Here is a 56316-nt window from a genome sequence, read left to right as displayed (position 1 = left end):
GCAGCAACTGCATCAGAATGCCGACATCCGCAAAGACATCCGCGCCGGGAAGCGGAATCAGAGCCGTCCCGCCTGAAGCGATGGCCCGCTTGGTTACCATCGATCTGCACTCTTGGCGGATGCGGTCGAGATCTTCAACTGTATGCAATGTCATCTTCATTCCCCTTTCAAGGCCCTGTGGGCCGGGTTTTTAAGACAACCTGCAGCCCTGATTCTTCAGAGCAGTTCGGTGGTCAGAAATGTGTCCTGTCAGATTTGTTGCGACGCTATTGATGCGATAGAGGGTAATATTAAATGAATATTTAAAGAAAGCTAAACCTATGTGCCGAAAAGTCCGGCCATCCTGCAAACATTCCTTGGGCAGTGCTTAAAGGGCGTTGAAGGCTTGAGGACGGGGAAGGCTGGTGGGTGGGGAGGCCGGGAGGCAGATCAACACCATTATTCAGAAGCTTTGCACCATTATCCCGTTTGATCAGGTAACCGAGTAAAGTTGACCGAACGGGAGATGAAGGATAAGGCGAGGAGGAAAGGCCGTGATTTTGCTGCAGCCTGAGCTCTTTCGTTTGCAGCAACTGCGCACCGCTTATGGCTAACCCTAGCCACCATCCCCTACTCCTGAACAAAAGGGATAATCGTGCAAAGACAGCGTGCAGGGATACCAAGATACCAAGATACCAAGATACCAAGACACCAAGACACCAAGACACGAGCCCTATAGACGTCACCTCAGTCTAATTCATTTCGTCAAGCACTGATTTTGGTTTTGAGTCATCAGACCGCATTTTCCAACAGGTTCGAGTTTACTGTAAACGGCGGATGCTTCATAATGAGGGCTGGCTTGTATATTTGCGCGAAGGAAGGAAGAGAACGACATATGACGCTGAAAAACGTATATTTCAACCATGACGGAGGTGTGGACGATCTCGTTTCGCTGTTTATGCTGCTGCAAATGGAGGACGTGCGCCTGACAGGAGTGTCCGTCATTCCGGCAGACGGTTATCTGGAGCCGGCCACGGACGCCAGCCGTAAAATCATCGATCGCTTCGGGGACGGGACCGTTGAAGTAGCCAAATCCAACTCCCGCGGTAAAAACCCTTTCCCGGCCGCTTGGCGCATTCATTCGTTCTATGTTGACGCCCTGCCGATCCTGAATGAGTCGGGCCGCATGGACGCCCCGCTGTCTGCGCTTCCTGCCCACCGCCATCTGATTGAAAAGGTACGTGAGGCAGATGGGAAAACGGTACTGCTCTTTACTGGACCGCTGACTGATCTGGCCCGCGCCCTGGACGAGGCCCCTGATATTGAGGACAAAATCGAGAAGCTCGTCTGGATGGGGGGCACCTTCGAAAAAGGGAACGTTGAGGAGCCGGAGCATGACGGTACAGCAGAATGGAATGCGTTTTGGGATCCGGAGGCTGCGCTGCGTGTGTGGCAGAGCGGGCTCGAAATCGATCTGGTCGCGCTGGAGAGCACGAACAAGGTGCCGCTCACTCCGGCTGTGCGCAGACGCTGGGCGTCAGAACGCCGCTATGAGGGCGTTGATTTCCTCGGCAACTGCTACGCAGGCTGCCCGCCGCTCGTCTACAGTGAAACCAATTCCACCTATTATTTGTGGGATGTGTTGACGACAGCTTCGGTTGGCCGTCCTGACCTGGTGCGCAAGAAAACGGTCACCTGCACGGTGATCCCCGACGGGCCAAGCCAGGGCAGAACGGTTGCAGTACCCGATGGCCGTCCGGTTCAATTGGTCTTCGATACCGAACCTGAGATTTTCTTTGACTATATGACAGAACTTGCCCAAAAAGCCGCTCCACAGCGATATTAGTTCCACCCAAGCGATAGGGGAGCAATGCCCGGCGGCTCCTTTGGTCACGGGGTGCATGACCAAAATAGGACTATATTCACCAATTTTCGACACATTGTTCGTCTTTCGCGCATGAATAATTACATTTGTAGTGCCGTGGGTTGCCATTTCACGAAAGTTTATGTATAATTCAAGAAGCTGGTGCGTTGAATGTACGGTAGTCCTTGATGAGGGTGGGTTCATGAAGCTGCTGGACAGTAATGAGAGTAAGAAACGTTTATACCGGATTTACAATGATATTTCCAAGGATTTGTTTGGATTCGGTACCACGCTGTTGCGGGCGACCGTTGACGACAACCTGATTACCCTCGTTGCGAAGCATCGGCGTTCTCCGCGGTCTGTAGCCTTGGAAGGGGAAGCCCCCGGCTTGAAGCTGGAAGTGGATTTCCGTATGTCCTTGCTCTATAAGAAGAGACTTCGCGAGAAGCTGGAACAAGAATTAGGGCTTGATATTGAGGTTCTACTCCGTGATTATGATACCGGGACCCAGTGGGCTGTAACCAATATCATGCTCAAGCCATCCTGAATAACTTCATATGTCGGCTTTTCGCCTCGGATCTATCTGAGGGGAGAACCTGTTTTACTTTTAGCGGGTAGCGCTTATCTTTGTTTACGAAGAAAAGTGTTCTTGATCATTCAAGAATGCTTTTCTTTTTTTCTATCTATAAGCAGTTATTACATTTGGGGGGAAGCAAGGTATGAAAAAATGGTTTGGCGGACTCATCACAGTTACACTCGCATCCGCATTGCTGGCAGGCTGCGGGAGCAGCGCGAGCACTAGCGGAAATGCTGAAGGAGGCAACTCCACACAAGGGGACAAGCAGAAGCTGGTCGTCTCCACCTGGGGCTTTTCCGAGGATTTCTTTAAATCTGAGGTATATGCACCGTTTGAGAAAGAACATAATGTCGAGATCGTTGTAGATATCGGCAATAACGCTGAGCGTCTGAACAAAATCCGTCAGGGAAGCTCCGATGTCGATGTGGTATTCCTCTCTGACTACTATGCACAACAGGGAATTCAGGAAGGGTTGTTCGACACCATCGACCGCTCGAAAATCCCGAATATTGATAACATTTATGATATTGCGAAAGCGCCGCTTGGCGAGGAATACGGCCCTGCTTACACCATCGGCCGCCTCGGTATTGCCTACAATCTGGGCCTGGTATCCGGTGACGTTACATCCTGGGCGGATCTGTGGGGATCTCAGTTTGCCAAAAACCTGACCCTGCCTAACATTACGTCAACCGCAGGTCCGATGGCCGTGGACATGGCTTCCAAAGTAGCAGGTAATACGGAATTTAATGAGGATGCTGCTTTTGCGAAGCTGGCTGAGGCGAGCCCGAATATCGTCAAGTTCTACGGCCAGACCTCCGAGTTCGTGAATATGTTCAGCCAGGAGGAAATTGCTGGCGGTCCTATTATGGAAATGTATTTTAAAGACCTCCAGGCAGCTATTCCTGATGCGAAATTTGTGACTCCTTCCGAAGGAGCTTATGCGGTTATGAATACCGTGAATATTGTCAAAGGCAGCGATCAGAAGGAACTGGGCGAAGAGTTCATTAACTGGATGCTCAGCAAGGAAGTGCAGGAGGCATCGGCGAAAGCGAAGGTGGACTCTCCGGTCAATACGGAGGTTGTGCTTAGTGGAGCAGATACGGAGGGCATTACTTATGGTGCCGACGTTGTCGAGAAGCTCGTTAAGCTGGACATGTCCTTCGTCAATGAAAATATAAAGAAGTGGACTGACCGCTGGAACAGGGAAGTTGCTCAATAATGAAAAAAGTGATCCTGGATGTAGACACGGGTATTGATGATGCATTAGGCATAGTGCTCGCCGCCAAAAGCGGGCTTCTGGATATTCGGGCTATTACAACGGTGTGCGGCAACGTATCGCTGGAGCAGGCAACCTTGAATACATGCAAGATCATGGATCTTCTTCATCGTCCGGATATTCCGGTGTACAAGGGTGCGAATGCGCCCTTGGTCCGGAATCATTATGACGAGAAAAGAATTCATGGTGAGGACGGCATGGGCGGAGCATTGAAAAATGAAGCACCGCATGCCACACCCTCCGACGGATTTGCACCTGACATCATGATTAACCTTGCGAAACAGCATCCGGGCGAGCTTACACTGGTATGTACCGGCCCACTGACCAATCTGGCGAACGCTTTGTTGAAGTGCCCTGAGCTTCCCCGCTTTGTAAAAGAAGTTATTTTTATGGGCGGGGTCATTCACGGCCCGGGAAATGTGACGCCTGTAGCAGAGTACAATATGTATGCCGATCCTGAGGCGGCCCGCATCGTGTTTCATGCCGGTTTTGGCAGACTGGTTCAGGTCGGGCTGGACGTCACGCGCAAGGCGCTGCTTACGGCCGAGCATGTGGCACGACTGGCTGACCCGCAGCTGCAGACTTTCGTTAAGGAGAGCACCGCCGATTATACGAAAAGGTATGAAGCACGGTACGGCGTCCGGGCGTGTGCGCTGCATGACCCGCTCGCTGTAGGTGTGGCGATAGATTCCGGTCTTGTACACATGTCTTCCCTGTATGTGGACATTGAGACCTCCAGCCGCCTCTGCGACGGGCAGACGGTTGGCGATGTCCAGAACAGGCTGGGCCAGTCACCGAATATGGCGGTGTGCGAAGAGGTGGACAGCACTGCATTTCTGGAATTGTTCGTCAGGGAGGTCGGCAAGCCGGCGATGTCCCCTGCCGGGCAGGGGGAGCATAAACCAATTTTGGGTTAAGAGAATTGACCCGCTGCAAGGAGTTGCACATGAAGAGAACATACCTGTATTGGCTGCTGCTGCCGGGTCTGCTCTTCCTGACGGTGTTTATGGTCATTCCAATCGTGCTGACGATTGGATCGACCTTTGTTCAGGAGGGCTCCTTCACGCTGGAAGGCTATCTGCACTTTTTTAAAGACCCTTATTTTTTGAAAATACTTCTTACAACACTGCAGGTTAGCGTGGTGACGACACTGCTGTGCGTGCTGCTCGGATTCCCGACAGCCTATTATATTTCGCAAAAAGCGCCGCGGAAGAAAGGCATTTTGCTTGCGCTGGCCATCTTTCCGCTGCTGACCAGCCCGGTGGTGCGTTCCTTCAGCTGGATGGTCATCCTCGGACGCAAGGGCCTGGTGAATGAGACGCTTACGGGACTTGGAATCGTAGACAAGCCGCTTGAAATTCTGTATACGCCTGTTGCCATGATCATCGGTCTTGTGCATCTTTTCCTGCCACTGATGATTATTTCGCTGGTCGGTGTTTTGGAGAATATTGACAATGATCTGGTCAAGGCTGCCCAGAGTCTGGGGGCGTCGCGCTTTGGCGCCTTCCGCAGGATTGTATTTCCGCTTGCGGTCCCGGGGCTGATTATCGGATGTGTATTGGTGTTCGTAGGAAGCCTGACCGCGTATACGACGCCTGCGCTGCTTGGAGGCAAGCAGCGGGTTATTGCGACCTTCCTGTATCAGAACGCGATGACGCTGAACGACTGGTTCCTTGCATCGGTTATCGCAACAATGATGATCGTCATTACATTTATTGTGGTTGGTCTGTTGAACAAAACGGCGGTCAAACTCAATCCGAAGGGGTAGGTGGATATGCGGGAGAAACATTTCGGGCTGGGCTTGTTCAGTCTGCTGGTCTTCATCTTTTTGCTGGGCCCGCTTCTGATCATTTCCGCCACTTCATTTGAATCCGGGACGGTGCTGAAATTCCCGCCGGAGAGCCTTTCGCTGCGCTGGTACCGGAATATTTTCGAAGTTGGTGCGTTCATGTCCTCCTTCTGGACTTCCATGATCGTATCTCTGGCAGGCAATATTTTGGCTTTGCTGCTGGGTGTGCCGGCCGCTTATGCGCTAAGCCGTTTTTCCTTCCGGGGCAAAGGCTTGCTGAACGCGGTATTTCTGTCCCCGGTGCTGATTCCCGGCATTGTGCTCGGCTTTACGCTGCTGCGGTATCTGATCGTCGTGTATCATCTTCCGGTCGTGGCAGGGCTGCTGATCGGACACACGGTCATTATGCTGCCGTTCGTAATCCGTGTAATCGCATCAAGTTTATCGAATTTTGATTTCGCTGTCGAGGAAGCGGCGCTGAGTCTTGGCGCAGGCAGACTGCAGACCTTCTTCCAGGTGGTGCTGCCGAATATCCGTTCAGGCATTATTGCTGCGGTTCTGATTGCCTTTCTGGAATCCTTCAACAATGTCGACATCTCGGTATTCATGACAGGTCCGGGCTTCAGCACGCTTCCGATTCAGATGCTGACGTATGTGGAGAACTATTTTGATCCGACGATCGCCGCCATCTCGGTGCTGCTGATGATTCTGACCGGGGTATTGATGTTCTTGCTTGAACGGCTCATGGGCTTGTCTTATTTCACAAAAAGGTAATGGAGGCTTCAGGTTATGGCACTGCTAACATTGGACCGCGTATCCGTGGCCTACAACAACACGTATATTTTGAAGGATTTTGACCTGCAGCTCGAAAAGGGGCAGTTACTGTCGCTGCTCGGCCCAAGCGGCTGTGGCAAAACGACGACACTGCGCCTGATCGCCGGTTTTCTCGAAGCGAAGGAAGGCAAGTTCCTGTTCGGTGGAAAGGACTATACCCGTGTTCCGGTCAACAAACGCAACTTTGGCTTCGTGTTTCAAAGCTATGCCTTGTTCCCGCACCTGTCCGTTTATGACAATGTGGCGTTCGGGCTGCGGCTGCGCAAGGTAAAAGACGATGAGGTCAAGCGGCGGGTTATGAGCATGCTGGACATCGTCAGCCTTGGCGGTTTCGAGAAGCGCTTCCCCGGAGAGCTGTCGGGGGGCCAGCGGCAGCGTGTTGCCATTGCGCGGGCGCTCGTCATTGAGCCTGACTTGCTGCTTTTTGATGAACCGCTCAGCAATCTGGACGCCAATCTGCGGGTGAACATGCGTGTGGAAATCCGCCGCATTCAGCAGGAACTGGGCATTACGACAGTTTACGTGTCCCACGATCAGGAGGAGTGCTTCTCGATTTCCGATCAGGTCGCCATTATGAACAAGGGAACCGTCGAGCAGCTTGATGCCCCATCCGCTATTTTCAAGTATCCGTCAACGGAATATGTAGCGCGGTTTATCGGTTTTAATAACTTCCTGCAATTCGACGAGAGAATGGTGGAGGATGACGGGCTTCTTGCGCTGACCTCCGGGGGCAGACCTTTCCTGCTGTCCCGCAATCCCGGCACTGCCCAGTCGGGCGCGCGGACGGGCGCGATTCGTCCTGATGATATCGTCATCCGGGAGAACACGGGAGAGAGCTCGCCCAATGATATTCCAGGCATCATTAAAGTGAGCACTTATCTCGGAAGAAGCTATCAATATGTTGTGGAGACCGATTACGGCCTTTTCACCGCCAACCAGGAAACGGATGTGCCTTACCCGAACGGTCAACGGGTCGTTCTACATTTTCCCAAAGACAAAATGGTGCTCGTTCATTAATGAGCGATCATGACGCGTATGCGCCTCCGGTTTCAGCCGAAGGTACGCAGCAGCAAGAACGGCGAACTGAGAAGGAGAACCCTTATGCGTGCAGATAAGCTGATTTTACAAGTGCAAGTATACAATAGCTTTTATAAACGGTTTGAAACAGGGAACGTGGCGGTGTTGAACGGCCAGTTTATGTACATTGGCAGCCGCGGGCTGGACACGTTTCATGCCGATGAGATTGTCGAGGGCGGCGGCAGATATATGATTCCCGGCCTGATTGACATTCATCTTCATATTGAGAGCTCGATGGTTACACCGGCCGCCTTCTCGGACGGGCTGATCCGCAACGGTGTGACGACGATTGTACCGGAGCCCCATGAAATGGCCAATGTGTTCGGTCTTGAAGGGATTCAAAAGATGATGGAGGCGAGCAGGGAATGTACGGCTGATATGTTCTATGCCATTCCCAGCTCCGTACCGGCGACCCCGATGGAAACATCCGGCGGGGAAATCGATATTCCAGAAATTGATCAGCTCCTTCAGACCGGAGAGATGATCTGTCTCGGTGAAATTATGAACTATGTAGACGTGATCCGTGATCCGGACAGCAAAACGAACCGGATTCTGAACCATGTCCGCAAGCATTATCCGGATCTGATCATTGAAGGCCATACTCCAAAGCTGCTTGACCTGGATTTGCACCGCCTGATTTATGCCGGCATCGGCTCCGATCACACTCATCAGAGCATCGAAGGCATGACAGCCCGGATCGCCGCAGGCATGTTCATTGAGATTCAGGAAAAATCGATGACACCTGAGGTTATGGACTATTTGATCCATGAAGATGTGGCCCAGCATTTCTGCTTTGTGACCGATGATGTGATGCCGGATTCCTTTGTGGAGCGGGGGCATATCAACCATATCGTACGCAAGGCAGTAGAGATGGGCATGAAGCCTGAGCATGCGATCTATGCGGCGACCTTTACACCTGCTAGGCGAATGCGGATGAATGACCGTGGGTCCATCTCTCCGGGTAAAATTGCCGACTTCGTGCTGCTGTCCGATTTGCAGAGTTTTGAGCCGGATCAGGTGTACAAGAGCGGGGTTAAGGTGTTTGACCGGTATGAGGAACATACAAGCAAGCTGGCGTCCGGTCATTTTCCGCAGCATTTTTATCACAGTGTACAGCTGCCGCTGCTGGAGGAAACTGACTTTAAAGTTCATATCGATGAGGAAGACGGGGTTCATGATTGCCGCGTAATGATCGTTAAGGATGGCTCCACGTTTACAGAAGAACAGATCGCCCCGGCTGTGGTGCGTGACGGTCTGCTGCAGTGGGAAGAAGGGGAATATGGTCTGATTGCGACCTTTGAACGTTATGGCAAAAACGGAAACCGGGCCTACGGACTGATCGGCGGAGACACCCTCAAGCGCGGCGCGGTAGCTACAACGTATTCGCACGATAATCACAATCTGCTGGTAGTCGGGCATCATCCACAGGATATGGTGCTGGCAGCCAACACCGTTATTGCAGGGCAGGGCGGCTTCTGTGTTGTGCATGAAGGCAAAATTTTGGCTCATCTGTCCCTGCCTGTCGGCGGCATCCTGACGGAGGAGCCGCTGGACATCGTGGCAGTCAAGGTTAAAGAGCTTCGCTCGGCTATGCTGTCACTGGGTTATCGCCATTATAACCCGATAATGTCGCTAAGCACACACTCTCTGCCCGTAAGCCCTGCTTTCAAAATTACGGATCATGGGCTGATTGATGTGAATGCGGGCCGAGTTGTGCCACTGCTGGTGAAAAAATAGCATGAACATGGAAAAATGGATACGATAAAAAACAGGAAAAGCAGCTTCATCCTTATTGTGGGGATGGAGCTGCTTTTCTATGTACAAGAAAAACCACCGGAGTCCCAGGAATCAAACCTGCAACCAGTGGTTTTCTTGTTCGTGCTGTTGGCTTGTTGACTCTACTCACTGCGGTCTTTGGAAGACTCGGAAGAACCTGGTTTGGATCTTTCCGCCAGCTTCATAATCAACTCCATGTCCTGCTCTGTCAAGCGATCAAGGAAATGCTCGCGTATGGATTTGGACATTACGGGACGTGCATCATCCAGTGCTGATTGTCCGGCAGAAGTGATGATAACTTGAACACCGCGGTCTGTGTCCAGTGGTTTCCTCGTCACTAGTCCGCGTTTCTCCATCCGTGTGAGGTGATGGGATAATCGGCTCTTGTCCCAATCCATCGAATCGGCCAATTCCTGTTGGCGAAGGCTGCCATTTCCTAAAAGGACTAACCTGTCTAATACTCCGAAATCCCCCTCTGATAGTCCCGTATGGTCAAATATGTCTTTCACGACACGGCCGAAGATGTTCTTAAAGGAGCTCTTCCACATATACCATATTCGCATTTCTTCTGCGTTCAATTCGTTGTTATCCATAGCAACATCATAACACGGTTGACGCATCAACTTCAATATGTTACAGTGGATTCAGGTTGATGTGTCAACTTAATTCAAGGCTATATTTATAACGTGGTGTAGTACCAGCGTAGCCAATAAAAACATACACGGGAAAGAGGAATGGAACATGAATGCTCGCTACGAACCTCTATTTGCATCGTTTCGCTTGCCTTCGGGCGTAAGGTTAAACAACCGGGTGATGATGGCACCGATGGGCATTGGAGCATCCGGTCCAAACGGAGAAGTGACGGATACGGAACTGGCTTATTATCGGGCTCGCGCTCAAGGAGTTGGCGCTATCATTACAGCTAGCGCGCTCGTGTCGCAAAACGGAAGGTTCATCCAGCATGGACTTGGCATCGATCACGACGAGTTGCTGCCCGGATTGAAGAAGCTGGCGGCTGTCATTCAGGAAAACGGGGCCAAAGCGATTGTGCAACTTTATCATGGGGGTCGGCTAGGCAATCCCGCGATGGTTCCAAGCGGTCATGCGCTGGGCCCCAGTACGATCGCGGCAGAGCGTGAAGGTGCGGCTATCCCCAAGGCGATGACGGAAGCGGACATCGAAACGGCGATCGAAGAGTTCGCGCAGGCGACCCGCAGGGCCATCGAAGCCGGCTTTGACGGGGTTGAAATTCTTGGTGCCAATGGGTTTCTGATCCATCAGTTCTTTTCCCCGCATGCGAACCGAAGGGAAGATAAGTGGGGCGGAACGTTGGAAAAGCGGATGGCCTTCCCGCTCGCGGTTGTGAAACGCGTTCAACAAACCGTTGCAGCGTATGCAACGTCGCCATTTGCAGTCGGGTACCGCATTTCGCCGGAGGAGAAAGAAACGCCAGGAATCACTATGGCCGATACGCTTCATTTTGTCGATGTGCTGGCAGAACAAAACCTGGATTATATCCACCTTTCCGTGGAGCACTTCTGGCAGAGTCCGAGAACGGACGACAAGATCGCAAAGCCGCGAATCGTGATGGTGCAAGAACTCGTCGGCGACCGTGTCCCCCTTATCGGTGTCGGAGGACTGTGGACCCCCGATGATGTCGTGGAAGCTCTGAGCACGGGCGTTCCATTGATCTCGCTTGGCCATGCCATGATGATAAACCCGGAATGGGTAACCCTGGTCCAAAACGGACGGGAGGATGAAATCAAAACGACGCTTTCGCGTTCCGCGCAGGCGAAGCTTGCGATTCCCGACGGAATATGGGGCAGGATCATGAGTATACCTGGCTGGTTCCAAGTGGTGGATGAAGAGAGTACGGAAGGTTAAACCCCAACATATTGATGCCCAAAAGGAGTTAGACTATGGTTATGCAGAATAAACCCGTTGCCCTGGTCACCGGGGCTAATAAAGGAATCGGTCTTCAAATCGCGAAGGATCTCGCGGCGCACGGCTTCACCGTGCTCGTCGGGTCGCGCAACCTCGAGCTTGGAGAGACAGCCGCGCAGAGCATCGGAGCGGATGCCCGCGCCCTGCAGCTCGACGTCACGGATCAGTCCTCCATCGCCGCTGCCGCAGAACGTGTCCACAGCGAGCTTGGCCGTCTTGATGTGCTCGTCAACAACGCAGCCATCTCGCATACGCGGCGGCCGCCGGGCATGTCCGTCGAGGAGTATGCCAAGTCGACCCTGCCGAGCAACGTGTCCCTTGATGAATTGCGTGCGGTGTTCGAGACCAACGTGTTCGGCGTCGTTGCCGTTACCCAGGCGATGCTTCCGCTTCTGCGTGAGGCCCCGTCAGCCCGCATCGTCAACGTGTCGAGCGGCGCTGGCTCGCTGACGATGAACGCGGCCCCGGACTTCCCTTGGCGCTCGATCTACGGCCCCGTCTACCCTGCGTCCAAAACGGCGCTCAACGCCATGACACTTGCCATGGCGATCGAACTGGAGTCGACGGGCATCAAGGTGAACGCTGTAAGCCCGGGCTTCGCTGCGACGGCTCTCAACAATTTTGCGGGCACGCTCACCGTGCAACAGGCTGCCCGCGAGCCCGTGCGCCTCGCGCTCCCCGGCCCGGACGGACCGACAGGCACGTTCTCGGGTGAGAACGGCCCAATTCCATGGTGATACAGGCTCGCGCACATGATCCGAAGGAATCAAATATGTTTCTATATAAAAATTATGTTTCTATGGAAAGGAAAGATATAATATGGAACTCAAAGTTAGTGCCCCCACTCAAGTCATTTCAGTGAAACCGATCGTGCTGTCGGCCCCCGGCCGTGGTGAGGAGCTGCAAGTACGAGTATCTGCACCCGTAACGGGGAGCGAATTGCCTATTATTGTTTTCTCGCACGGTTTCGGCTCGTCGCTTGATGGCTACGCACCGCTAGTCGATTTCTGGGCTGCCCACGGCTTCGTGGTCATTCAACCCACCCATCTCGACTCGAGGACGCTGAGCCTTGCTCCGGAAGATCCGCGTACACCGTTGATTTGGCGTTTCCGGGTCGAGGACATGAAACACATCCTTGATCAGCTTGATCTCATTGAGGCTTCCGTTCCCGGCCTTAGCGGGCGCCTTGATCGCGGCCGCATCGCCGCAGCCGGACACTCCTTCGGGGGCCAGACGGTGGGTATGCTGCTGGGAGCGCGGGTTCTCGATGCCAACGGTGAACCGGGAGAGGCCCTGTCCGACTCGCGGATCAAAGCGGGTGTGCTGCTTGCCACGACTGGCAAGGGCGGAGCTGACCTGACTCCGTTTGCAGCTGAGCACTTCCCATTTATGAACCCGAGCTTCGCGGAGCTGACTACGCCGACCCTCGTGGTAGCAGGGGATCATGATCAGTCCCACCTGTCCACTCGGGGACCGGACTGGTTCGCTGACCCGTACTTCCTGAGCCCGGGCAGCACGGACCTGCTCACTCTCTTCGGGGGCGAGCACATCCTTGGCGGAATCTCCGGCTATAATGTTAAGGAAACTACGGACGAGAGTCCCGAACGGGTCGCCCTGATCCAACGGCTTACATGGGCCTACCTTCACACGGCGCTCGGCCTGGATGATTCCAGCTGGCCAGCAGCCCGCGCGGCTCTGGAAGAGAGCGCCAACCCGCTGGGCCGCATAGAGTCTAAGTAAAGGCTGACGGAGGCATCGTTTTATATAAGTCTCTTTTGGCGGACACTCATAAGGTGTCCGCTTTTTTAATACAGACTGGGATACAAAAGACTCTTGGTTAAATATTTGTAGGGAACTACAAGCTTGGCGTCAGCAGCGCTGTACCCCCTGCATTTAATGTATGCCATTTTTCTAAAATGCGAATAATAAAAAACAGTCAGCATTAAACCATCCCCATTACCTTCCGAATTTTTAAACTATATTTGAGAAGACTCTCTTCCTGATGTATTGGTGGGGAGATGAATAACATTTCACTTCCAAAATAAGAACGTATGTGCTATCATCTTCATGCCACACATGAATTCAACTAAGGAGTTGATAATGAACCATGACATCAGATCAGAAAGCAACCATCACAGTAGAAACTACAGTTCATGCACCGATGGAAAAAGTATGGTCGTATTGGACCGAGCCACAGCATATCACGAAGTGGTCTTTTGCTGCAGAAGATTGGCATGCGCCCAAGGCTGAAAATGATTTAAGGGCTGGCGGAGCCTTCCTTACACGCATGGAAGCGAAGGACGGAAGCTTCGGCTTTGACTTTAGCGGAGTATATGATGAAGTGAGACCCCATGAATGTATTGCTTACACACTTGGAGATGGAAGAAAAGTAGCCATTACTTTCAGCGGTCAAGGTAGCGATACGAGGGTAACTGAGGTTTTCGAGGCAGAAAGCGAAAATCCTATTGAAATGCAGCAAGCAGGCTGGCAGGCGTTTTTGGATAATTTCAAAAAGTATTGCGAGAGCTGAAAGAACGGCAAATCCAATGGATGCTAATGAATTTTATGTGCCACCCATCAGAGTTTTTAGGGTTTTCTGAAGGGTGGCGTTTTTCATTCATCCAATCTTCATGCACATCTTCCCCATCATGCCTGTTCAATTGAAAGCCAGCATGCTATAATCAAAACAAGATTTAGATTAAGTCTAAATTCTAATATGCTGAATTTGTATAAATGCAGCATAAGATTCAAGCAAACTTAAGAACATAATCAGACACACACAACTATTTTAGATCCGGGAAGGGGTAAACGAATATGTCCATATTGAAAAACACCAACACCAATTCAGTCGAAGAGGCTGCAACCCATCTGTATGAGGCGTTAAACCGCCAGGTGGCGACATGGTCCGTTCTTTATACGAAGCTGCACCATTTTCACTGGTATGTAAAAGGGCCTCATTTCTTTAGATTGCATGCAAAGTTTGAAGAGCTATATGATGAAGCGGCCGGGCATATGGATACGATAGCGGAGCGCCTGCTTGCGATCGGCGGCCGTCCGGCAGCAACGATGGCGGAGTATCTGCAGCTGTCCATTGTGCGTGAGGCGGAAGGACAGTCAAGTGCCGAGGAGATGGTTGCGACGGTAGTTAGCGATCTGAAGCTGGTAGCTTCGGATCTGGCCACAGGTATGCAAGCTGCGGAATCGGCAGGCGACCCTTCAACTGCTGATATACTGAACGGTATGCTGGAATCGGTGGACAAGCACATCTGGATGCTGAACGCTTTTTTGGGCAAATAAAGCTACGGTGTCTAACAGGGATGGTAGTCATTGTCACGGATGTGTAGATCAAGTGAACAAAAGCCTCATTTCATTGGTTCTTCCTGTTCCGGGGCGTATAATGGGGGATATTAAGCAGGAGGGGCCACTGCGGCCCCGCGACATGGAACAGGGGAGCTGAATAGTGCAAACGGAAAGCACATCGCTTCTGCAGGAAGCGGAGCACTTTATATATAAATGTTATCAGGAACTGGGTCTGAGCCGTGAGGAAGCGGGGGCCCGGTTTCTTGATGTAAAAAGGGAAATTGAACTCACAGGAACCTACGAGCATACCTTTGCCGAGCTGGAACACGGAGCCCGCATGGCCTGGCGGAACAGCAATCGCTGCATTGGCCGGTTGTTCTGGGACAAACTGCGCGTCAGGGATGAGCGCCACATTAGCAGAGCCGCTCATATTGCGGAATCGCTGTGCAGGCATATCGAGACAGCGACCAACGGGGGGAAGATTATTCCTACCTTAACGGTATACAGACCCTCGCAGCCGTACAAAACGGACATCGGAATCTGGAACCACCAGTTGATCCGCTATGCAGGGTATGAAACAGAGCATGGGATCGTTGGTGATCCGATCTCCCTTCAATTGACGAAGCTGTGCCAGCGTCTGGGGTGGGAGTCAAGGGGAACTGATTTCGACGTTCTCCCGCTGATCATTGAGGCGGATGGACAGGCGCCTCTACTGTTTCCGATTCCGGAGGAGATTGTGAAGCAGATTGATATCGATCATCCGGACATCGAGGGATTCGCTGCGCTGGGCCTGCGCTGGTACGCGGTTCCCATCATTGCCGACATGATGCTGAGCATCGGCGGAATTCGTTATACGGCGGCACCGTTCAACGGCTGGTATATGGGAACCGAGATTGGCGCACGCAACTTCGCGGATACGTTCCGTTATAACAAGCTGCCCGCGGTAGCGGAGCTGATGGGGCTTGACCGCTCCAGCGAAACGACACTCTGGAAGGACCGTGCGCTGATTGAGCTGAATGCGGCTGTTCTTCATTCGTTCCGGCGAGAAGGGGTGAGTATCGTCGACCATCATACGGCGGCGGCCCAATTCAAGCTGTTCGAGGAACGGGAACGGAAAGCTGGCCGGGAGCTGACAGGGGACTGGACGTGGCTCATTCCGCCACTTTCCCCGGCTGCTACTCCTATTTTCCACAGCTCATATGAAAACAGAGTGGTGAAGCCTAACTTTTTTGCCCAGGAAAAGAAGGTTGCGTCCCGTCCAGGCACCAGCGGTTGCCCGTTCCATTAAGTGTTTTCTAAAAAAAGAAAGGGAGCGTTTCCGGTCCATTTGGCCGAGAATCGCTCCCTTTTGATTTGCACAAGAGTCCTTATTGGGGATTGGTTGTCCAAATCCCTGCTGTTTTGATAAAAACACGCTGCGGAAGCTTCAGGGTGGCAAGTACCAGCTCGGCCACGTCCTCCGGCTGCATCATACGGTCTTCATCACCGATTTTGAGCCCGGCGCTGGAGGCCAGCTCCGTATTTACAGTGCTTGGTGTCAGTGCCGTAACACGGATGTTGGATTTGCGGACCTCCTGCATCAGCGCTTCCGTAAAGCCCATGACCGCGAATTTGGATGCATTGTAGGCCGAACCGGTCGCGAAGCCACGTTCCCCTGCCGACGAGGAAATGTTGATAATGGTGCCGCTGCTTTGCGCCACCATGCTTGGAAGAACGGCACGTGTCACGTAGTAAGTGCCCATCAGGTTGACGCGCACGATGCGCTCCCATTCTTCCGGATCCATGTCCAGTACGGAACTGAAGGTGGCGGTTCCCGCATTATTGATCAGAATATCGATCGCCCCAAGCTCCATCTCGAGCGAAGCTACAGCCGCTTCAGCCTGTGTGCGGTCGGATACGTCGGCTACCGCGCTGGCTACTTTTACACCGTATGTATTTCCTAATGAAGCCTGGAGCTGTTCCAGATCGGCAGCCGTTCGCGCGATGAGACCAAGATTGACGCCTTCTTTGGCCAAAACTTCAGCGATCGCTCTGCCGATGCCTTTGCCTGCTCCGGTAATGACAGCGGTTTTGTTCTTAAGTTCCATGAAAATATGCCTCCTGATTATGATTATAAGGGTTTTGGTATGAAAGGGTTATTCTTCTGCGGATACCTGCACTATTAACTCATAGGTGTCCAGGGAAGCGCCCAGAATGGCCTCGTTTTTGCCCCGTCCCTGGTGTGCCGCACGAAAAGCATCGCTTGATGTCCAATTGCGGAAAGACTGCTCATTCTCCCACAGGGTGCATACCTTCAGCTCTTCCTGCTCCTTATTGACGCCATGCCACACTTCGAGGCGCATAAAGCCCGGCATTTCCTGTACGCCCTGCCCCTCGGCAAACCGTTCGGCCAGCTCTTTACCGGCCCCTTCCTTGACTTTGATCGTATTAGTCACAACGAACATCGTGATTCTCCTCTCCCGAGTAAGGTCCGCTTCAGCGGTAATGCACATGACAAGTCTTATTATAACGATTCCTGTCCGGCGAAAACAAACAGCGGCGGGGAGGGACTCAGGAGTTCAATTTGCGCCCGTATCGCCCGTCGGATGAGCCTACCGCAGCTTGCGAAACTTCGTGAGCGAGCTAGGATCGATGACAGATTCCTCCGGCGCCATGCCCAGGGAGTACTTAAACGACAGGTCGTATCTGGAACGTTCGACGATGTCGACATCGGACAAGTCAAAGTTCGCCTTCAGCAGCAAGTATTTAAACATCCGAAGGGGATCGATGGCATTTCGGCCGTTATCCAGACAATACTTGCCTCTAAGCTCCTCATAAATAAAAGAGAAATCCACAAGTTTATTGATTTGACGCAACATGTTGTCTTTAGGAACGATAATATCGTATTAATGTCTTAATTATATAGCAAAAAAAAGCTGATTTCCCATATTTCTGAGGAAACAGCTTCTTTCAATATTTAGCGAACATTTTCAGTGGCCTCGTTAAGATGAGGGATTTAGTTTCATTTTGGCTTGAAGTCTTGTTGTTCTTTGAGCAAGTAGATCAACAACATTGTCGGTTTCTTCTTTCCATTCCGAAATCTGTTCGACTCGTTTGTCGATTCGTTCCAGCGTTGCAATCAGATTATCATGTTGGTGCGTTTCAATTCGGTTGACGGTTTCTTTGATGCTCGAAATGTCAACTTCCATGCGTCCCATTTTTGTTTCCATGCTGTCCATCCTAGACTCCAGGTTGCCCATCCTAGACTCCAGGTTGCCCATCCTAGACTCCATGCTGTCCATTCTAGACTCCAGGTTGCCCATTCTAGACTCCATGCTGTCCATCCTAGACTCCATGCTGCCCATTCTAGACTCTATGCTGTCCATCCGCTCAATCATTTGAGACATTTGGTTCTGCATCCCGCTCATTTGCGTCTGCATTTGACTGAGTATATCAAGTACCTTTTCGTCCAAGCATATCACCTCGCTTCATTATAACACCACAAATATAGCTAAACAACGATATATCAAATCACACGCTCTTGGCTATAACCCTCTTTTCGTCGTCTTTATAGACCGTCCATTTCATGCAAAAAACCAAGATCATCGAACCCTGTCTTGGATTGTCAAAAAGCATTGGCATTTGATACTATTAAAAACGAGTAAGAGAGTGCCTACATAACTAATAATACTATCTTATGACAGCTAAATCAAGTTATTTTCTGTCTTTTGACAGTGAAAATGAGAAGGGTTTGAACTTATGAGCATTGAGCATGAAAGTCAGAATACAATTGGTGAGCGAATTCACCTTTTACGAAAAGCAAAAAAGGTATCAATGGACGTGCTGGGGAAGGCTATCGGTACGAATTCCGGAAACATTAGCGATTGGGAGAACGATAAAAAGCAACCAAGTGCAAAATTTTTAATAGCCTTGTCGGATTACTTTGGCGTTACCGTTGATTACATCTTAAAGGGTACGGGAACGAGTCATAATAAGAGTCCAATGCCAATCACCCTACAGCAAACCGCGTGGTTGATCAATGAATGTATAAAGAACGACGTTACCGTAATGGTTGAAATTATGAATTACGGATTATTTTCTTTTGAACTTTACACAAGGGTCTATGGGGCCAAAGCAAGAAGTATGGATGTGGTACTCTCGCTATTTAATGGGCAAGATATTGAACAAGCCTCTAGAGACGGGGGAAGTACCGAGTTATTAAGCCTAAAAGCAACGGACACAGAATTATATGCAAGACTTTCTCATACGGAGGGTAACTGTGTTCACATTGATACTGCAAGCAGCTGTTTCCTGGAAGGTGATGAGAGGGGCAGAAACCGTACCTTTAGGCTAACACTAAAATGCAGCCATGCGTTTTTTCTAGAAAAGTATGAAGAAATCTGCAAATGAACATAAAAAACATGCCTGTTGAGGGAGGCTCAACAGGCTGACCGTTAAATGCGGTCTGTCTCCTTGGCGGCTGCTTCGATAGACGTTTTTCGTATCGTAATTTTGTTGGAGGGTACATACTCTGGCGACACTGCCTGGCTACTGTAGTTCAACACGGCGACGGCCCTTCTGGCTGTGTCCGTAACGGTGTGCAAAATTTGGCCGACATCCTGCGCGGAGTTGACGATGGCATCAATGGCCCGGATTTTGTCTTTTACCTCAACGGCAATTTCGTTCGCATGCTGGAGCACGCTGCCTACCTCGCTGTTTATATCCCGGACGGCGGTACGTGCTTCGGCCAGCACTTTGTTCGCTTCATCCAGGGAGACCAGCACTTTGCGCAGCAGCGCGATGACGCTGACGACAAGCCCGACAAATGCAATGGCGATCAGGAAAACACTGAATTCAACCGACATACACCATCCTCCTTCTGCTACCATGGTATGTACAAGTCCATTGACTTTATGCCTAATCTTTAGATGATATTCGCAGCAGAAGAATGGGCACAGAGCTATAGATACGCCGGCTGCCAATCGATGACATGACCCGCCTCCAGGCTCTTGTGAACATCGACAAGCCGCTGATTCCGGCTTCCCCGGAAGGGCAGGGAAACATCTCTTTCTTCCGCGATAAAGGGGCCGTCAATGATGACATCGCATAGCCTGGCAAGCTCAAGCATGACCAGGTCCTGGATCAGTGCCCCAAACGTAAAGCCTGTGTACGCCCAGACCGTATGGGTGGGGCAGGCGGCTCTGTATGTCTGCACGAATGGAATGCAGTCCGCTGCCGAGAAGAAGGGGTCGCCTCCACACAGCGTGAGCCCGTCCAGCAGCGGATTGGACGATGCTTCACGGATCACGGACTGCTGCTGCTCCAGGGTGAAGAGCTCCCCCGCGCGAAAGCTCCATGAGGCGGGGTTAAAGCATCCGGGGCAGGCGTGGCGGCAGCCGCTGATGAATACGACGGCGCGCAGGCCGCTTCCTTCATTCAGCGATTCGGGTATGTAACCGCACCAATTCAACGGTGCTTCACCCGATCCCGAACCTCCGCCTGCTTGGCCGCGTTAAAACGGACGGTATAATCTCCGGTCAGATAACCGGTGACGCGGCGCAGCCGCTGAAAGTGGGTGGCTTCCTCGTCCGTGCCACATTGCGGGCATTCGCTGCCAATGATGCCTTCATATCCGCAATCCGGGCACCGGTCAATCGGGTGATTGATGGAGAAATACCCGGTATTCTGGGAGAGGGCGTACTGCACGATGGACCGGAACGCCTCCGGGTTGCTGCGGGCATTGCCGTCCAGTTCAATATAGGAGATGGCGCCCGCGTTGCAGTAGGCATGGAAAGGCGCCTCCAGATCAATCTTGCGTGCCGCTGTCACCTTGTAATAAACGGGAATATGAAAAGAGTTCGTATAATACTCGCGCTCCGTAACTCCTTCAATGCTTCCGAATTCCGCAGCATCCAGCTTCGTGAATTTGCCTGCGAGTCCCTCGGCAGGTGTTGCAAACAGGGTGATGTTCAGGTTATGCGTTTCGCTCATCCGGTCACAGAAAGCACGCATCGCGGCAATGACGCGCTGTGCTTCCCTGTGTACGGTGTCGCTCTCCCCATGGTGCATGCCATACATCGCTTTCATGCATTCTGCCAGCCCGATAAATCCGATGGCCAATGTACCATGCTTCAGCAGACGGCCGACCTCTTCTTCGGCAGACAGCTGGCCCCCGCCCTCCCATACATCCTCCCTCATCATGAAATCGGAGGCCTTCGCAGGCTGACGGGCCTGAATGTGGTAGCGGTGGATCAACCCCTCCACGGCAATGTTCATGCTCTTCTCCAGCGTGGCATAGAATCCCTTGATATCCGGGTGGCTGCGGTTTCCTCTGCATATGCCATGCTCAATGCCGATACGCGGCAGGTTGATCGTATTAAAAGACAGATTCCCTTTCCCGCTCTGGCGGTTTCTGCCAAACCGGTCGCCGATGGTGCGGGTACGGCACCCCATGGTGGCGATAATCGTATCCGGATCGTTTTCCCGGTAATACGGCAAATTAAAAGAGGCGTCCACATTGACGAAATTCGGGTACAACCGTTTGCTGGAGCACTCGACGGCCAGCAGGAACAGATCGTAGTTCGGGTCGCCAGGCTTTTGGTTGATCCCCTGCTTGCACTGGAAAATATGCTGTGGAAACACAGGTGTTTCGCCTGCGCCCAGCCCGCTGATCGTTGCTTCCAGCAGCGTGCGGGATACAAGCCTTCCCTCGGGGGAAGTGCATATACCGTAATTAAGAGAGGTAAAAGGAATCTGACCTCCGGCCCGGCTGCTCATCGTATTCAGGTTATGGATGAGGGATTCTGCCGCCTGGCGCGTTTCCGCGACCGTCTCTTCCATAGCGAACGCATAGGAGCGGGGGCATCCATTCCGTGCTACTTCACTTTCCATATGTATCTGTTCATAGGCAAATGGGGCTGTCTCTGCAAAAAGCCGCTGTCCCTTACTGAAGTGTCTCCGGAAAGAGCGCGCTACATAAGGGGCAAGGTCCCAGTCAATCTTGTTGGCAGACACGCCGCCAAATTGGCTGTTTTGCTGTGCCTGAAAAATGATGGCCACTAGCGCCATGGCGGACATGATGGTCTGGGGCGTTCTTACCGATCCGTTGCCGGTATTAAATCCTCTTTCCAACAGCCTGTTAAATGGAATAAAGATACAGTTCGTGGTGCCGAGCGCATACTGGTCCAGATCGTGGATATAGATATATCCCTGATCTACCGCCTGCTTAAGCTCCTTCGGGAGAATGAATTCCCTGGCATACCATTTGGCGTATTCCGATCCCAGCCTGCTCATTTTGCCGCTGAAGGATTCTCCGTTCAGGTTGGCATTTTCACGCAAAATGTCGGGGTCACATGCTCCGATCACCCGTTCACCGATAGTTCGGACATTGGAATCTGACAACATATTCATAATTTATTCCTCCGAATTTCACAATATATAGAACAAAGTATCCTTATTTTAGCTATATATTGTATTTGGTTATGTGATGTAAGTCACATTTTCCGGTCGGGATCACTGAGGGCAAAGCTGGCTGGTCCCGGGTTGCTTCTCATTGCGAAAGGGGCCGTCTTGAACTTGCTGCTGTATTGACGAACTATAAAATAAGATTTATACTAGGTCTAAAAATAAACGATAATTATTCTAATCTAATATCGACTGTGATGAAAGACTTAGTGATATAAAAGGGAGATGCACGGGATGAGAACTCTGAATTTAACCTCACAGCGGCAGGCTGTGTATGATGTGGTTCGTGAATCCAATGATCACCCCACAGCGGCGGACGTTATGAACCGGCTGATGGAGCGTGGTTACAATCTGGCCTACGGTACAGTGTACAACTCGCTCCGTTATCTGACGGATAAAGAGCTGATCCGTGAGCTGAAGCTGGGGGAGGCGGCCAGCCGTTATGACGGGCGTATGGATGATCATCAGCATGTCATCTGTCAGGTGTGCGGACGGGTGGATGAAGTGATGAGCGAAGTTCCGTTGGAATGGACGAAGGAAGTTATGGCAGAAACGGGGTATGATATTGCCCACGCCCATGTCGTATTCGGAGGTGTATGTCCGGAATGTCAAAGCAAACGAATCAGATAAGCCAAGCGGTTGCAAGAGTCCGGCTGCCACGCACCGTCCGGACGCGTTTTGCCCCGAAGTCGCCGGAAGCCAATCTGCCATTATTCTGCCCGACTACACGGCGGATTGCACTGGTCAGCGCAGTTCCGGGTGTTGTGCAGGCATGGGTACGTATGCTGACGGATGCCTGCTATGATGTCATGGCGTTCCATCGCTGGAGCCCTGAGCTGCAGGAGCAGCTGTTGCCGGACCTGATTCTTTTTGATGCTACAACCTTTGAGGATGCGTTCGCATTGCAGCGGTGGCATGAATCTCTTGCTGAAGGGGCTGGGCCGCGCGTATATCTGGTGAATGATGTCCTGATGGAAGCCGCCCGGCAGCTGTTGCCTCATGAAGAGCTTATAAGCTGGCCTGCCGCTTCTGCCCGCCCGGTGCAGCGGATCGAACGGATACTGAGCGGCCACCCTGCACAGAAGGGGCAGGCTGTTGCCGGACAGCGCATCGTTTTTAAGGATATATGGATTGATCGTGGGAAAATGACGGTCCATCAGGCAGAGCGGCAGCTTAGCCTGACCAAGACGGAGTACGATCTGCTGCTCAAGCTGATTGAGACACAGGGCCGTGTGATTTCCCGTGAGCAGATGCTGCATGACATATGGGATACGGATTTTATCGGGGGCAGCAATGTGGTGGACGTGCATGTCAAAAGCCTCAGAAAGAAGCTGGGAGACAATGCGGCAGCGCCGCGCTACATTACCACGGTAAGAGGCGTAGGTTACAGATTGGCTGATTAACAAATTGCAGCGGGGCTTCGGGATGAAGGCCCGTTTTTCAGCTATGCGCTATGTTTTGACAGTTGACTTCCAGATCAGGCATCACTACAATGGGTAGTGTGAGAGGTGTGCAGGATGAGAAGACTGAACTTTAAGACCGGAGAGAGAGGGCTGAACCGTTTTTTCGGACCTCTGGAATCCCGCATCATGGATATTTTATGGGATGCTCCTGACCGGAGCATCAAGGAAGTGCAGACGCTGCTGGAGCATGACAAGGACATTAACTTCAATACGGTGATGACTGTTATGAACCGTTTGGTGGACAAGGGTGTGCTCAGCAAGAAGCTCCGCGGGCGTACCTCGCTGTACCGCCCGGTGCTAAGCCGGGAGAAATTTATGGACGCGCAGTCGAAGGAGCTCAGCCATGAGCTGATTGAGCAGTTCGGGCCGCTTGCGGTCAACCATATGATTGATGCCTTGGAAGAAGCCGATCCGGAACTGATTGAACGGCTTGAACAGAAAATCAAACAATGGAAAAAGGAATTGTGAGCGATGTGGAAAACACGATCCAAACTGCTGTTTACGGCCGGTGCAGGCTTGTCCGGGATCATCCTGTTGCAAATGGGGATGTATGGCGGGCATATGGCGTTTGGCTGGGATTTGAACTTTAATGTTTTTCAAATCTGCAGGCAGCTGCTGCATGCCTTAGGCATCGATTACGTAGTTGACGGATTGACATGGCTGGTCGTGCTGACCTTTGTAGTAGCCAGTTGGTTTGCTGTACGTCAATGTATAGCAACAAGGAGAGCATTCCTGCAGCTGGAAAGCATGCGAAATCTGCAGCTGACAGAGAAATTGGGCGCAAGGTATGGTGACCTGGGAAGCCGCATTTGGGTGATTGATTACGACAAACCCGCAGCTTTCACTATGGGCCTGCTTTTCCCGAAAATTGTACTGTCTTCCACACTGCTGTCGATGCTGGATCAGGAGGAAGAGGCGGCGGTCGTCTATCATGAAGCCTACCACATGCGGCATTACGATCCGTTAAAAACGTGGCTGCTGCAGTTGTGCTCCTCCCTGCTGTTCTATGTGCCTGTACTGCGACATATTCTCGATCATTACAAGACTGCCCGCGAAATTTTGGCGGATAATGAGGCCATCAGCCGTACCGGAACTCCGGCAGGCATCGGCAGTGCGCTGCTGAAGCTGCTGCGCAACCCTTCACGGGGAACTTCCAAGCCGCTGATGACAGCCGTGTGCTCGTCTTTTGCGGAGACCTCGATTAATTACCGGATCTCCCGCATTCTGGACCCGCATCGTGTGCTAACACCCAGGCTGCCTTGGCGTCCTGTCATGATATCTTTATACGTATTGTCTCTGCTGTCCCTTCTATTCGCGCTTGCGCTGATATAGTCAGTGCGTGCGCGAATAGAAGATTATATATACGGTATGGATTTTTATACTTTATTACACTACATATCGTAGTGAAAAAAAGGAGGAATATCAATGATGAATCAAAAGATGACAAGCATAGGACTATTGCTGGTGAGGTGGATGACAGGGATCATTTTTATGGTGCATGGTGCTCAGAAATTTCAGGGACTTGGCGGGACGACAGGCTTCTTCCAGAGCCTCGGACTTCCGGGTTTTCTCGCTCCTGTCGTCGCTTCGGTTGAGCTTGTTGGCGGTATTCTGCTCATTCTGGGCCTGGGCACGCGCTTTGCCGGTGCAGCGTTGACGGTGAGTATGATTGGCGTGCTGCTGACGGCTAAGTTCGGCCAGGGATATATGGGAATGGAATTCGAACTGATCATTTTGTTCGCTGCCCTGCAACAGGTATTTACCGGTGCGGGAGCTTATTCGGTGGATGCGGCCATTGCCCGCAAAAGATCCGGGATCAGTAATACCCAGACCGTTTAGAAACCCCGAATCATTAAAATTCAACAGGAAACGAGGCTGCCGTCCATTGCCGGCCAGCCTCGTTTTTATTTCCGCTCAGTTAGCTTAACCATCCCCCATTTGATCTCAAAGTTAGGTCCTCTCATGTACATAAATTTACCTGCCAGAACACATCCTAACCAGCAGAACCACATTTGGCCACGCAAGGAGTGTGAAGGAGGAGGGCAAATGAAGAAGATCCGATATCCCTGGAAGAAAAGGACACGGCCCGCAGCAGAACGGAGCGGGCAACCTTCGCAAAAGCTGCCTGAAGTGAAGTGGCTTGAAAGACCGCTGAGCGGCAGTCTTGACGAAAATGAGCAGGCGATGAAGGATATTTTACGTGATTGTTCGGATATCATTTTTCGCAAGTTTACGGTGACACCGGGCCGCAAGGCATTACTGGTGTTTCTGGAGGGAACGGTTAAAACCGAGGATTTGCAGTTGCACATCCTGCAGCCTGTTATTCAAGCGCTGATTGAGACCAACGAAGGGACAGAGGTGCATTTGGAGCCGGTGGACGAGACGCGGATCTCTCTCTCTCAGGTCAAGTCGGCGGATCAATTTCGGCAGGTAACGGAAGCTGTGCTGGACGCCAGTGCCGTATTGTTTCTGGAAGGTCTGGCCACGGCCTACCTGTTCAGTGTAAAAGGCGGCATGCGGCGTGGCGTGCAGGAGCCTGAGACCGAAGCCGTAATCCGTGGACCGCGTGAAGGCTTCAACGAGACGCTGCGGGTGAATACGGCACTGCTGCGTTTCAAGCTGAAGAACCCCATGTTCAAGCTATACGCCCTTACTCTCGGAGAACAGACCAAGACCAGCATCGCGCTTGCTTACATAGAGGGGATAGCCGGTGAAAAGCTGATTGAAGATGTGAAACAAAGACTGCATCAAATCAAAATCGATGCCGTACTGGAAACCGGCTATATCGAAGAACTGATCGAAGATCACCCTCATTCGCCTTTCCCGCAAATGCAGTATACGGAACGGCCGGACACGGTGGTCGCCCAGCTTCTGGAGGGCCGCTTTGCCATCCTTGTGGATGGCACCCCGTTTGCATTGATCGGGCCGGTTACGATGTGGCAAATGCTGCAGGCCAGCGAGGACTATTACGAACGTTTTTTTATCAGCAATATGGTGCGCTGGATTCGATTCTTTTTTCTGACGATTGCTCTCTTCCTGCCCGCCCTGTATATTGCGGTGACGACCTTCCATCAGGATATGCTGCCTACAACGCTGATTCTGAGTATAGCCGCCGCCCGTGAATCAATTCCTTTCCCGGCCATCGTCGAGGCGATGATGATGGAAGTATCCTTTGAAGCGCTGCGGGAGGCCGGGATTCGGCTGCCAAAGACTGTGGGACAGGCGGTGAGCATTCTCGGAGCACTCGTGATCGGGCAAGCGGCGGTACAGGCAGGCATTGTTTCGGCGCCTGTTGTGATCATCGTCTCGCTGACCGGCATTGCGTCCTTTACGATTCCACGCTTTAATTTTGCGATTACGGTCCGGATGCTGCGATTCCCGCTCATGATCCTGGCCGGGGCCTTCGGGTTGTTCGGGATCATCATCGGCATGGTCCTGATCACCGTGCATTTGACCAAATTAACCTCCTTCGGGATGCCATATCTGGCTGGATTCAGCCCTTACAGTCACTCAGACCAGAAGGACATTCTGGTCCGAACCCCATGGTGGAACATGATGAGCCGCCCTTCCTGGCTCGCGCCAAATAATGAACATCGGCAGAAAAAGGGCATGAACGGGAGGCAACTCGAGGAGAAGGAGTGGTAATCCATGAGGGCGGGAAAGGTACTTCTTCTACTGATATGTTCATGCCTGCTCGGGGGCTGTTGGGATCGCAAGGAGATCAATGATGTTGCATTTGTCCTGGGAACCGCCGTGGATAAAGAAGGGGAGCAATACAGGAATACACTGCAAATTGCCTTGCCCGGTCAGCTTGGCGCTTCGGGGAATGCGGGAGGAGGGGGAGGCACCAGCGGGGATAAATCCTACTACCTGGAATCAAAGGCAGGAAGGACGATGCGGGAAGTAAATGACAAGGAACAGGAGAGTACGTCAAGGAAGCTTAACTATTCGCACCGACGGATGCTGATTATTGGCGCGGATATGGCAAGGGAGGGAATTGCCCGCCTGATCGATGTATTGGTCCGCAGCCCTGAGAACAGGCTTTCTGCCCTTATTGTGGTTGCTGAGGGGCGCGCAGCCGATATTTTCCGGGCGCAGGCGCCGATTGAGCAGTATCCTGCAGAGATGGTGCGTGAGCTGGCGATTTCATATATGAAGGAGCCGCGCAGCCTGAAGCTTCTAATACATACCATGCTGAGCGAGGGGGTCGATCCCGTACTGCCTGTTGTCGGGCTTACCGATAGTTTGCCTAAGGGCTGGAAAGGCAGCAAAAAAAATATAAAAATCAAAGGCCTGGCGGTGTTTAAGGGGGACAAGGTAGCCGGTACGGTAAGCCATGAGCTGGCGAGGGGGCTGCTGCTTGCTATGGGTCAGTCCAAATCGACAGAGTTCATCATAGCACCGCCTAAGGGTAAAGGTGAGATTATGCTGTTGTTAAACGAAACCGATGTTAAGATCAAGCCTGCTGTACAGGGGGATGAAATCAAAATGATCATGAACCTGCGCGTCAAAGGGGAACTGAGCGAGAACGAGTCCACTCACCATATGGCACAGCCCCGGAACATCAAATGGCTTGAGCGCGAAGCGGAGGAACTGATCCGCCAAAATGTCGAGGAAAGCATACGGGTTGTACAGCGGGATTATCAATCCGATGCTTTGGGCCTTGGCAGGGTGCTCAAAACGAATCTTCCGAGCGTTTGGGATCGGGTGAGGGGACGCTGGTCGACGCTGTATCCGGAGATTGAGGTTGAAGTCCGGACGAGTGTGCATGTTGAGAACACAGGCGCAATTACGGAGCCCTTTGGGGCTGAGGGAGGAACAGATCATCCATGATTGAAAAACTTGTCGTGCCGATGCTGCTGGTTATTGTGCTTATGTATGTGATGGACCGGAAGAAGCTGAAAAATTCATCTCCGGCGAACCGCTGGTTTGCTTTCAGCATCTATGGAATCAGCTTTGTCATCTGGCTTTATGAAACAGGTAACTCATCGTCCCTGCTTCATCCTTCGGTGCTGCTGGCCCAGGTGATCGATGCGCTGGTCCCTCTGCCCTAAGGAGCGCTTCTGAAAAGATTTTCGACCGGGAAGGAGCAATGAAGATGACGAAACATTTCACAACAAGGCAGATTGTTTTTCTTGGCATGCTGATGAGTATAACAGTCACGTCGTTTCATGCCCCGGCGCAGGCAGCTGCAGCCGCCGAACAGCATATGTTTTTGACACCTCTGCCAGTCGCTCTGGTGCTGGTGTTTTCCGTTTGGGTTTTGAACAGGATTCAAAGACGGTTTTCCAACCAGGATTTATTTGCGGCTCTGATCTCCCGCTTCCCCATCTTTGGACGGCTGCTGGTGCTTTTATATTTCGGGTTCAACCTGATTGTATTGGCCAGAGACATGAGACTATTGACGAATCATGTCGCGATTACGCTGCTGCCGTTGACACCGATTATCGTGACTGCGTTTTTTCTGTTGATTACGATCGTCTTTATGGTTCGGGGGGGGATCGGCACGTTGGTTGGCATGGCGGAAATGTTTATTCCATTACTTATTGCCACAGCCGTGATTCTGCCGATTACTTTGGGAAAAGCGATGGATCTGTCGCTGCTACGGCCTGTGCTTGATTTCAATCCCGGAGGATTTGTACGCGGAAGCTGGCACATGTTGGCTTACATGGCTGACCTGGCGGTGCTTCCCTACGTGCTGTCCGAGGAGAATTGCCGGCTCCGCAGTACGCTTGGCGGGGTTCTGGGCAGTATGCTGATGCTCATGATTCTGCTGCTGCAGCAGCAGACCGTGCTCGGTCCGCTGATTACGGCCCGTCTGACCTTTCCGTCCTACGAGCTTGTCCGGCAGGTGCAAATTACGGATTTTCTGGACAGGTTCGATCTGCTGATTGCGGCAGGAACACTGCCAACAGTTATCATCAAAGCTGGGGTTGATCTGTATGTGCTGTGCAGCGCTTCAAGGCGGCTGCTGCCTGCCGTCAAGGGTGAGCTTGCGGTTCTGCCGGTAGGAATTCTGGGGTTTGCGTGCACCTTCTGGTTTTTCGAAAATATTCCGCAGCTGTTTGCCTTCAGCAGGGAATGGGCAGTATACGTCCTGATCTTCTATGTGGTTCTGCCAGTTGTGCTCTTCTTTATATTACATCCGAAGAAAGAAAGTGGACAAAAAGGGGAGGCGCAGCCTGACCCTGCGTAAGTCATGCATCCTGTGAGCAATTTGCTGTTGCCTTTTTTGCGCCGAACGGTATACTTGTATGCAAATGTACGAGCAGCAAGGGAGGAGCTTTATGGCACTGCGTATGGCAGGCAAGACCGTGGCACTGGCAGGATCGCGCAAATCAGAGGAAATGAAGACATTGGTAGAGAAAATGGGGGGAGTGGCGCTGCTTCGTCCGGCACAGGGGACCGTGTTCCTGGACGACGCCGAGCTCCGCGCCGGCATTGAATCATGGCTAAGCTCCCCGCCGGACTGGACGCTGTTGACGACAGGCATGGGACTGGATGCCTTGTATCAAATGGCTGAAGAAATGGGGGTTGCCGGGCAACTGCACGAGCTGCTGGCAGCATCACAGATTGCGGCGCGCGGTTATAAAACGGTGAATGCGCTCAGGAAGCGTGGATTGACGCCGGTGGTACGCGACGATGATGGGAGTACAGAGGGGCTGATCCGTTCTTTTGCCCCCTATCATTTGGAAGGGAAGAAAGTGCTCCTGCAGCTGCACGGGGATCCCGCTCCGCGTCTGGCCGGCTGGCTGGAGGAGCAGGGCGCCCATGTCCGGCAGTTGCTGCCTTACAAGCATGTGCCGCCGGAAACGAAGGATCTGGAAGACCTGGTCAATGATATTGTGCAACGGCGGGTGCATGCCGTGGCGTTCACCAGCGGACCGCAAATTCGTTTCCTGGCCGAATATGCACGCAGCCGCGGCGTCATGGACGATGTGCTGGCCGCCTTCCAGAGCGACATTATTGCCGTTTCCGTCGGGAAAGTGACGGCACAGGCGATGCTGGAGGAAGGCATTGAACGCATTGTCATGCCGGCCGAGGAGCGTATGGGCAGCATGATGGTGGAACTGGGACGCTATTTCGAATCCGGATTTGCGAATGGTTTCCGTCTGACAAGCAGCCAGGATTGTGGCAAAGCGGAAGAGGAGTAAAGGGGTTACCTGTTATGACTTGCCTCACCCCCTGGAGGAAAACGGAAAACTCGGCATTGTGATCAAAGACCAACTGAAAGTGGCGATGATCGACATGGATAAATATCGAATGATGGTGGATGCCTTACAGGAGTACGAACGATTGCTTGATTTGGTTGAGGAACGTGAATTGTACGAACGAATTCCCCATCGTTTGGAAGGTGGTCGCGTTGTTGAATACAAAGAAGGTATGTCACTTCTGGAAATGGCAGGCGTTCATACAAAAGATGAATGCAGCGATTTATGAGCAAGTAGACGAAGATTGAAGAAGGGCTGGAGCATATTCGTATACATCCTGACCGGAAAGGTAATAAGGACTCCTCTGGCATTTAGCCAGGCGGAGTCCTTTTTATGTATATCTAAGATGGACACGCATTAGAAAATGAATTAATATTGTCTTGCGCTTACATTAATATCCATTCTGGAGCCGTCGGTGGTATATACATATACCTTATATGAATTTCTTTTTGTTGTGTAAATAGATACAGTTTTTTGTTTTCCTGCAGCAATGGATGCTTCTATAGTAGACCCGCTTGAATCTGTAACCTCCAAATAAACGGTTGAAGTTCCGCTATTTTTAACGTTAACGTTTGCGTCTTCACCGTTCGCTGGATCCATAGTGAAGGATCTTTCATAAGATGATGATCCAGTGTGGCGCACAGGGTTAATCAATTGTACGTCCATAGGGAAATAAACATCTCCCTGACTTTCGACAATTCGCATGTAACCAGCGTCAGTCTTCACAGTTTCATTTGCTGAAAGTGAATCCACAGCTTGATTTGCTGGAAGTGAACCTTGCGCAAAAGCAGCGGGGCTCAGTGACAGAAGCAATGATGCAGCTAATCCAAAAGTCATAACTTTTTTCATTCCATATACCTCCTAAAATTTAACTACATAGAGAATTATAATCAATCTAGTCCATATGTCTATAGTTACTAAGACCTATAATTTGCGTTGTTATGAGAAATAATGAAGAAAAAAACAAAAATATTTTGTCGAAATGGTCACAAATTGAATAGTTTGCATGGATCAGGGAAAAATATTAAGTTTTAAGTAATTATCCTATAAGTCAAAAAAATATAGTTCCTCTGATCTTCAAAGAGTCAAAGCAGAGTTTGGAAAAGTGTTAAAATAAGGCATCGGGTTACTGCTCTCCTTTTCACAGGCCGCAAGTTCTATTATGATACAACGAGAAAGTTGAAATTAGATAACTAATGGATGCCGTTGCTGAATATGGATAGAGAGAGGTGTTGAATCATGAGGTCGATTTGTGTGTTTGCAGGCTCTAACGATGGAGTGGCTTCGGAGTACAAGGAGCAGGCAGCCCGGCTCGGGGAGCATATCGCCCGCAACGGGCTGCGTCTGATCTATGGGGGTTCAAGCTTTGGACTTATGGGCACGGCTGCCAATGCCGCGCTTGCCAAGGGCGGACAGGTGACCGGCATTATGCCCACGGCATTGTTCCGGCGGGAAATTGTGCATGAGGGGCTGACGGAGTTTATTGAGGTCAGGGACATGCATGAACGTAAGGCCACAATGCACCAAATGGCCGACGGTTTTATTGCGCTTCCGGGCGGAATCGGCACCTTTGAAGAGCTGTTTGAGGTGCTGTGCTGGGCGCAAATCGGCCTGCACAGCAAACCTGTCGGACTTTTAAATGTAAACGGCTACTACAACCCGCTAATGGAATTAATCCGCCACAGCGTGCAGGAGGGATTTGCGGGTCGAACGCATCTGGATTTGATCATCCTTGAGGAGGATGCCGGAGCGCTGGTCGAGAGAATGTGCTCCCCTAACGGGCTGCTGCTTCAGCAGACCGGCGACGCGGAAACCGTTTGATGAGGCTGAATCGAACCTGCATCTCATGTTTTTCGTGCTTGCGCTTTCCGCGAAGGCAGGGTTATGATGGACTCACAATCGAATAAGCGACCAGGCAGGGTGCCTTTGCCAAGGGGCAAAGGGTAACAGGGAATCGGGTGCAAATCCCGAGCGGTCCCGCCACTGTAATGGGGAGGTTTTTTTTCTTTAATATGTCACTCGAATCAGACCCGGGGAAGACGAAGAAGACTGATGATCCAAAGCCAGGAGACCTACCTTGCCTATATGCACCGTAATCCTTCGCGGAAAGGAGTGGTGTACGAATCGGTGGACGAGCCTGCGCGGGGCTCCCGATGTTCCGGAACATTTTTCATCCATGGATGAAGAGGAGGATGTGAAGCTTTCATCTTCTTGTTGACCGGGGATATCGGGCAAGCTATGCGTAAAGGAGCCTTGTTTAAGGTTGCCTGGCTGACGGTGACTGAATTGCGTACATGCAAGCCCCATCCTCTAAGGATGGGGCTTTTTTGAGCCTGTGAATATGAAAGGGGTGGATAAGTTGTTTAAACGGGGTAGAGGCATTGGGTTGGGGCTGTTGATTACCGCATTTACGCTGTATTTTCTGGCGGTGAGCCCGCAAGAGGTCTATGCCATGCATATCATGGAGGGATTTTTGCCCATCGGTTGGGCGTTGTTTTGGTGGATTCTATTTCTTCCTTTCTTCGCTTTTGGTGTCCGCAGTGTAACTCGACTGACGAAAGAAGCCCCTGAGCTGAAGCTGATGCTTGGATTGGCGGGGGCGTTTACATTTGTACTGTCTGCCCTGAAGCTGCCTTCCGTGACGGGCAGCAGCTCTCATCCAACCGGAACGGGACTGGGCGCAGTGCTGCTCGGGCCCCTGCCCATGAGCGTGATTGGCTCCATTGTGCTGTTGTTCCAGGCGGTGCTGCTGGCGCACGGCGGGATTACAACGCTGGGGGCGAATGCGTTCTCCATGGCCGTGGCCGGCCCATTCGCCGGTTATGCAGCGTACAGGCTGCTTATGAACACAACCCGCAAGGAATGGTTGGCCGTTTTCGCCGCTGCGGCTATAGCCGACATGACGACTTACCTGGTTACTTCCGTGCAGCTTTCCCTTGCCTTTCCTTCCGTACACGGCGGAGTATGGGCATCGTTCCTGAAATTTGGCGGCATTTTTGCCGTGACGCAGCTGCCGCTTGCGCTCAGCGAGGGATTGCTGACGGTTATGCTGTGGAAATGGCTTAAAGCATATAGTCCGAACGAATTGTCCGTGCTCAGGCGCGGCATGAAGGAGGCTAAGCCGTCATGAAGACAAGAACGATAACAGGCTTGGTTCTGTTGACCGTCATCCTGCTGGCCGCCCTGCCGCTGCTGCTGGTGAGTGGCGACTTCGGAGGCGCGGACGGTGCCGCCGAGGAGGCGATTACCCAGATCAATCCCCACTATACTCCATGGTTTCAGCCGCTGCTGGAGCCGCCGCCAGAAACGGAAAGCATGCTGTTTGCTCTGCAGGCTGCGTTGGGTGCGGGACTGATCGGTTATATCATCGGTCTGTTCAAAGGGAGAAAGGACGCCAGCCGGACAGATGCTCAGAAGGATTGATTCCCTGTCTTATCAAGGAAAGCTCAGCAGCTGTTCACCGCTTTGGAAAAGCGGCTTTGCAGCGGTGATGTTTGTAATGGCTTATATCGGACATCCTCCTGTGCAGTTGGCCGTATGGATTTGGCTCGTCCTATGGACGGTAGGGTATGGCGGGGTTCCATGGAAGCCGTATGCTTCCTTGATGGCCGCCTCACTGCTCTTCTATATACTGAGTCTGCCTGCGCTGTTAATTGAGGTTGCTCCAGGCCCTGCACAGGGAATGGTGCTGCTGGGTTGGGGAACTCATGTGCTTCTGGTCACGCCCGAAGCGGCAGAGCGGGCGGAAGAGCTTTTGCTGCGGGTAGGGGTGTGCCTGTCCTGCTTTCTGTTTCTGATTCTCACGACTCCATTTACAGGTCTGCTGAAGGTGATGGAAAAGCTGCGGCTTCCGGCCGTGGTCATAGAATTGACGATGATTATGTACAGATTTCTGTTCCTGCTGGGGGATACGGCCGCAAGCATGATGCTGGCGCGCAGGCTCCGCGGGGGCGGCAGGGGTTTCCGGGCTGCTGTTGCGGATACCGCCGCCCTGGCGGGCAGATTGTTTGCGAAGACGATGGAGAGGTACCGCGGAGCTATTGTCGGATACACCGTGCGCGGTTATGAGGGCACGATCCGTATGGGACCGGATGCCTCGTTGCCAATGCCTGTGCGCTACAGAGTGGAAGGGTGGGTCGGTACAGCGCTGCTGGCCGTTGCCGAGCTGTGCATTCGCTTATTGAACTGAATTGAATGACAGGAAGGTGAATATGGTGGAACTGGTGCTGGAATGGCAGGATGTAAGATACATCTATCCTGATGCCAAAGGTGCCGCGCTGGCCGGCATGTCGCTGCGGATTCCACGGGGGATGAAGACAGCGGTGCTTGGGCATAACGGGGCAGGCAAATCCACGCTGTTCCTGCACGCGGTTGGCATTCTCAGGCCGCAGGGCGGAAGGGTGCTGCACGGTGGCATGGCTTTGGATTATGGGCGCAAAGGGCTCAAGGAGCTGCGCCGGGCCGTCGGTCTGGTGCTGCAGGACCCGGAGCAGCAGCTCATTCTGAACACGCCTCGGGAGGACGTTGCCTTTGGACTGCGCAGCGCCGGCATAGATGAAGAGACGATCCGGCAGCGTACGGAGCGGGCGCTTGAACGGCTTGGCTTGCTGGAGCTGGCCGACCGGCCCATACATCATCTGAGCCTGGGGCAGAAGAAGCGAACGGCGCTCGCAGGGGTGTTCGCCACCCAGCCTGAAGTGATTTTGCTGGATGAACCGGCCTCCTATCTGGACCCTGTTTCGGAGAGACTCCTGCTGCACAGCATCGATGAAATCCACCGCACCGGGGTGACGGTCGTCATGGCTACCCATGATATGGATACGGCCTATAGCTGGGCGGACTGGATCGTGGTGCTCGACCGGGGAACCTGCCGTATGGAAGGCCCGCCGGATCAGGTTTTTGCCAATAAGGAGCTTATGGAACAGCTTGGATTGGAAATTCCCGTGATTGTCGATCTGTGGGAGAGCCTGCCTGCCGCACTGCGGGAAGGCAGGCCCGTTCCGCGCAGTACGGAACAGTTTAAAGTCTATCTGGCGAACAATTTTGTGTAATGGAGGAGGATTCATATGAACAAGCTTGGCAAGCTGCTGGTGATCGGCTTCGGACCAGGGGATATGGAGCATATTACGAAGCGAGCGCTGGACGCGCTCGCCGAGAGTGAAGTCATTATCGGGTACAACACCTATGTGGACCTGATTCGTCCGCTGCTGAACGGACAGGAGATCGTCCGCACCGGGATGACGGAAGAAGTGAGCCGCGCCCAGGAAGCTGTGCGGCAGGCGGAGGCCGGACGAAAGGTGGCGGTAATCTCCAGCGGAGATGCCGGCGTCTATGGCATGGCGGGATTGATCTATGAGGTGCTGATGGAGAAAGGCTGGCGGCGGAGCGACGGGGTCGAGGTTGAGGTCGTCCCGGGCATATCCGCCATTCAATCCTGTGCCTCGCTGCTGGGGGCGCCGGTCATGCATGATGCGTGCACGATCAGCCTCAGCGATCACCTTACACCATGGGAGACGATCATCCGGCGTGTGGAAGCGGCAGCGTCTGCAGATTTCGTGATTGCTCTGTACAATCCGCGCAGCGGCCGCCGTACGCGGCAGATTGTGGAGACGCAGGCAGTCCTGCTGCGCTACCGTGATCCCAAGACACCGGTCGGACTTGTCAAAAGTGCCTACCGGGACCGCCAGCAGGTCATCGTGACTACGCTGGAAGACATGCTGAATCACGACATCGGTATGCTGACGACCGTCATTATCGGCAATTCATCCACGATGGTCTATGACGGTCTGATCGTTACGCCGCGCGGCTATCAGCGCAAGTATACGCTTGATGCGGCGGAGCAGCCGCTCAAGCCGCACGAGCGGCTGCGGCCGGAAGCCGAGCCGTGGTCGCTCGGCGCGGCCGGGAACGGCGGCGGCGGCGCGTCAGCCGCCGCCCCTGTGGCAGCACGGCAGAGCATCGCCGTGCTGGAGAGGCCGGAGCAGCCGCGCGCGACCGCAGCGGCTGCACCCGGCCCAGCCGAGCTGGCCGCCGAGGCGCTCGGCCGTCTGGCCGCCGGCGGGCGGCTGCCGGAGGCAGCAGCCGTCCGCTGGAGCGGCCAGGCGCCGCCGGTGCCCGTGGCGGCGGCGGGAACAGCGCCCGGCTATGGCAAGCCGGCGCTGTTCGAGATCGGCGTTGCCCCGGGGGTGGGCAACAAGAAGTTCAGCGCCCGCCAGATGGCGCTGCTCGCCGAAGCCGCAGGTGATGAGGGTGAACTGGAGTATACGACAGATCACCAGATTATCCTGCGCGTCCCGTGCGCCGACCCTGATGAACTGGTCGCGCGCCTGGCCGAGGCGAAGCTGATCATTATGCCGGTCGGCGACGTGATCAAGGTGAAAGCATGCGATTTCTGCAACCTGGAAAAGGACGATGCCGTGCCGGTAGCCGAGCGGCTGCAGGATGTTATTGGCGGCCTGTCCGCTCCAAAGGAAACCAGCATCGCGGTGAATGGCTGTGCGATGGCCTGCTACGGCGCCGTGCTCGAAGATATCGGCATCGTATACCGCAAGGGCGGTTACGACCTGTTCCTTGGCGGTAAAAAGTTCGGCCGGAATGCGCATCCGGCACAGCCTGTCGCGGAGGGTATTCCGGCCGATCAAATTGCGGACATCGTAGAGGGCATCGTGTCAGAGTTCAAGGAGAAAGGACATCCGAACGAGCGCTTCCACAAGTTTTTCAAGCGAGTGGGCGTTGTGGGCGGGTTCCGTCATGAAGATGCCCCTGTTACTGTAGAGGTCAATCCGGTTTGCGGCGATTAAAGATAAAAAATAGAGGCCCAAGTTTTAGCAATACGAAGGGAGAGAATGTAATGAATGCAATACTGCTGGTCGGACATGGAAGCCGGGACCCGGAGGGGAACCAGGAGCTGCTGGAGTTCGCGAAAACGGTGGCGTCCAAGTCACCGGATACGCTGGTGGAGACCTGTTTTCTGGAGCTGACGGGGCCGACGATTGGCGAGGGCATCGCAGCCTGCGCGGCACGGGGGGCAAGCCGGGTCGTGATCGTGCCGATTATTTTATTTGCAGCCGGTCATGCCAAGATCGACATTCCGATGGCTATTGATCGGGCGAAGGCTAAATACCCCGAAATCGAGTTTGTGTACGGACGTCCTATCGGGGTGCACGAGAAAATTATAGAAATTTTGCAGAGCAGGCTTGCTGAAGCGCAGCCCGTGGCCGCAGTGGCGGGAATGGGGCGTGGCCCGGCTTTGGAGGCCGAGGTGACGGATCAGGATACAGCGGTGCTTGTGTTGGGCCGGGGCAGCAGTGATCCGGACGCAAACAGTGATTTCTTCAAGATGACGCGGATGCTGTGGGAAAAGCTGCCCTACACCTGGGTAGAGAACTGTTTTATCGGTGTAACGCAACCGTCCTATCCGGAGGGGCTTGAGCGCTGTCTGCGCCTGGGCGCTAAAAAAATTATCGTGCTTCCTTATTTTCTTTTTACAGGCGTGCTGATCAAAAAAATCAACGATATGACCCTGGAATTCGCCGAGGCTCATCCGGAGGTGCAGGTGGAAATTGGCGGATACTTCGGCTTCCATCCGCGGCTGGTGGAGCTGGTGCTGGAGCGCGTAGAGGAGGGCCTGCACGGGCGGGTGTTTGCCAACTGCGACAACTGCCAGTACCGGCTGGCAGCGCAGGAGCACCATCATCACCACCACGATCACGACCATGGACACGATCATCACCATGACCACCACGATCACGACCACGACCATGGACATGATCATCACCATGACCACCATGACCATCATCACGACCATCACCATGATCATGAGCACTCGCATAACACCGTAGATAAAAAGGTGAACGGCTTATGATCTTCATGCTGTGTGGAACGAGCGATGCGCGGGAGCTGGCGTTGCAAATTCAGAGCAGCGGCTACCGTGTACTTACCTCTGTCGTGACAGAGAGCGCGGCAGCCAGCCTGCGCGCAGCCGGGCTGGAGGCCCGAACCGGACGTTTGACCGCTGCCGATATGACAGCGCTGATTAAGGAAATGGGGGTGCGGGCGATCGTTGATGCCAGCCACCCTTTTGCCGAGGAGGCGCATGCGAACGCCATGGCGGCCGCAAGGGAGTGCGAGCTTCCCTATATCCGTTTTGAACGGGCGGGACTCGCTTACGACGACCACCCGCTGCTGCATGTGGCTGCTTCCTATGAAGAGGCGGCTGACACCGCCCGTTCCCTGAAAGGCTCCATCATGCTCACAACCGGCAGCAAAACGCTGGAGATTTTCACCGCAAGGCTGCTCGGCGATCCGGACATCCGGCTGGTGGCACGTATGCTTCCGCGTATGGACAATATGGAGAAATGCAGCCGGCTTGGCATGGAGCAAAAGAACATCATCGCCATGCAGGGGCCTTTTTCAAGAGAATTAAACGAGGCGCTGTACAAGCATTTCGGCACTACCGTCATGGTGACCAAAGAAAGCGGGCGCACCGGGGCAGTCGACGAAAAGGTGCAGGCCGCTCTGGACGCGGGCATCCGCGTCGTGTTGATTTCACGGCCCGAGGTGGATTTCGGTACAGTATACGACCATTTTGCAGGCATATTGGAGGAGCTTGGTAAGACCTAAAGTGCAGGCCAGATGGAAATAAAGTGATAACAGGGAGTGAAATACGATGGATTTTAAAACTGATTTTAAACCGCTCACAGTACAGCCGCAGGAAATCGAGGGCAAAAGCTTTGAGATGATCACGGAGGAGCTGGGAGAGCATCCCTTCACGGACAGACAGTATCCTGTCGTGCAGCGGGTTATTCACGCATCTGCCGATTTCGAGCTTGGCCGCAGTATGGTATTTCACCCGGATGCGATCGAAGCGGGTATCCAGGCCATCCGCACCGGACAGCCGCTTGTAGCCGATGTACAGATGATTCAGGCAGGCGTCAGCAAGGATCGTTTGAAACGTTTTGGAATGGATGTGAACGTATATATTTCCGACCCGGACGTCATGGAGGAAGCCAAGCGGTTAAATACGACGCGGGCGATCATCTCCATGCGTAAGGCGATCCGGCAGGCGGAGGGCGGCATCTATGCCATCGGGAACGCGCCGACCGCATTGCTGGAGCTGATCCGGCTCGTGAAGAGCGGCGAGGCCAGGCCGGGCCTGATTATCGGCATGCCTGTCGGCTTCGTGTCGGCCGCCGAGTCGAAGGACGAGCTGCGCAAGCTGGATATTCCGTTCATTACAAATATCGGGCGCAAGGGTGGCAGCACCATTGTCGTGGCTGCGGTCAATGCGCTGTCACTGATGGCGGTGCAGGAGGAGTAGCCCGGAAAAAGCAGTCTGCCTGAACTGAACTACAGCAAGAGCAGCCGAAGGAGGATGACGGATGGAGAAGGAAGCGGCAGGTGCGGGGCAGCCCCGCCGCATGAAGAGCGGCGAAGCCCCTGCGCCCGACAAGCCGATGCGGTCGGGCTTCACGACAGGCGCGTGTGCCGCCGCAACAGCCAAAGGAGCGGTCCAGCTGCTGTTGACGGGCATTGCTCCGCAGCAGGCGGTCATTTCACTGCCCGCCGGCTTTGATCATGCGTTCGAGCTGATTGAGCAGCGGCTGGACGCGGATTCCGCCTCCTGCGCCACCATCAAGGACGGCGGAGATGATCCTGACGCCACGCATCAGGCCAAGATCGTAGCCACAGTCAGCTGGCGGGAAGAAGCAGGCGTAGAGCTTGACGGCGGGATTGGGGTCGGCCGTGTGACCAAGCCCGGCTTGCCTGTTCCTGTCGGCGAGGCAGCGATCAACCCGGTGCCGCGCCGCATGATTACAGAGGCCGTCTCCCAGGTGCTTGAGGAGCATGGGGCGGCGCGCGGTGTCCGGGTGGTGATCAGCGTGCCCGACGGTGAAGAAATCGCCAAGAAAACGTTAAATTCACGGCTTGGCATCATTGGCGGCATTTCCATCCTGGGTACACGTGGCGTGGTAGTGCCGTTCTCTACGTCAGCTTACATGGCCAGTGTCGTGCAGGCGATTTCGGTGGCGAGCGCGAGCGGCTGCGAGGAGATTGTGCTGACGACCGGCGGCAGCAGTGAGAAATATGCTATGCAAATGTACAGCCATCTCTCCGAGGAAGCGTTCATCCAGATGGGGGATTTTGTCGGCTTTGCGGTCAAGCATGGCAAACGGCTGAACATGAAGAAGATTATTCTGGTCGGCATGCCGGGCAAGCTGTCCAAGGTGGCCCAGGGGGTTATGATGGTGCATTCCAAGAGCGCCCCGGTGGACTTCGGTTTTTTGGCCGGAATTGCGCGCGACGCGGGGGCAAGCCCCGAGCTGGCGGAGGCGGTAGCCGTAGCGAATACGGCTTCACAGGTGGCGGATTTGATGACAGAGGCACAGTGTCTGAAATTTTTTGAGCTATTGTGCGGGTGTGCGTGCCGCCATTGTCTGGAGCATGCGGGAGGCGGAATTACGGTGGAAATGGTGCTTGTGACGATGAAAGGGCAGGTACTCGGAAAGGCGGTCATCAGTGGATAACAAAATGTATGTCATCGGCATAGGAGAAGACGGAGCGAACGGTCTGACGGCGGAGTCGCTCCGGCATATACATAACGCTGGCCTGCTGATTGGCGGGGAGCGTCAGCTGGCGTTTTTTCAGGATTTTAAAGGCGAGAAAAGGGTGCTCAAGAGCGGGCTCGCGGCGCTTGTTGCGGAGCTCGAAGAGCGGCGCTCGCAGGAAGAGATAGTCGTGCTCGCCTCGGGTGATCCTTTATTCTTCGGCATCGCGGGTTACCTTGCAGGCAAGCTTGAAGCGGGCAGTCTGGAGATCATTCCCCATCTCAGCTCTGTGCAGCTGGCCTTTGCCAAGCTTGGAGTGAGCTGGCAGGATGCAGTCGTGGACAGCGTTCACGGACGCCCTATTATGGGACTGGCGCAGCGGATTGACGGGCAGAGCAAGGTGGCGCTGCTGACGGATGAGGTGAACACGCCCGCCGCAGTGGCGGATTACCTGCTGCGCTTTGGCATGACAGAGTACGACGCGTTTGTGGGCGAGAATCTGGGCAGCCCTGAAGAGAAGTACCGCCGCTGCAGCCTGGAGGAAATGGCAGCAGCCGAATACTCACCGCTGAACGTGATCATTCTGCTCCGTAAGGCGAATGCTCCCGAGCCGCGCCGGGGTTTCGGGTTTGCAGATGAGGAATTTCATCAACGCAAGCCGGAGAAGGGACTTATTACCAAACGCGAGGTACGGGTGTTCAGCCTGTCCGAGCTGTGCTTGTCCGAGCGGAGCGTCGTATGGGACATCGGGGCCGGCTCAGGTTCGGTAGCGGTGGAATGCGCGCGGCTGGCGAGGTACGGAAAGGTGTTTGCGATAGAGAAGAACGAGGGTGATCTGGCGAATATTGAAGCTAACAAGGTCAAATTCCGCACGGATTTTCCCGCCATTCACGCGAAGGCTCCGGCGGGTCTGGAAGACCTTCCCGATCCGGATGCCGTTTTCATTGGCGGCAGCGGCGGAGAGCTGCCAGGGCTGATTGCCCTGTGCGCATCCCGTCTGCGTGCGGGGGGCCGGATTGTCGTGAACGCAGCCACCATTGAGACGCTGCATGATGCCCTGAACGCCTTGAAGACAGCCGGACTGGAGGCCTCGGTCACCCTGCTGCAGACGGCGCGCAGCAAACCGATTCTCGGCATGACGCGGTTTGACGGGCTGAATCCCGTCTATGTCATCACAGGCCGGCCGGCGTCTCCGGCAGCAGAGCCTGATGTAAAGGAAGGAGAGAGCTGATGGGTACAGCGGGAACGCTCTATGGAGTAGGGGTAGGTCCGGGGGACCCCGAATTGATTACGGTCAAAGCCTATCGGCTGATCCGGGAGTGTGCGGTCGTCGCCTATCCCCGGAAGCGGATGGGGGGCAAATCATATGCTCATGAAATTGTGGAACTGTATGTTAATCCGGCGGAAAAAGAAATGCTGGGCCTTGTGTTTCCGATGACCAAGGACCCGGCCGTGCTGGAGCGCGAATGGAACAAAACGGTGGCGGCCTGCTGGGAGGCGCTGAGCCAGGGTAAGGACGTTGCCTTTGTTACGGAAGGAGACCCGAACCTGTACAGCACCTTCATTCATCTCGCCAGGTTGATGAAGGAGCTTCACCCCGAGGTGCCGATCGTGTCGGTGCCCGGCATTTCCTCCGTGCTCGGCGCGGCAGCAGCGCTCGGGACACCGCTGGCGGACGGAGACCAGCAGGTCGGCATCATTCCGGCGACCGATGACCGGGACGCCATGCGCCGTGCGATAGAAAATCATGACACTGTCGTGTTCATTAAAGTAGCCAAGGTGCTGGATCTGATTCTGGATGTGCTGGATGAACTGGGGCTGGGGGACCGGGCTTCCGTGATTACGAAGGTGACCTCCCCATATGAAATGGTGTGGCAGGATGCCCGCACCCTGCGCGGGCAGGAGCTGGAATATTTGAGTCTGATGGTGGTGAGCAAATGAGCGTACTTTTCGAACCAAACAAGCAGCCCGGCCTGGAGCCGAAAGTCTATATTGTTGGTGCCGGTCCTGGCGATCCGGAGCTGATCACGGTAAAAGGCTCCAACATTTTGCGCAGCGCCGATCTGGTGCTGTATACCGATTCGCTGGTGAATGACGAGCTGATCGCCACGGCCAAGCCATCGGCGCAGGTGCTGCAGAGCTCGGGCATGGATCTGGAGCGGCAGGTGGACATCATGGCAGAGGCGGTCGCCGAGGGACGGAGCGTGGCAAGGGTTCATACGGGTGATCCCGCCGTGTATGGCGCCATTCTGGAGCAGATGGTGCTGCTCAAGCAGCGCGGCATCGCTTATGAAATCATACCTGGCGTCAGCTCGGTGTTTGCTTCCGCTGCGGTACTGGGAGCGGAGCTCACGGTGCCGGATCTGACCCAGACTGTCATTCTGACGCGGGCGGAAGGCAGAACGCCTGTGCCCGAGCGGGAGAAGCTCCGTGATCTGGCTTCCCACCACTGCACGGTCGCCCTCTTCCTGAGCGCGACCCTGGCCAAGAAGGTGGTGGCTGAATTTATGGCGGCAGGCTGGAGAGCAGACACGCCGGTGGCCGTCGTTCAACGCGCAACCTGGCCTGATCAGAAGATTGTACGCACAACGCTGGAAAACCTGCCTGCCGACCTGCGTGCAGCCGGGATTACGATGCATGCCATGATTCTTGCTGGCTGGGCGCTGGACCCTGAGCTAGTGGACAAGGATGCCCACCGGTCCAAGCTGTACGATAAAGCCTTCACCCACGGGTACCGGAAAGGAGTGAAGGCTGGTGAGTAATCCGTATGCCGTCGTCGCCATTACGAAGCACGGGGTTGAAATGGCCCGCGATCTGGGGGGACGCTTTCAGGGGACGGACATTTTTTATATGTCCAAATTTGCGCGCGGGGATGAAGACTCCCTCGGTATCCACCTGTTTGACGGCTCGGTCAAGCTGATTCTGCCCGACCTGTTCCAGCGGTATAACGGTATCATTCTGATCATTTCCCTCGGTGCGGTGGTGCGTATGATTGCGCCGCTACTGATCGATAAAAAAACAGACCCCGCCGTGCTGGTTATCGATGATAGAGGCGAGCATGTCATCAGCGTGCTGTCCGGCCATCTCGGCGGGGCGAACGAGCTGACACGGCAGGTAGCCGCCGTGCTGGGGGCAAGACCAGTCATCACGACAGCCTCGGACGTGCAGGGCACAATTCCCGTTGACCTGTTCGGCAGGGAGCTGGGCTGGACCGTAGACAGCTTCGACAAAGCGACGCCTGTGAGCGCCGCCGTCGTCAATGAAGAGCCCGTGGCGGTCATCCAGGAGACGGGTGAACGGAACTGGTGGAAGTACGACAAACCGTTGCCTGCGCATATCCGGGTGTACCCGGACCCGGTCTCCGCTTTGCGCGAACCCTTTAATGCCACGCTGGTAATCAGCGACCGCTTGCTGAATGACGAGGAGCAGGAGAAGCTGCTCGCGAACGGGGTGCTGTATCGGCCGAAAAGTCTGGTGCTCGGCATCGGCTGCAATCGCGGCACCGGACTTGAAGAGCTTGAAGCCGGGGTGCTGGATACACTACAAGAGCTGCGGCTGTCGGTGAAAAGCGTGCGCAATGTGGCGACGATTGACCTGAAAAAGGACGAGGAAGGACTGCTCACGCTGTGCAGCAAGTACAACTGGGAGCTGGCCACTTACACCCCAGAGCAGCTGAACACGGTGCAGCTGCCCAATCCATCCGACACCGTATTTAAATATACAGGGGCCTACGGCGTCTGCGAACCTGCCGCGCTGCTGTCCGCCGGAGCGGAGGATTGGTTGCTGGAGAAGAAAAAAATCGGCAATTTGACCCTATCGGTGGCGCGGGTGGCCTTTCCACAGCTTTCGGTTGAGGAGAGCACCCATGCATAATAATGAATCGACAAGAACGGAACTCACCGGGAGTTCACATGTCAGACGCAGGCTTGTCATTGCCGGTACCGGTAGCGGGGCGGGCAAAACAACGGTGACACTCGGGCTGATGAGGGCCTTTGCGGAGAAGGGGTTGAAGGTGCAGGGCTTCAAGTGTGGACCGGATTACATTGATCCGACCTATCATACGGCTGTAACCGGTATTGCTTCCCGCAATCTGGATTCATGGATGACCTCCGGGGATTATGTGCTGAACCTGTTCAACCATGCCTCGGCAGACGCCGATATTTCCATCATTGAAGGGGTCATGGGCTTGTATGACGGCAAGGACCCGCGCAGCAATGCCGGGTCTACGGCGGAAATCGCCATGATCACCGGAAGTTCTGTAGTGCTTGTGGTGGACGTCCGCAGCATGGCGCGCAGCGCGGCGGCTATTGTGCTCGGATATCAGCGCCTGGAGCCGAAGCTGCAAATTATCGGGGTCATTGTGAACCGCTGCGGCAGCCGGGGTCACTATGACATTGTCAAAGCCGCCATCGAACAGGAGTGTGGCATTCCCGTCCTCGGCTGGCTGCCTCGTGATGAAGAACTGGACATCCCGGAACGCCATCTTGGTCTGGTGCCAGCCATCGAACGCGGTGAATTGGAGCCGCTGTTCCGGCGTGCGGCGGAGCGGATCCGTGAAGGCACGGACCTGGACAGGCTATGGGAGCTTGCAGGCTCCATAGCTCTGCCGGAATCCATGGCGCTACCGGAATCCATGGAACTGTCGGCTTCCGTATCTGCTGATCATCCAGTTTCTCCCCCTGCAGCCTCCCAGAGGTCGGCCATGAAGCCGCCTGCCGTCTCTGTCCGGGATCGACCTGTCATTGCCGTGGCAAAGGATGCGGCTTTTAATTTTTACTATGAGGACAATATGGAACTGCTGCGCAGGGCAGGGGCCGAGCTTGTATTTTTCAGCCCGCTTGCGGGAGAGGGCATTCCGGCAAGAACGTCCGGACTTTATCTCGGAGGAGGCTTCCCCGAAGAATATGCGGCAGCTATCTCGGCTAATCAAGCCTTCCTGAATGGCATCAGGCAAGCGACGGCCAGCGAGATGCCGCTGTTTGCCGAGTGTGGCGGTTACATGGTGCTGGCACAAACGCTGACCGACCGTGCGGGAGAAGTTCATGCCATGGCGGGCATCATTCCGGCCCATGTCCGCATGCAGGAGAAGCGGGCTGCACTTGGGTACAGGGAAGCCAAAGCAATCCGCGATTGCCTGCTGCTGGAGCAGGGCGAGATGATCCGCGGTCATGAATTCCATTACTCGGTGATGTCCTTCGACGGTCAAAGCCCGATTCCTCATGCCTATGAGACCAAGGGCATGCGGGGGATAACAGCTGAAGGCTATGCGCGGGGCAACATACTGGCAGGTTACACCCACGTCCATTTGGCTTCACACTCCAAGGCGGCGGAACGGTGGGTGCGGGCCTGCGCCTTGTACAGCACAGTCCGGAAGCAATGAGCTCAATGTAAGAAGCCAAAGAACCGGCGGACACCGGTTCTTTGGCTTTAGAGTATTATAAGTTCTCAGCGGAAATTGGTCCAAGATTCTTTTCGTAAAAAAAGAGATAGCGGAACTGGGCTTTAATCCGTCCGCTGCTCATAGAATAATGAATGTATTGCTGTTTCTTCAAGAAACCCGCGTGTCGGATTTCTCCATCGAGAGGCTACATCAATTTTTTTAATTGGGATACCCTGCCCTGGCTGATGCCGAGCATGGAGGCCAGCTGTTTTTGCGAAGATTGAGGATGCTCCTGCATAAGCTCTCTCATTTTGGCCAGAATGTCATCAGTCCGGCGATAGGATTTCTTGGACGGAACGTTATGAGGCGACGGTACTGCGACAGGTCCCGGAAGCGGAACAGGTTGTGATTTTGCTGTTTTCAGCTCAGCGGCGCAGTCATTACAGATAAACTGGTCTTTATAGTAGGTGTTGGTATCTAGCGAGCCGCAGAAAGTGCAATTAGTAGACTTGTACTTGCGTAGCATCAGAGTCTTGTCTTCAATAAAAAATTCAAGCGGATCTCCAATTTCAATCTCCATCGTCATACGCATTTCCTTGGGAAGAACAATCCTTCCCAAGCTGTCTAAAGGCCTAGTCATTCCCGTCCTTTTCATCCATTCAACCTCCCCATTCAACTTATTTTTTCTCGAGTATACCACAAATTAAAACGCATTCATTGATTCTAATTTTACACTATAAAGGTGATAAAAATATACACAAAATAAGCAAAAGTATAAGCAGCATGATAATGTTTTATGTTACTTGAAATTTCAAAAAAAAGAAAAGGTATAAATAATGTAACATAATGTAATTATCAGCTGCTTGAATCCACAGTTGGAACAGGGATTGCTAGGAAGATGTGGAATTGGTAGTAGGTGCAGTTCAAAAACAAGGCCTGTCCGCTCCTGCTTGATGGTGGCGGGCAAAGCCAACAGGATTGGAGGACATCGCGAATGGAAAAACGTAAAGCGCTTTTGCTTGGTGATTATACATATCCCGAGTTTCACCCGTTGCAGGGAATCGACAGAGAGGTGACGCATATTCTGCAGGATTGGATGACGGTGCAGTGCAGCGAGAACCGTAAATTGCTGTTAAAGGAGAACATTAGCGGCTTCGACCTGTGCATATCTTACGTAGATAACTGGAAGGACCCGATATCCCCGCAGCAAACAGCGGGTTTGCTGTCTTATGTCAGCGGAGGGGGAGGGCTGCTCGTGCTGCATAATGGCATATCGATGAACAACAACTATGAGATTGCCCAACTGCTTGGAGCGAAATTTACCAGGCATCCCGCGTATGCCCCGCTGGAATTCCGGACAGTAGCCCCGGACCACCCGGTGATGGAGAGCATCACGTCCTTTTCGATGGATGAGGAGCCCTACCGCTTTGAATTTGACCCTTTTACCCAAAAAACGGTGCTGATGGAGTATGAGTTGGACGGAGATATCCGTCCGGCCGCTTGGGCGCATTCCTATGGCCTTGGAAGAGTTGTTTATCTGATGCCAGGGCACCACCAGGCGACCTTCCAAAATGAAAATTTCCGGCGGCTTATGATGCAGGCGGCCAAGTGGGCAGCGCGTTTGCCGGGATAAGCGGTCGTGGCAGTTAGCGATTACCCTTATTTTGGATTGATTTGAAAATCGCCGTTATAATAAGAGTATCCGGACGGATTCCGGTCTAACAGCAAGGGGAGGAATAATCATGAGCGATTTGTTTAAAAAAGCAATCTCATTAGGTTGGGGCCTCACTGTTGTCAGTAAGGAAAAAGTGGAGCGAGTCGTGGATGATCTGGTAAAGAGGGGCGAACTGGCGCCTTCGGAATCCAAAGCCCTGGTTGACCGGCTGATTGGACGCGGGGAGGAAGAGCAGGCCCATTTCAAGACGATGATCCGCGAGCAGGTTGCCAAAGTGCTGAAAGAGCTTAATGTACCGAATGAAAATGATATGGCCAGCCTCGAGCAGCGGATCGCGGTGCTTGAGCAGCAGGTCGTGGAGCTGGAGAAAGAAAAGGCCGCAGTCTCCGTGCAGCCTTCATCCGATGAAGGGAACCTTCCTGGATAAATGGCAGTACATATGAAACATGCAGGCCGTTACAAGGAAATCGCCATGGCGTTCGCACGTCATGGCTTTGGTTACGTGGTTGAAGAAATCGGTTTGTCCATGCCGCGCGGATGGCTGTCACGGGAGACGAACGGAACCAGGACGACCGGTGAGCGGATAAGGCTGGTGCTGGAGGATCTGGGTCCGGCCTTCATCAAGCTTGGACAACTGGCAAGCACACGGGCAGACCTGCTTCCGGATTATATTATCCGCGAGCTGGTCAAGCTGCAGGATCAGGTGCCCCCATTCTCGGCGGAGACGGCGCGCGGCATTTTGGAACAGGAATTGGATATGCCGCTGCACAGCATCTTGTCCCGGTTCGAGGATATGCCGCTCGCCGCCGCATCCATCGGTCAGGTCCATCTGGGCAGACTGCATAGCGGGGAGGACGTGGCGATCAAAATTCAGCGCCCTGGCGTAGACCGCATCATCCGCCGCGATCTGGAGATCCTGCGCAATCTTACCGCCCTGGCGGCCAAACGGTGGGAATGGGTCGAGCGTTACCAGCTGCCGCAGATGGTGGAGGAGCTCGGGAAATCGCTGATTCAAGAGCTGGACTACACGCATGAAGCCCGCAACAACGAGCGGATTGCTCTGCAGTTTGCAAGCAGCCAGTCGGTCTATATTCCGAAAATTTATTGGGAGCACACGGCCTCGCGGATACTTACGATGGAGTTTGTGGAGGGCATTACTTTGCGGCGGCGCGAAGAGCTTGTGCAAAAAGGCTTTGACTTGAAGGATATTGCCCAGAAGCTTGTCGATGCGATGCTGCAGCAAATATTTATAGAAGGCTTCTTTCATGCCGATCCCCATCCGGGCAATCTGCTGGTCATGAAGAACGGGAAGCTGGCTTTCATTGACTTCGGCATGGTCGGGCATTTGAATGAAGACATGAAATCACCGCTTGCCTCCCTGATTATTGCCTTAATGCGGCATAATACCGACAGTATGATGCGTGCAATTAACCGCCTGGGGCTAATCGATCCGGATATCGATGTACAGAAGCTACGCAATGACCTCAACCGTTTGCGTGAGGAGTATGCGGATGTTCCTTTTTCCCAAATTAGCCTCGGACAGGCATTGAACGATCTGTTCAGCACGGCGCAGAAGCACCGGATCGGCCTTCCGTCCGACATTGTCATGCTCGGTAAGTCTCTGCTGACGATGGAAGGGGTGATTGAGAATCTCGATCCGGAGCTGAGCATCATCAAATTGGCCGAGCCCTTCGGCCGCAAGCTGGTCAAGGAACGGTTCAGCACACGCCGTATCCGCGGCAAGCTGCTTGGAGGAGCGGCAGAGCTGGCGGAAACACTGATTGAGCTGCCGGCTCAGGTCCGTCATCTCGCCTCTGTTATCAGCAAAGGCAAGCTGAAGCTGGAAGTAACGGTACCTGAGCTGGAGATGCTGCTGCGCAGGCTGGATCAAATCAGCAACCGGCTGTCCTTCAGCATCGTGCTGCTGGCATTCTCAATTATCATGGTGGGTCTGATCATCGGTTCCTCGCTGGCGCACAGGTCGACCTTGCTGTGGAATGTGCCGGCGATTGAAATCGGCTTTGTGGTGGCGCTGCTCATGGTGGCGTTCCTGCTGTACTCCATCTTCAGGTCGGGACGGTTCTGAAGAAATCGCCACTTTCTGCGATTTCTTGTTTAGCTAAAAGGTCGAGACAGGAGTATGCTCCCTGTTCTTGACCTTTTTAGTATCTTCGTGTGGGGTTCACAACTGAAATTGGAGCTTGACAAGACCAGAAGGTGTACGCGATCACCCTAACGGACTGTAATGCCATTATTTCGCCGAAATCGAGCGTTTTGGGAATGTTTGCGGACCTCATAGCCTTTATTTAGCATTTAAAAGAATGCTGCGGGCCATATTCAGGCAAATAAGATCTCCCCAGTCCGTTAGGACAATGATATTCCGCCTTTTGGGGCAAATAAGAGCCATCCAGTCCGTTAGCGGTATAAGAAGACGGTTCATCCCTCTGCAGGAGGATTAGAGACAGCCCCATTCTGACAATAACCAGCATGAGCGAGAAAAAGTTTAAAATTAAAAGCATTCTATGAATGATAGCGATTACATGTGGAATAGCGGTTTTAATCATCCTCTATTTTTGCGTTATAATGGTGGACTGATCAGAACGGGAGGGTGAGCCTGAAAGGGGCAAGCCGATTTTATCGCCGGGTACAGACGAACGGCCGCTGGACGGAAGCCCTGAACATCGGGAGCGCGGGCCGGATCGGCTCCCGGCATAAGGGGGAGTATCGGTTCAAATGAATTTCAGACAGCAATGGCTCGGCAACGTCCGGGCCGATATACTGGCTGGCATCACGGTGGCGCTGGCGCTGATTCCGGAGGCAATCGCTTTTTCCATTATCGCGGGTGTAGACCCGATGGTAGGCTTGTACGCATCCATCACCATTGCGATTGTTATTTCCATCGCAGGCGGGCGTCCGGCCATGATTTCAGCGGCTACCGGCGCCATGGCGGTGCTGATGGTCGGCCTTGTGAAGGATCACGGCATTGAGTATTTGTTTGCGGCGACCATCCTGACGGGAATCCTCCAGTTTGTACTGGGGATATTCAAGGTAGGGCGATTCATTACGTTTGTTCCGCAGCCAGTTATAACAGGGTTTGTCAACGCGCTGGCGATTCTGATCTTTATGGCTCAGCTGGTGCACTTCAAGGGCGCGAACTGGATCATGTATGCGATGGTGGCCGGGACACTCGCTATCATTTACATTTTGCCGCGGTTTGTGAAGATCATTCCCGCGCCGCTGGCCGCAATTATTTTCATGACGATAATTACGGTCGCTTTTGGGCTGGACGTGAAGACGGTTGGGGATATGGGAGAGCTGTCCAATACGCTGCCTGTTTTCCATCTGCCTAATATTGAATGGTCGCTGCAAACGCTGCAGATCATTTTCCCTTATTCGTTCACCATGGCTTTGGTTGGCTTGCTGGAGTCGCTGCTGACTGCCACAATCGTCGACGAGATGACGGAGACGAAGAGCAATAAGAACCGTGAAGTGCGCGGTCAGGGCATCGCCAATTTTATCAATGGATTTTTCGGCGGCATGGCCGGCTGCGCGATGATCGGGCAATCCGTCATTAATGTGAAATCCGGCGGACGCGGCAGGCTGTCCACCTTCACGGCGGGCGTTTTCCTGGCCTTTCTGCTGCTGGTGCTAGGCACTATTGTCAAGCAGGTGCCGATGGGGGCGCTGGTCGGTGTCATGTTCATGGTATCGATGGGTACGTTTGACTGGAAATCGCTCATCCATCTGCCCAAGGTGCCACGTGCGGAGGCGTTCATCATGGTCATTACCGTGGTGATCGTGGTGGCGACCGACGATTTATCCAAAGGCGTAATTGCAGGCGTGCTCCTGAGCGCCCTTCATTTCGGCTGGAAGATGGGGAAGATCAAAATTCATTATTCCGAGCAGAACGGGGAAAAGCTGTATCGTGTATCGGGGCCGATGTTTTTTGCTTCCACTTCACATTTTGTAGAGCATTTTCATCCGGCAGAGGATCCTGATCAGATCAGCATCGACTTCACCAACTCGCATGTCTGGGATCAGTCGGCTGTAACGGCTATCGTGAAGGTGACGGAGAAATACAGGAAGGCTGGCAAAGAAATAAGATTAAAAGGACTGAACGAGGAAAGCCGTATGATTGTGGAGAAAATCGGGTTGTCTTCCGTTTCCGGTCATTAAAAAAGGCTTCATGCGCAAATCATGGTGCGTAAGCTCTGTGGTTTGCGTTTTTTTTGTGCAACATGCTCGCCTGCTGGCGGCCAGGACTGACTTCGCGTATACTGGGAAAGGCAAAAGACGAGCGGATATGCGTGGAAGCCGCTTGTCTGGTACAAGCTAAGGAAATCCGGCCGCATACGGCCTCAAGATAGCCGGGGTCAACAACTCATGACTAAGGTCGCGTGTCTCCATACGCGGTTTATGAACCAATACAAGAACAGGGAAGTGACAATCCATTGAAAAATTTCGCATCGCTCGGGGTAGAGCCCCATTGGGTGGAAGCACTGAAAGCACAGGGCATCGCTGTGCCGACACCGGTTCAGCGTGAAGCTGTGCCGTTGCTGATGGACGGCCGGGACGTCATCGCCGAGGCGCACACAGGGACGGGGAAAACCCTCGCTTTTCTCCTGCCGATCTTGCAAGGCATCGACAGAAATAAAAAATACCCGCAGGCGCTGGTCATTGCGCCAACAAGGGAGCTGGCGCTGCAGATCACCGCGGAAGCCGCCCGCCTGGCGTCTACGACCGAGGGCATCTCATTGCTCGCTGTATATGGCGGCCAGGATGTAGAGCGGCAGCTACGCAAGCTGCAGGGCGGAGCGCAGCTTATTATCGGCACGCCCGGGCGGCTGCTGGACCATATGCGCCGGGAGACGCTGCAGCTTGGCGGCGTGCGCATGCTGGTGCTGGACGAAGCCGATCAAATGCTGCACATGGGCTTCCTGAATGAGGTGGAAACCATCATTCAGGCTGTTCCGTCCCGGCGGCAGACGATGCTCTTCTCGGCCACCATGCCGACAGCCGTCCGTAAGCTGGCCCGGGCTTACATGCAATCCCCGGCGGACGTCAAGGTGGAGTCGGAATCACCGGTGCCAGTGCATCAGATCCGCCAACTCGTTGTCGAATGCACAGACCGGACGAGACAGAAGGCCTTGATTGAGATGATCGACACGCATCGTCCATATCTGGCAGTCATCTTCTGCAGAACGAAGATTCGTGCCGCGAAGCTGAACGAGGCGCTGCAGACGCTCGGCTACAAGAGCGGCGAGCTGCATGGGGACCTGTCCCAGAACAAGCGGGAGCAGGTGATGAAGGCGTTCCGCGAGGCGAAGCTGCAGCTTCTCGTGGCCACCGATGTGGCGGCACGCGGCCTGGATGTGGAAGGCGTCACTCATGTGTTCAACTACGATATGCCCCATGACACCGAAAGCTACATCCACCGCATCGGCCGCACGGGCCGCGCTGGCGGCAAGGGCGTGGCGGTGACGTTCGCCGCGTCCAAGGACATGGATGACCTGCGGCGCATTCAGAAAGCCGCAGGTCTGACGCTGGCCCAGGCCGATTGGTCGGGCCAGCAGAGCCGCTCCGGCGCGCCCGCAGCGGAGCGCGGCGACAAAGCCCGGCCTGCCCGTACGGCCGGGGCTTCATCCCGCACCCGCGCGGAAGGCGGCGGCAAAGCCCGGTCCGCTCGTGCGTTCGGGGCCCCATCCCGCGGTCCCGCGGAAGGCGGACGCCGCGGTGCGGGCAAGGACAAGCCGCGCCAGGGACGCCCAGGCGCGGGCGGCGAGCGCCGCACCGGACGCTCCGGCAGCGGCGGCGGCTCCCAGGGCGGCCGGCGCGGCGGTCGCAGCAGCCACTAAACGTATTCAGCCCCGGACCAAGCCCCGGGGCTTTTTTGTTTTCCATACATCGTCTGTGTATAATTTGGTAATAGTTAAGCAAATCATTTAGATAAATTTGTTTGCCGAGAGGACTGCCACTTGAACATGGAACCGAGGAATGACTGGAAGGAACGCTTCAAATTCTTTTTTCTGAACAACAGATTCGTGCTGTTCCTGCTGATTGCCCTGCTGATTGGCTTGAATATCATGGTGTTTACCCGTGTATCTTTTATATTCCACCCGCTCGCGGTGCTTGTTAAAACCGTCATTTTGCCGCTCATTTTGACAGGTGTCGTATTTTATCTGCTGAATCCGATTGTCGATTATCTGGAGCGCAAGAAGGTCAAACGTGTCTATTCCATTATTGTGTTATACCTGCTGGTGATTGGCATTATCACGATTATTATCACCTCCGTCGTTCCTGTCATCCGCGATCAGGTAGCGAGGCTGATCATCAACGCTCCTGTCTACAGTTCCGAGGTTCAGGCCCGGTTTGAGGAATTGATCGGCAGCGATTTTGTAAATCAATTCCGCGAAACCATTAATTATGATCCTGCGGAATTGGCGAACAGAGTTTCAGAATGGGCTACATCCGCACTGAACAATACCTGGAAGAGCCTTGGCTCCATTGTGGGAGCGGTGACAGAAACGGTTATTTCCATCATCACCGTTCCGTTTATCCTGTTTTATTTGCTTAAGGATGGACGCAAGCTGCCGAAGTTCATTCTGGGGCTGCTGCCCACGGCGCTGCGTCCGCAGACCAGCCGGATTATGAGCGAAATGAACCATCAGATCAGCTCCTATATCCGTGGCCAGATTATCGTGAGCATGTGCATTGGTGCGCTATTGTATGTCGGGTACCTGATTATCGGCCTTGATTACTCGCTGACACTGGCGCTCATTGCTTCATTCACCAGCATCGTGCCATACCTTGGGCCGGCAATCGCCATTACACCGGCGCTCATTGTCGCTCTCGTGACGTCTCCGGTTATGCTGGTCAAAATGATTGTCGTGTGGACCGTCGTGCAGCTGGTTGAAGGCAAATTCATCTCACCGCAAATTATGGGAAAATCGCTTAGAGTGCATCCCATTACGATTATTTTTGTCATTTTAACGGCAGGCAATCTGTTCGGCGTTATAGGGATTGTGCTGGCGGTTCCGGGTTATGCGGTGTTGAAGGTCATCGTGACGCATGTATTCCGGTGGTTCAAATATCGTTCCCGGATGTATGAGCCGGAGGAACGGCAGGTCTGATGTGCTGTTGATCACAAACAATAACGATGATCATCGGTAACGGGCCCGAAAGGGTCCATTTTATTGTCACATTTCTCAAATTAGTTGGGTCTGGGCTATTGACAATTGATAATGATTATCAGTATCTTTATAGATAGAATTTAAATGAAGATCGCATGAATTTCGTTGAGAAAGAGGCTTGCTGCATGGATAGCTCTACAACCGGGAAGGAAGAACAGCTGCGGGAACAGCTTTGGGCGCGTCCGGGAGCGGCAATAAGCATTATTGTGATCGGGCTGGCCGCTCTCCTGTTCATCATGGCTCTCGGAATTGCGGTAGGAGCGGTGTCAATCCCGCTGCGGACTGTGTACCAGGCGCTTTTCTCATTTCATCCGGATAACACCAATCATCAGATCATTTGGGATTTGCGTTTCCCGCGCGTCCTTGCGGGAGCGTTGGTGGGAGCGGCATTCGCCGCTTCCGGCTCGATTATGCAGGGAGTGACGCGCAACCCGCTGGCTGATCCGGGCCTGCTGGGCATCAACGCGGGAGCCGCTTTTGCGCTGGCCATCTGCTTCGCGTATCTGCCACAGCTTCCCTTTAATAGCATTATTCTTGTCTGTTTTGCCGGGGCAGGTCTCGGCGTTTTGCTGGTATTTGGCCTCGGCCGTTTTTCCAAGGGGGGGCTTACGCCTGTCCGGCTTGCACTTGCAGGCGCTGCTGTTTCCATCCTGCTTACCAGTCTTAGCCAGGGCATTGCCCTGATGAATGATGTTGCCCAGGATCTGGACTTCTGGATTGCAGGCGGTGTTGCTGGCACTCAATGGAGCCAGCTCGCTCTGACGGCTCCGTGGATCGGCGCCGGACTGATTGCCTCGCTTCTGCTGTCACGGTACATATCGATTCTCAGCCTTGGCGAGGACGTCGCTCTTGGCCTTGGGCTGAGGACGGGGTTCATCAAGCTTGCCGCTGTGGCGGTGGTCATGGTTCTGGCGGGGGCTTCAGTCGCTATGGTAGGAACGATCGGATTTATAGGACTGGTGGTTCCTCATGTCGCCCGCTTCCTGGTTGG

At 53.7% G+C, this 56316-nt stretch carries 59 protein-coding genes, 1 pseudogene and 1 riboswitch (2 of these 61 running past the window's edge); of the genes and pseudogenes, 49 read left to right on the top strand and 11 right to left on the bottom strand.

Annotated features, from left to right (window positions below; translation table 11 throughout):
* Positions 1-154, bottom strand: partial view of a hypothetical protein gene (locus tag ACE5LO_RS06355; RefSeq protein WP_375519179.1) — the 5' portion only. Its footprint begins 491 nt before the window's first position; only the first 154 of its 645 coding nucleotides appear in the window; its start codon is at positions 152-154; its stop codon lies beyond the left edge, outside the window.
* A 720-nt stretch (positions 155-874) separates the two neighbouring features.
* On the opposite strand from ACE5LO_RS06355, the gene ACE5LO_RS06350 reads away from it, so the two are divergent.
* From ACE5LO_RS06350 to ACE5LO_RS06315, 8 genes are all read left to right on the top strand, one after another.
* A complete protein-coding gene (locus tag ACE5LO_RS06350) occupies positions 875-1825 on the top strand; it encodes a nucleoside hydrolase (protein WP_375519178.1) in 951 nt (316 codons plus the stop codon).
* A gap of 220 nt (positions 1826-2045) precedes the next feature.
* On the top strand, positions 2046-2390 hold the full coding sequence (locus tag ACE5LO_RS06345) for a DUF2294 domain-containing protein (RefSeq protein WP_375519177.1): 345 nt from the start codon (positions 2046-2048) through the stop codon (positions 2388-2390).
* Between the two features lie 172 nt (positions 2391-2562).
* The gene (locus tag ACE5LO_RS06340; protein WP_375519176.1) at positions 2563-3639 is read left to right on the top strand and encodes an ABC transporter substrate-binding protein; all 1077 of its coding nucleotides are present in this window, start codon (positions 2563-2565) and stop codon (positions 3637-3639) included.
* Entirely contained in the window at positions 3639-4613 is a 975-nt protein-coding gene (locus ACE5LO_RS06335; RefSeq protein WP_375519175.1) for a nucleoside hydrolase, read from the top strand. The genes ACE5LO_RS06340 and ACE5LO_RS06335 overlap by 1 nt, the downstream gene beginning before the upstream one ends.
* Positions 4614-4642: 29 nt before the next feature.
* Positions 4643-5464: an ABC transporter permease gene (locus ACE5LO_RS06330; RefSeq protein ID WP_375354759.1), complete on the top strand. Its 822-nt coding sequence runs from the start codon at positions 4643-4645 to the stop codon at positions 5462-5464.
* Between the two features lie 6 nt (positions 5465-5470).
* Entirely contained in the window at positions 5471-6259 is a 789-nt protein-coding gene (locus ACE5LO_RS06325) for an ABC transporter permease (RefSeq protein WP_375354758.1), read from the top strand.
* Between the two features lie 15 nt (positions 6260-6274).
* Positions 6275-7336: an ABC transporter ATP-binding protein gene (locus ACE5LO_RS06320; protein WP_375519174.1), complete on the top strand. Its 1062-nt coding sequence runs from the start codon at positions 6275-6277 to the stop codon at positions 7334-7336.
* Between the two features lie 84 nt (positions 7337-7420).
* Positions 7421-9133 carry an adenine deaminase C-terminal domain-containing protein gene (locus ACE5LO_RS06315; RefSeq protein WP_375519173.1) on the top strand — a complete coding sequence of 571 codons (1713 nt, stop codon included), beginning with the start codon at positions 7421-7423 and terminating at the stop codon, positions 9131-9133.
* 161 nt (positions 9134-9294) lie between these two features.
* On the opposite strand, the gene ACE5LO_RS06310 is transcribed toward ACE5LO_RS06315, so the two are convergent.
* Positions 9295-9765, bottom strand: a complete 471-nt coding sequence (locus ACE5LO_RS06310; RefSeq protein ID WP_375519172.1) for a MarR family winged helix-turn-helix transcriptional regulator — start codon at positions 9763-9765, stop codon at positions 9295-9297.
* Positions 9766-9913: 148 nt separating this feature from the next.
* Here ACE5LO_RS06310 and ACE5LO_RS06305 point away from each other — a divergent pair, with 148 nt between their 5' ends.
* From ACE5LO_RS06305 to ACE5LO_RS06280, 6 genes are all read left to right on the top strand, one after another.
* Positions 9914-11056, top strand: coding sequence for an NADH-dependent flavin oxidoreductase (locus ACE5LO_RS06305; protein ID WP_375519171.1), 1143 nt, complete (start codon positions 9914-9916; stop codon positions 11054-11056).
* 35 nt (positions 11057-11091) lie between these two features.
* Positions 11092-11853, top strand: a complete 762-nt coding sequence (locus ACE5LO_RS06300; RefSeq protein WP_375519170.1) for an SDR family oxidoreductase — start codon at positions 11092-11094, stop codon at positions 11851-11853.
* An 82-nt stretch (positions 11854-11935) separates the two neighbouring features.
* A complete protein-coding gene (locus ACE5LO_RS06295) occupies positions 11936-12856 on the top strand; it encodes an alpha/beta hydrolase family protein (RefSeq protein ID WP_375519169.1) in 921 nt (306 codons plus the stop codon).
* A 367-nt stretch (positions 12857-13223) separates the two neighbouring features.
* Positions 13224-13646: an SRPBCC family protein gene (locus ACE5LO_RS06290; protein ID WP_375519168.1), complete on the top strand. Its 423-nt coding sequence runs from the start codon at positions 13224-13226 to the stop codon at positions 13644-13646.
* Between the two features lie 284 nt (positions 13647-13930).
* Positions 13931-14413, top strand: a complete 483-nt coding sequence (locus tag ACE5LO_RS06285; protein WP_375519167.1) for a Dps family protein — start codon at positions 13931-13933, stop codon at positions 14411-14413.
* Positions 14414-14573: 160 nt separating this feature from the next.
* Positions 14574-15704 (top strand): nitric oxide synthase oxygenase, encoded by a 1131-nt coding sequence (locus ACE5LO_RS06280; protein ID WP_375519299.1) that lies wholly within the window; start codon positions 14574-14576, stop codon positions 15702-15704.
* Positions 15705-15783: 79 nt separating this feature from the next.
* On the opposite strand, the gene ACE5LO_RS06275 is transcribed toward ACE5LO_RS06280, so the two are convergent.
* From ACE5LO_RS06275 to ACE5LO_RS06260, 4 genes and pseudogenes are all read right to left on the bottom strand, one after another.
* Positions 15784-16503, bottom strand: coding sequence for a 3-ketoacyl-ACP reductase (locus ACE5LO_RS06275; protein WP_375519166.1), 720 nt, complete (start codon positions 16501-16503; stop codon positions 15784-15786).
* Between the two features lie 48 nt (positions 16504-16551).
* Complete coding sequence (locus ACE5LO_RS06270; RefSeq protein ID WP_375519165.1) at positions 16552-16860, bottom strand: antibiotic biosynthesis monooxygenase; 309 nt, start codon at positions 16858-16860, stop codon at positions 16552-16554.
* 150 nt (positions 16861-17010) lie between these two features.
* Positions 17011-17295 (bottom strand): annotated as a pseudogene (locus ACE5LO_RS06265) (transposase); the annotation flags it as partial.
* Between the two features lie 102 nt (positions 17296-17397).
* Positions 17398-17625 carry a hypothetical protein gene (locus ACE5LO_RS06260; RefSeq protein WP_375519164.1) on the bottom strand — a complete coding sequence of 76 codons (228 nt, stop codon included), beginning with the start codon at positions 17623-17625 and terminating at the stop codon, positions 17398-17400.
* A 529-nt stretch (positions 17626-18154) separates the two neighbouring features.
* Here ACE5LO_RS06260 and ACE5LO_RS06255 point away from each other — a divergent pair.
* Positions 18155-18805: a helix-turn-helix domain-containing protein gene (locus ACE5LO_RS06255; RefSeq protein WP_375519163.1), complete on the top strand. Its 651-nt coding sequence runs from the start codon at positions 18155-18157 to the stop codon at positions 18803-18805.
* Between the two features lie 44 nt (positions 18806-18849).
* On the opposite strand, the gene ACE5LO_RS06250 is transcribed toward ACE5LO_RS06255, so the two are convergent.
* The 3 genes from ACE5LO_RS06250 to ACE5LO_RS06240 form a co-directional block, all read right to left on the bottom strand.
* Positions 18850-19260 carry a DUF948 domain-containing protein gene (locus ACE5LO_RS06250; protein ID WP_375519162.1) on the bottom strand — a complete coding sequence of 137 codons (411 nt, stop codon included), beginning with the start codon at positions 19258-19260 and terminating at the stop codon, positions 18850-18852.
* A gap of 95 nt (positions 19261-19355) precedes the next feature.
* Positions 19356-19865 carry an anaerobic ribonucleoside-triphosphate reductase activating protein gene (gene nrdG / locus ACE5LO_RS06245; protein ID WP_375519161.1) on the bottom strand — a complete coding sequence of 170 codons (510 nt, stop codon included), beginning with the start codon at positions 19863-19865 and terminating at the stop codon, positions 19356-19358.
* Positions 19862-21799 carry an anaerobic ribonucleoside triphosphate reductase gene (locus ACE5LO_RS06240; RefSeq protein WP_375519298.1) on the bottom strand — a complete coding sequence of 646 codons (1938 nt, stop codon included), beginning with the start codon at positions 21797-21799 and terminating at the stop codon, positions 19862-19864. The genes nrdG and ACE5LO_RS06240 overlap by 4 nt, the downstream gene beginning before the upstream one ends.
* A gap of 294 nt (positions 21800-22093) precedes the next feature.
* Between ACE5LO_RS06240 and ACE5LO_RS06235 the strand changes: the two genes are divergently transcribed.
* The 11 genes from ACE5LO_RS06235 to ACE5LO_RS06185 all read left to right on the top strand — a co-directional run bounded on the left by ACE5LO_RS06235 (position 22094) and on the right by ACE5LO_RS06185 (position 30762).
* Positions 22094-22489 (top strand): Fur family transcriptional regulator, encoded by a 396-nt coding sequence (locus ACE5LO_RS06235; RefSeq protein WP_375519160.1) that lies wholly within the window; start codon positions 22094-22096, stop codon positions 22487-22489.
* The gene (locus ACE5LO_RS06230) at positions 22465-23262 is read left to right on the top strand and encodes a winged helix-turn-helix domain-containing protein (protein ID WP_375519159.1); all 798 of its coding nucleotides are present in this window, start codon (positions 22465-22467) and stop codon (positions 23260-23262) included. The genes ACE5LO_RS06235 and ACE5LO_RS06230 overlap by 25 nt, the downstream gene beginning before the upstream one ends.
* Positions 23263-23376: 114 nt before the next feature.
* Complete coding sequence (locus ACE5LO_RS06225) at positions 23377-23790, top strand: BlaI/MecI/CopY family transcriptional regulator (RefSeq protein WP_375519158.1); 414 nt, start codon at positions 23377-23379, stop codon at positions 23788-23790.
* Between the two features lie 3 nt (positions 23791-23793).
* Positions 23794-24654, top strand: a complete 861-nt coding sequence (locus ACE5LO_RS06220; protein WP_375519157.1) for a M56 family metallopeptidase — start codon at positions 23794-23796, stop codon at positions 24652-24654.
* Between the two features lie 96 nt (positions 24655-24750).
* The gene (locus ACE5LO_RS06215) at positions 24751-25161 is read left to right on the top strand and encodes a DoxX family protein (protein ID WP_375519297.1); all 411 of its coding nucleotides are present in this window, start codon (positions 24751-24753) and stop codon (positions 25159-25161) included.
* Between the two features lie 207 nt (positions 25162-25368).
* Positions 25369-26967, top strand: coding sequence for a spore germination protein (locus ACE5LO_RS06210; RefSeq protein WP_375519156.1), 1599 nt, complete (start codon positions 25369-25371; stop codon positions 26965-26967).
* 3 nt (positions 26968-26970) lie between these two features.
* The gene (locus tag ACE5LO_RS06205) at positions 26971-28155 is read left to right on the top strand and encodes a Ger(x)C family spore germination protein (protein ID WP_375519155.1); all 1185 of its coding nucleotides are present in this window, start codon (positions 26971-26973) and stop codon (positions 28153-28155) included.
* Positions 28152-28376 (top strand): hypothetical protein, encoded by a 225-nt coding sequence (locus ACE5LO_RS06200; RefSeq protein ID WP_375519154.1) that lies wholly within the window; start codon positions 28152-28154, stop codon positions 28374-28376. The genes ACE5LO_RS06205 and ACE5LO_RS06200 overlap by 4 nt, the downstream gene beginning before the upstream one ends.
* Before the next feature lie 44 nt (positions 28377-28420).
* Complete coding sequence (locus ACE5LO_RS06195) at positions 28421-29518, top strand: GerAB/ArcD/ProY family transporter (protein ID WP_375519153.1); 1098 nt, start codon at positions 28421-28423, stop codon at positions 29516-29518.
* A gap of 91 nt (positions 29519-29609) precedes the next feature.
* Positions 29610-30476, top strand: a complete 867-nt coding sequence (locus ACE5LO_RS06190) for a uroporphyrinogen-III synthase (RefSeq protein ID WP_375519152.1) — start codon at positions 29610-29612, stop codon at positions 30474-30476.
* Positions 30454-30762, top strand: a complete 309-nt coding sequence (locus ACE5LO_RS06185) for a hypothetical protein (RefSeq protein ID WP_375519151.1) — start codon at positions 30454-30456, stop codon at positions 30760-30762. Before ACE5LO_RS06190 ends, ACE5LO_RS06185 begins: the two co-directional genes overlap by 23 nt.
* Before the next feature lie 140 nt (positions 30763-30902).
* Here ACE5LO_RS06185 and ACE5LO_RS06180 read toward each other — a convergent pair whose 3' ends face one another.
* Positions 30903-31382 (bottom strand): hypothetical protein, encoded by a 480-nt coding sequence (locus tag ACE5LO_RS06180; RefSeq protein ID WP_375519150.1) that lies wholly within the window; start codon positions 31380-31382, stop codon positions 30903-30905.
* A 390-nt stretch (positions 31383-31772) separates the two neighbouring features.
* Between ACE5LO_RS06180 and ACE5LO_RS06175 the strand changes: the two genes are divergently transcribed.
* The 15 genes from ACE5LO_RS06175 to ACE5LO_RS06105 all read left to right on the top strand — a co-directional run bounded on the left by ACE5LO_RS06175 (position 31773) and on the right by ACE5LO_RS06105 (position 46460).
* Positions 31773-32354: an LOG family protein gene (locus tag ACE5LO_RS06175; protein ID WP_375519149.1), complete on the top strand. Its 582-nt coding sequence runs from the start codon at positions 31773-31775 to the stop codon at positions 32352-32354.
* 80 nt (positions 32355-32434) lie between these two features.
* Positions 32435-32627, top strand: a riboswitch (cobalamin riboswitch).
* A gap of 265 nt (positions 32628-32892) precedes the next feature.
* Positions 32893-33663, top strand: a complete 771-nt coding sequence (locus ACE5LO_RS06170) for an energy-coupling factor ABC transporter permease (RefSeq protein WP_375519148.1) — start codon at positions 32893-32895, stop codon at positions 33661-33663.
* Positions 33660-33956: an energy-coupling factor ABC transporter substrate-binding protein gene (locus ACE5LO_RS06165; protein ID WP_375519147.1), complete on the top strand. Its 297-nt coding sequence runs from the start codon at positions 33660-33662 to the stop codon at positions 33954-33956. Before ACE5LO_RS06170 ends, ACE5LO_RS06165 begins: the two co-directional genes overlap by 4 nt.
* Complete coding sequence (gene cbiQ / locus ACE5LO_RS06160; RefSeq protein ID WP_375519146.1) at positions 33940-34722, top strand: cobalt ECF transporter T component CbiQ; 783 nt, start codon at positions 33940-33942, stop codon at positions 34720-34722. Before ACE5LO_RS06165 ends, cbiQ begins: the two co-directional genes overlap by 17 nt.
* A 22-nt stretch (positions 34723-34744) precedes the next feature.
* Positions 34745-35584, top strand: coding sequence for an energy-coupling factor ABC transporter ATP-binding protein (locus ACE5LO_RS06155; RefSeq protein WP_375519145.1), 840 nt, complete (start codon positions 34745-34747; stop codon positions 35582-35584).
* A 15-nt stretch (positions 35585-35599) separates the two neighbouring features.
* Positions 35600-37333: a precorrin-3B C(17)-methyltransferase gene (cobJ, locus tag ACE5LO_RS06150; protein ID WP_375519144.1), complete on the top strand. Its 1734-nt coding sequence runs from the start codon at positions 35600-35602 to the stop codon at positions 37331-37333.
* Positions 37334-37383: 50 nt separating this feature from the next.
* Complete coding sequence (locus ACE5LO_RS06145) at positions 37384-38397, top strand: sirohydrochlorin chelatase (protein WP_375519143.1); 1014 nt, start codon at positions 37384-37386, stop codon at positions 38395-38397.
* A complete protein-coding gene (gene cobK / locus ACE5LO_RS06140; protein ID WP_375519142.1) occupies positions 38394-39155 on the top strand; it encodes a precorrin-6A reductase in 762 nt (253 codons plus the stop codon). The genes ACE5LO_RS06145 and cobK overlap by 4 nt, the downstream gene beginning before the upstream one ends.
* 46 nt (positions 39156-39201) lie before the next feature.
* Positions 39202-39852, top strand: a complete 651-nt coding sequence (locus ACE5LO_RS06135; protein ID WP_375519141.1) for a precorrin-8X methylmutase — start codon at positions 39202-39204, stop codon at positions 39850-39852.
* A gap of 100 nt (positions 39853-39952) precedes the next feature.
* Positions 39953-41059, top strand: a complete 1107-nt coding sequence (locus tag ACE5LO_RS06130; RefSeq protein WP_375519296.1) for a cobalt-precorrin-5B (C(1))-methyltransferase — start codon at positions 39953-39955, stop codon at positions 41057-41059.
* Between the two features lie 4 nt (positions 41060-41063).
* Entirely contained in the window at positions 41064-42311 is a 1248-nt protein-coding gene (cbiE, locus tag ACE5LO_RS06125; RefSeq protein ID WP_375519295.1) for a precorrin-6y C5,15-methyltransferase (decarboxylating) subunit CbiE, read from the top strand.
* The gene (gene cobI / locus ACE5LO_RS06120; protein WP_375519140.1) at positions 42311-43021 is read left to right on the top strand and encodes a precorrin-2 C(20)-methyltransferase; all 711 of its coding nucleotides are present in this window, start codon (positions 42311-42313) and stop codon (positions 43019-43021) included. The genes cbiE and cobI overlap by 1 nt, the downstream gene beginning before the upstream one ends.
* Positions 43018-43842 (top strand): precorrin-4 C(11)-methyltransferase, encoded by an 825-nt coding sequence (cobM, locus tag ACE5LO_RS06115; RefSeq protein ID WP_375519139.1) that lies wholly within the window; start codon positions 43018-43020, stop codon positions 43840-43842. Before cobI ends, cobM begins: the two co-directional genes overlap by 4 nt.
* Positions 43835-44953 (top strand): cobalt-precorrin 5A hydrolase, encoded by a 1119-nt coding sequence (locus ACE5LO_RS06110; RefSeq protein WP_375519138.1) that lies wholly within the window; start codon positions 43835-43837, stop codon positions 44951-44953. The genes cobM and ACE5LO_RS06110 overlap by 8 nt, the downstream gene beginning before the upstream one ends.
* Positions 44946-46460: a cobyrinic acid a,c-diamide synthase CobB gene (locus ACE5LO_RS06105; RefSeq protein ID WP_375519137.1), complete on the top strand. Its 1515-nt coding sequence runs from the start codon at positions 44946-44948 to the stop codon at positions 46458-46460. Before ACE5LO_RS06110 ends, ACE5LO_RS06105 begins: the two co-directional genes overlap by 8 nt.
* A 205-nt stretch (positions 46461-46665) precedes the next feature.
* Here the strand turns inward: ACE5LO_RS06105 and ACE5LO_RS06100 are convergent, their stop codons facing one another.
* Positions 46666-47115 carry an AbrB/MazE/SpoVT family DNA-binding domain-containing protein gene (locus ACE5LO_RS06100; RefSeq protein WP_375354705.1) on the bottom strand — a complete coding sequence of 150 codons (450 nt, stop codon included), beginning with the start codon at positions 47113-47115 and terminating at the stop codon, positions 46666-46668.
* A 339-nt stretch (positions 47116-47454) separates the two neighbouring features.
* Between ACE5LO_RS06100 and ACE5LO_RS06095 the strand changes: the two genes are divergently transcribed.
* From ACE5LO_RS06095 to ACE5LO_RS06060, 8 genes are all read left to right on the top strand, one after another.
* Complete coding sequence (locus ACE5LO_RS06095; protein WP_375519136.1) at positions 47455-48093, top strand: ThuA domain-containing protein; 639 nt, start codon at positions 47455-47457, stop codon at positions 48091-48093.
* Positions 48094-48202: 109 nt separating this feature from the next.
* Entirely contained in the window at positions 48203-48562 is a 360-nt protein-coding gene (locus tag ACE5LO_RS06090) for a phasin family protein (protein WP_375519135.1), read from the top strand.
* Positions 48563-50221, top strand: coding sequence for an ABC1 kinase family protein (locus ACE5LO_RS06085; protein WP_375519134.1), 1659 nt, complete (start codon positions 48563-48565; stop codon positions 50219-50221).
* A 522-nt stretch (positions 50222-50743) separates the two neighbouring features.
* Positions 50744-50872 (top strand): hypothetical protein, encoded by a 129-nt coding sequence (locus tag ACE5LO_RS06080; RefSeq protein WP_375519133.1) that lies wholly within the window; start codon positions 50744-50746, stop codon positions 50870-50872.
* Entirely contained in the window at positions 50869-52311 is a 1443-nt protein-coding gene (locus ACE5LO_RS06075) for a SulP family inorganic anion transporter (protein WP_375519132.1), read from the top strand. The genes ACE5LO_RS06080 and ACE5LO_RS06075 overlap by 4 nt, the downstream gene beginning before the upstream one ends.
* Positions 52312-52586: 275 nt before the next feature.
* Positions 52587-53990 carry a DEAD/DEAH box helicase gene (locus ACE5LO_RS06070; protein ID WP_375519131.1) on the top strand — a complete coding sequence of 468 codons (1404 nt, stop codon included), beginning with the start codon at positions 52587-52589 and terminating at the stop codon, positions 53988-53990.
* A 126-nt stretch (positions 53991-54116) separates the two neighbouring features.
* Positions 54117-55265, top strand: a complete 1149-nt coding sequence (locus ACE5LO_RS06065) for an AI-2E family transporter (RefSeq protein WP_375519294.1) — start codon at positions 54117-54119, stop codon at positions 55263-55265.
* A gap of 185 nt (positions 55266-55450) precedes the next feature.
* On the top strand, positions 55451-56316 hold the 5' portion of the coding sequence (locus ACE5LO_RS06060) for a FecCD family ABC transporter permease (RefSeq protein ID WP_375519130.1). 178 nt of this gene lie beyond the right edge of the window; the window shows 866 of its 1044 coding nt (coding positions 1-866); its start codon is at positions 55451-55453; its stop codon lies off the right edge, out of view.

This window comes from Paenibacillus medicaginis (assembly GCF_042138635.1).
Taxonomy (GTDB): domain Bacteria; phylum Bacillota; class Bacilli; order Paenibacillales; family Paenibacillaceae; genus Paenibacillus; species Paenibacillus medicaginis.
This window is presented reverse-complemented; position numbering and strand designations above follow the sequence as displayed.

What these genes read in the sequence shown, in the direction of transcription:
- ACE5LO_RS06200 (WP_375519154.1), top strand. Translation starts at nt 28,152, where the DNA reads ATGATTGAAAAACTTGTCGTGCCGATGCTGCTGGTTATTGTGCTTATG.
- ACE5LO_RS06235 (WP_375519160.1), top strand. Translation starts at nt 22,094, where the DNA reads ATGAGAACTCTGAATTTAACCTCACAGCGGCAGGCTGTGTATGATGTG.
- ACE5LO_RS06215 (WP_375519297.1), top strand. Translation starts at nt 24,751, where the DNA reads ATGAATCAAAAGATGACAAGCATAGGACTATTGCTGGTGAGGTGGATG.
- ACE5LO_RS06315 (WP_375519173.1), top strand. Translation starts at nt 7,421, where the DNA reads ATGCGTGCAGATAAGCTGATTTTACAAGTGCAAGTATACAATAGCTTT.
- ACE5LO_RS06340 (WP_375519176.1), top strand. Translation starts at nt 2,563, where the DNA reads ATGAAAAAATGGTTTGGCGGACTCATCACAGTTACACTCGCATCCGCA.
- ACE5LO_RS06095 (WP_375519136.1), top strand. Translation starts at nt 47,455, where the DNA reads ATGGAAAAACGTAAAGCGCTTTTGCTTGGTGATTATACATATCCCGAG.
- ACE5LO_RS06270 (WP_375519165.1), bottom strand. Translation starts at nt 16,860, where the DNA reads ATGTTCGTTGTGACTAATACGATCAAAGTCAAGGAAGGGGCCGGTAAA.
- ACE5LO_RS06090 (WP_375519135.1), top strand. Translation starts at nt 48,203, where the DNA reads ATGAGCGATTTGTTTAAAAAAGCAATCTCATTAGGTTGGGGCCTCACT.
- ACE5LO_RS06130 (WP_375519296.1), top strand. Translation starts at nt 39,953, where the DNA reads ATGAAGAGCGGCGAAGCCCCTGCGCCCGACAAGCCGATGCGGTCGGGC.
- ACE5LO_RS06330 (WP_375354759.1), top strand. Translation starts at nt 4,643, where the DNA reads ATGAAGAGAACATACCTGTATTGGCTGCTGCTGCCGGGTCTGCTCTTC.
- ACE5LO_RS06205 (WP_375519155.1), top strand. Translation starts at nt 26,971, where the DNA reads ATGAGGGCGGGAAAGGTACTTCTTCTACTGATATGTTCATGCCTGCTC.
- cobM (WP_375519139.1), top strand. Translation starts at nt 43,018, where the DNA reads ATGAGCGTACTTTTCGAACCAAACAAGCAGCCCGGCCTGGAGCCGAAA.
- ACE5LO_RS06250 (WP_375519162.1), bottom strand. Translation starts at nt 19,260, where the DNA reads ATGTCGGTTGAATTCAGTGTTTTCCTGATCGCCATTGCATTTGTCGGG.
- ACE5LO_RS06300 (WP_375519170.1), top strand. Translation starts at nt 11,092, where the DNA reads ATGGTTATGCAGAATAAACCCGTTGCCCTGGTCACCGGGGCTAATAAA.
- ACE5LO_RS06305 (WP_375519171.1), top strand. Translation starts at nt 9,914, where the DNA reads ATGAATGCTCGCTACGAACCTCTATTTGCATCGTTTCGCTTGCCTTCG.
- ACE5LO_RS06275 (WP_375519166.1), bottom strand. Translation starts at nt 16,503, where the DNA reads ATGGAACTTAAGAACAAAACCGCTGTCATTACCGGAGCAGGCAAAGGC.
- ACE5LO_RS06350 (WP_375519178.1), top strand. Translation starts at nt 875, where the DNA reads ATGACGCTGAAAAACGTATATTTCAACCATGACGGAGGTGTGGACGAT.
- ACE5LO_RS06285 (WP_375519167.1), top strand. Translation starts at nt 13,931, where the DNA reads ATGTCCATATTGAAAAACACCAACACCAATTCAGTCGAAGAGGCTGCA.
- ACE5LO_RS06135 (WP_375519141.1), top strand. Translation starts at nt 39,202, where the DNA reads ATGGATTTTAAAACTGATTTTAAACCGCTCACAGTACAGCCGCAGGAA.
- ACE5LO_RS06100 (WP_375354705.1), bottom strand. Translation starts at nt 47,115, where the DNA reads ATGAAAAGGACGGGAATGACTAGGCCTTTAGACAGCTTGGGAAGGATT.
- cobK (WP_375519142.1), top strand. Translation starts at nt 38,394, where the DNA reads ATGATCTTCATGCTGTGTGGAACGAGCGATGCGCGGGAGCTGGCGTTG.
- cobI (WP_375519140.1), top strand. Translation starts at nt 42,311, where the DNA reads ATGGGTACAGCGGGAACGCTCTATGGAGTAGGGGTAGGTCCGGGGGAC.
- ACE5LO_RS06225 (WP_375519158.1), top strand. Translation starts at nt 23,377, where the DNA reads ATGAGAAGACTGAACTTTAAGACCGGAGAGAGAGGGCTGAACCGTTTT.
- cbiE (WP_375519295.1), top strand. Translation starts at nt 41,064, where the DNA reads ATGTATGTCATCGGCATAGGAGAAGACGGAGCGAACGGTCTGACGGCG.
- ACE5LO_RS06320 (WP_375519174.1), top strand. Translation starts at nt 6,275, where the DNA reads ATGGCACTGCTAACATTGGACCGCGTATCCGTGGCCTACAACAACACG.
- ACE5LO_RS06190 (WP_375519152.1), top strand. Translation starts at nt 29,610, where the DNA reads ATGGCACTGCGTATGGCAGGCAAGACCGTGGCACTGGCAGGATCGCGC.
- ACE5LO_RS06195 (WP_375519153.1), top strand. Translation starts at nt 28,421, where the DNA reads ATGACGAAACATTTCACAACAAGGCAGATTGTTTTTCTTGGCATGCTG.
- ACE5LO_RS06105 (WP_375519137.1), top strand. Translation starts at nt 44,946, where the DNA reads ATGCATAATAATGAATCGACAAGAACGGAACTCACCGGGAGTTCACAT.
- ACE5LO_RS06310 (WP_375519172.1), bottom strand. Translation starts at nt 9,765, where the DNA reads ATGGATAACAACGAATTGAACGCAGAAGAAATGCGAATATGGTATATG.
- ACE5LO_RS06180 (WP_375519150.1), bottom strand. Translation starts at nt 31,382, where the DNA reads ATGAAAAAAGTTATGACTTTTGGATTAGCTGCATCATTGCTTCTGTCA.
- ACE5LO_RS06255 (WP_375519163.1), top strand. Translation starts at nt 18,155, where the DNA reads ATGAGCATTGAGCATGAAAGTCAGAATACAATTGGTGAGCGAATTCAC.
- cbiQ (WP_375519146.1), top strand. Translation starts at nt 33,940, where the DNA reads ATGCTCAGAAGGATTGATTCCCTGTCTTATCAAGGAAAGCTCAGCAGC.
- ACE5LO_RS06075 (WP_375519132.1), top strand. Translation starts at nt 50,869, where the DNA reads ATGAATTTCAGACAGCAATGGCTCGGCAACGTCCGGGCCGATATACTG.
- ACE5LO_RS06220 (WP_375519157.1), top strand. Translation starts at nt 23,794, where the DNA reads ATGTGGAAAACACGATCCAAACTGCTGTTTACGGCCGGTGCAGGCTTG.
- ACE5LO_RS06240 (WP_375519298.1), bottom strand. Translation starts at nt 21,799, where the DNA reads ATGTTGTCAGATTCCAATGTCCGAACTATCGGTGAACGGGTGATCGGA.
- ACE5LO_RS06145 (WP_375519143.1), top strand. Translation starts at nt 37,384, where the DNA reads ATGAATGCAATACTGCTGGTCGGACATGGAAGCCGGGACCCGGAGGGG.
- ACE5LO_RS06065 (WP_375519294.1), top strand. Translation starts at nt 54,117, where the DNA reads ATGGAACCGAGGAATGACTGGAAGGAACGCTTCAAATTCTTTTTTCTG.
- ACE5LO_RS06290 (WP_375519168.1), top strand. Translation starts at nt 13,224, where the DNA reads ATGACATCAGATCAGAAAGCAACCATCACAGTAGAAACTACAGTTCAT.
- ACE5LO_RS06230 (WP_375519159.1), top strand. Translation starts at nt 22,465, where the DNA reads ATGTCAAAGCAAACGAATCAGATAAGCCAAGCGGTTGCAAGAGTCCGG.
- ACE5LO_RS06175 (WP_375519149.1), top strand. Translation starts at nt 31,773, where the DNA reads ATGAGGTCGATTTGTGTGTTTGCAGGCTCTAACGATGGAGTGGCTTCG.
- ACE5LO_RS06345 (WP_375519177.1), top strand. Translation starts at nt 2,046, where the DNA reads ATGAAGCTGCTGGACAGTAATGAGAGTAAGAAACGTTTATACCGGATT.
- ACE5LO_RS06210 (WP_375519156.1), top strand. Translation starts at nt 25,369, where the DNA reads ATGAAGAAGATCCGATATCCCTGGAAGAAAAGGACACGGCCCGCAGCA.
- ACE5LO_RS06260 (WP_375519164.1), bottom strand. Translation starts at nt 17,625, where the DNA reads ATGGAAACAAAAATGGGACGCATGGAAGTTGACATTTCGAGCATCAAA.
- ACE5LO_RS06325 (WP_375354758.1), top strand. Translation starts at nt 5,471, where the DNA reads ATGCGGGAGAAACATTTCGGGCTGGGCTTGTTCAGTCTGCTGGTCTTC.
- cobJ (WP_375519144.1), top strand. Translation starts at nt 35,600, where the DNA reads ATGAACAAGCTTGGCAAGCTGCTGGTGATCGGCTTCGGACCAGGGGAT.
- ACE5LO_RS06085 (WP_375519134.1), top strand. Translation starts at nt 48,563, where the DNA reads ATGGCAGTACATATGAAACATGCAGGCCGTTACAAGGAAATCGCCATG.
- ACE5LO_RS06335 (WP_375519175.1), top strand. Translation starts at nt 3,639, where the DNA reads ATGAAAAAAGTGATCCTGGATGTAGACACGGGTATTGATGATGCATTA.
- ACE5LO_RS06155 (WP_375519145.1), top strand. Translation starts at nt 34,745, where the DNA reads ATGGTGGAACTGGTGCTGGAATGGCAGGATGTAAGATACATCTATCCT.
- ACE5LO_RS06295 (WP_375519169.1), top strand. Translation starts at nt 11,936, where the DNA reads ATGGAACTCAAAGTTAGTGCCCCCACTCAAGTCATTTCAGTGAAACCG.
- ACE5LO_RS06165 (WP_375519147.1), top strand. Translation starts at nt 33,660, where the DNA reads ATGAAGACAAGAACGATAACAGGCTTGGTTCTGTTGACCGTCATCCTG.